The sequence below is a fragment of the Streptomyces sp. NPDC001822 genome (assembly GCF_042892135.1).
Classification (GTDB): Bacteria; Actinomycetota; Actinomycetes; order Streptomycetales; family Streptomycetaceae; genus Streptomyces.
Genome location: NZ_JBIATW010000018.1, coordinates 54,819 through 111,509 on the forward strand (window position 1 = coordinate 54,819; position 56,691 = coordinate 111,509).

At 72.1% G+C, this 56,691-nt stretch carries 50 protein-coding genes and 1 pseudogene (1 of these 51 cut by a window edge); 15 read left to right on the plus strand and 36 right to left on the minus strand.

Annotation, left to right across the window (positions count from 1 at the left end; all coding sequences use genetic code 11):
• Window positions 1–118: 118 nt before the first annotated feature.
• Complete coding sequence (locus ACFYY2_RS30690) at window positions 119–496, minus strand: ankyrin repeat domain-containing protein (protein WP_388749033.1); 378 nt, start codon at window positions 494–496, stop codon at window positions 119–121.
• Between the two features lie 244 nt (window positions 497–740).
• On the opposite strand from ACFYY2_RS30690, the gene ACFYY2_RS30695 reads away from it, so the two are divergent.
• Window positions 741–2,285 carry a sugar transferase gene (locus ACFYY2_RS30695; protein WP_388749035.1) on the plus strand — a complete coding sequence of 515 codons (1,545 nt, stop codon included), beginning with the start codon at window positions 741–743 and terminating at the stop codon, window positions 2,283–2,285.
• Window positions 2,286–2,357: 72 nt separating this feature from the next.
• Here ACFYY2_RS30695 and ACFYY2_RS30700 read toward each other — a convergent pair whose 3' ends face one another.
• The gene (locus tag ACFYY2_RS30700) at window positions 2,358–3,341 is read right to left on the minus strand and encodes a GDP-L-fucose synthase family protein (protein WP_388749037.1); all 984 of its coding nucleotides are present in this window, start codon (window positions 3,339–3,341) and stop codon (window positions 2,358–2,360) included.
• 115 nt (window positions 3,342–3,456) lie between these two features.
• Here ACFYY2_RS30700 and gmd point away from each other — a divergent pair, with 115 nt between their 5' ends.
• Genes gmd through ACFYY2_RS30725 form a run of 5 tightly spaced genes read left to right on the plus strand, consistent with a single transcriptional unit; the run spans window position 3,457 to window position 11,021 of the window.
• Window positions 3,457–4,470: a GDP-mannose 4,6-dehydratase gene (gene gmd, locus ACFYY2_RS30705; protein ID WP_388749039.1), complete on the plus strand. Its 1,014-nt coding sequence runs from the start codon at window positions 3,457–3,459 to the stop codon at window positions 4,468–4,470.
• Entirely contained in the window at window positions 4,467–7,247 is a 2,781-nt protein-coding gene (locus ACFYY2_RS30710) for a DNRLRE domain-containing protein (RefSeq protein WP_388749041.1), read from the plus strand. The genes gmd and ACFYY2_RS30710 overlap by 4 nt, the downstream gene beginning before the upstream one ends.
• On the plus strand, window positions 7,244–9,499 hold the full coding sequence (locus tag ACFYY2_RS30715) for a LamG-like jellyroll fold domain-containing protein (RefSeq protein WP_388749042.1): 2,256 nt from the start codon (window positions 7,244–7,246) through the stop codon (window positions 9,497–9,499). The genes ACFYY2_RS30710 and ACFYY2_RS30715 overlap by 4 nt, the downstream gene beginning before the upstream one ends.
• The gene (locus ACFYY2_RS30720; protein WP_388749044.1) at window positions 9,496–10,197 is read left to right on the plus strand and encodes a hypothetical protein; all 702 of its coding nucleotides are present in this window, start codon (window positions 9,496–9,498) and stop codon (window positions 10,195–10,197) included. Before ACFYY2_RS30715 ends, ACFYY2_RS30720 begins: the two co-directional genes overlap by 4 nt.
• Window positions 10,194–11,021 (plus strand): glycosyltransferase family 2 protein, encoded by an 828-nt coding sequence (locus tag ACFYY2_RS30725; RefSeq protein WP_329041349.1) that lies wholly within the window; start codon window positions 10,194–10,196, stop codon window positions 11,019–11,021. Before ACFYY2_RS30720 ends, ACFYY2_RS30725 begins: the two co-directional genes overlap by 4 nt.
• Before the next feature lie 4 nt (window positions 11,022–11,025).
• On the opposite strand, the gene ACFYY2_RS30730 is transcribed toward ACFYY2_RS30725, so the two are convergent.
• A complete protein-coding gene (locus ACFYY2_RS30730) occupies window positions 11,026–12,186 on the minus strand; it encodes a glycosyltransferase (RefSeq protein WP_388749046.1) in 1,161 nt (386 codons plus the stop codon).
• A 107-nt stretch (window positions 12,187–12,293) separates the two neighbouring features.
• On the opposite strand from ACFYY2_RS30730, the gene ACFYY2_RS30735 reads away from it, so the two are divergent.
• Window positions 12,294–13,832: a hypothetical protein gene (locus ACFYY2_RS30735; RefSeq protein WP_388749048.1), complete on the plus strand. Its 1,539-nt coding sequence runs from the start codon at window positions 12,294–12,296 to the stop codon at window positions 13,830–13,832.
• On the opposite strand, the gene ACFYY2_RS30740 is transcribed toward ACFYY2_RS30735, so the two are convergent.
• The 3 genes from ACFYY2_RS30740 to ACFYY2_RS30750 are packed head-to-tail and all read right to left on the minus strand — an operon-like array spanning window position 13,801 to window position 18,043.
• Complete coding sequence (locus ACFYY2_RS30740; protein ID WP_388749050.1) at window positions 13,801–15,045, minus strand: hypothetical protein; 1,245 nt, start codon at window positions 15,043–15,045, stop codon at window positions 13,801–13,803. The two genes, ACFYY2_RS30735 and ACFYY2_RS30740, sit on opposite strands and share 32 nt — an antisense overlap.
• Window positions 15,042–16,724 carry a lipopolysaccharide biosynthesis protein gene (locus ACFYY2_RS30745; protein ID WP_388749052.1) on the minus strand — a complete coding sequence of 561 codons (1,683 nt, stop codon included), beginning with the start codon at window positions 16,722–16,724 and terminating at the stop codon, window positions 15,042–15,044. Before ACFYY2_RS30745 ends, ACFYY2_RS30740 begins: the two co-directional genes overlap by 4 nt.
• On the minus strand, window positions 16,721–18,043 hold the full coding sequence (locus ACFYY2_RS30750) for a glycosyltransferase (RefSeq protein WP_388749054.1): 1,323 nt from the start codon (window positions 18,041–18,043) through the stop codon (window positions 16,721–16,723). Before ACFYY2_RS30750 ends, ACFYY2_RS30745 begins: the two co-directional genes overlap by 4 nt.
• 118 nt (window positions 18,044–18,161) lie before the next feature.
• On the opposite strand from ACFYY2_RS30750, the gene ACFYY2_RS30755 reads away from it, so the two are divergent.
• Window positions 18,162–18,611 carry an adenylyltransferase/cytidyltransferase family protein gene (locus ACFYY2_RS30755; protein ID WP_329041341.1) on the plus strand — a complete coding sequence of 150 codons (450 nt, stop codon included), beginning with the start codon at window positions 18,162–18,164 and terminating at the stop codon, window positions 18,609–18,611.
• Here the strand turns inward: ACFYY2_RS30755 and ACFYY2_RS30760 are convergent.
• From ACFYY2_RS30760 to ACFYY2_RS30800, 9 genes are all read right to left on the minus strand, one after another.
• Window positions 18,580–19,311: a CDP-alcohol phosphatidyltransferase family protein gene (locus tag ACFYY2_RS30760; RefSeq protein ID WP_388749056.1), complete on the minus strand. Its 732-nt coding sequence runs from the start codon at window positions 19,309–19,311 to the stop codon at window positions 18,580–18,582. The genes ACFYY2_RS30755 and ACFYY2_RS30760 overlap by 32 nt on opposite strands.
• Window positions 19,312–19,438: 127 nt before the next feature.
• On the minus strand, window positions 19,439–19,834 hold the full coding sequence (gene mnhG / locus ACFYY2_RS30765; protein ID WP_388749058.1) for a monovalent cation/H(+) antiporter subunit G: 396 nt from the start codon (window positions 19,832–19,834) through the stop codon (window positions 19,439–19,441).
• Window positions 19,831–20,163 (minus strand): monovalent cation/H+ antiporter complex subunit F, encoded by a 333-nt coding sequence (locus tag ACFYY2_RS30770; RefSeq protein WP_388749060.1) that lies wholly within the window; start codon window positions 20,161–20,163, stop codon window positions 19,831–19,833. The genes mnhG and ACFYY2_RS30770 overlap by 4 nt, the downstream gene beginning before the upstream one ends.
• The gene (locus ACFYY2_RS30775) at window positions 20,160–20,804 is read right to left on the minus strand and encodes a Na+/H+ antiporter subunit E (RefSeq protein WP_388749062.1); all 645 of its coding nucleotides are present in this window, start codon (window positions 20,802–20,804) and stop codon (window positions 20,160–20,162) included. The genes ACFYY2_RS30770 and ACFYY2_RS30775 overlap by 4 nt, the downstream gene beginning before the upstream one ends.
• Complete coding sequence (locus tag ACFYY2_RS30780; RefSeq protein WP_388749064.1) at window positions 20,801–22,456, minus strand: Na+/H+ antiporter subunit D; 1,656 nt, start codon at window positions 22,454–22,456, stop codon at window positions 20,801–20,803. The genes ACFYY2_RS30775 and ACFYY2_RS30780 overlap by 4 nt, the downstream gene beginning before the upstream one ends.
• The gene (locus ACFYY2_RS30785; RefSeq protein ID WP_388749066.1) at window positions 22,453–23,082 is read right to left on the minus strand and encodes a Na(+)/H(+) antiporter subunit C; all 630 of its coding nucleotides are present in this window, start codon (window positions 23,080–23,082) and stop codon (window positions 22,453–22,455) included. Before ACFYY2_RS30785 ends, ACFYY2_RS30780 begins: the two co-directional genes overlap by 4 nt.
• On the minus strand, window positions 23,079–25,982 hold the full coding sequence (locus ACFYY2_RS30790; RefSeq protein ID WP_388749068.1) for a Na+/H+ antiporter subunit A: 2,904 nt from the start codon (window positions 25,980–25,982) through the stop codon (window positions 23,079–23,081). The genes ACFYY2_RS30785 and ACFYY2_RS30790 overlap by 4 nt, the downstream gene beginning before the upstream one ends.
• 550 nt (window positions 25,983–26,532) lie before the next feature.
• Entirely contained in the window at window positions 26,533–26,934 is a 402-nt protein-coding gene (locus ACFYY2_RS30795) for a RidA family protein (RefSeq protein WP_388749070.1), read from the minus strand.
• Complete coding sequence (locus ACFYY2_RS30800) at window positions 26,931–28,064, minus strand: acyl-CoA dehydrogenase family protein (RefSeq protein ID WP_388749072.1); 1,134 nt, start codon at window positions 28,062–28,064, stop codon at window positions 26,931–26,933. The genes ACFYY2_RS30795 and ACFYY2_RS30800 overlap by 4 nt, the downstream gene beginning before the upstream one ends.
• 93 nt (window positions 28,065–28,157) lie before the next feature.
• Between ACFYY2_RS30800 and ACFYY2_RS30805 the strand changes: the two genes are divergently transcribed.
• Genes ACFYY2_RS30805 through ACFYY2_RS30815 form a run of 3 tightly spaced genes read left to right on the plus strand, consistent with a single transcriptional unit; the run spans window position 28,158 to window position 31,478 of the window.
• Window positions 28,158–29,777 carry an AMP-binding protein gene (locus ACFYY2_RS30805; RefSeq protein ID WP_388749074.1) on the plus strand — a complete coding sequence of 540 codons (1,620 nt, stop codon included), beginning with the start codon at window positions 28,158–28,160 and terminating at the stop codon, window positions 29,775–29,777.
• A gap of 4 nt (window positions 29,778–29,781) precedes the next feature.
• Window positions 29,782–30,600, plus strand: coding sequence for a PaaX family transcriptional regulator C-terminal domain-containing protein (locus ACFYY2_RS30810; protein WP_388749076.1), 819 nt, complete (start codon window positions 29,782–29,784; stop codon window positions 30,598–30,600).
• Window positions 30,601–30,656: 56 nt separating this feature from the next.
• Window positions 30,657–31,478 carry a GNAT family N-acetyltransferase gene (locus tag ACFYY2_RS30815; protein WP_388749078.1) on the plus strand — a complete coding sequence of 274 codons (822 nt, stop codon included), beginning with the start codon at window positions 30,657–30,659 and terminating at the stop codon, window positions 31,476–31,478.
• 27 nt (window positions 31,479–31,505) lie between these two features.
• On the opposite strand, the gene ACFYY2_RS30820 is transcribed toward ACFYY2_RS30815, so the two are convergent.
• On the minus strand, window positions 31,506–33,830 hold the full coding sequence (locus ACFYY2_RS30820) for a bifunctional salicylyl-CoA 5-hydroxylase/oxidoreductase (protein ID WP_388749080.1): 2,325 nt from the start codon (window positions 33,828–33,830) through the stop codon (window positions 31,506–31,508).
• A gap of 4 nt (window positions 33,831–33,834) precedes the next feature.
• Window positions 33,835–34,662, minus strand: coding sequence for an enoyl-CoA hydratase family protein (locus ACFYY2_RS30825; RefSeq protein ID WP_388749082.1), 828 nt, complete (start codon window positions 34,660–34,662; stop codon window positions 33,835–33,837).
• Between the two features lie 308 nt (window positions 34,663–34,970).
• Here ACFYY2_RS30825 and ACFYY2_RS30830 point away from each other — a divergent pair, with 308 nt between their 5' ends.
• Window positions 34,971–35,435, plus strand: a complete 465-nt coding sequence (locus ACFYY2_RS30830) for an ATP-binding protein (protein WP_388749084.1) — start codon at window positions 34,971–34,973, stop codon at window positions 35,433–35,435.
• Here the strand turns inward: ACFYY2_RS30830 and ACFYY2_RS30835 are convergent.
• The 3 genes from ACFYY2_RS30835 to ACFYY2_RS30845 form a co-directional block, all read right to left on the minus strand.
• The gene (locus ACFYY2_RS30835; RefSeq protein WP_388749086.1) at window positions 35,377–36,861 is read right to left on the minus strand and encodes an amino acid permease; all 1,485 of its coding nucleotides are present in this window, start codon (window positions 36,859–36,861) and stop codon (window positions 35,377–35,379) included. The genes ACFYY2_RS30830 and ACFYY2_RS30835 overlap by 59 nt on opposite strands.
• Window positions 36,862–37,037: 176 nt before the next feature.
• Complete coding sequence (argF, locus tag ACFYY2_RS30840) at window positions 37,038–38,063, minus strand: ornithine carbamoyltransferase (protein WP_388749088.1); 1,026 nt, start codon at window positions 38,061–38,063, stop codon at window positions 37,038–37,040.
• A gap of 135 nt (window positions 38,064–38,198) precedes the next feature.
• Complete coding sequence (locus tag ACFYY2_RS30845; protein WP_388749090.1) at window positions 38,199–39,431, minus strand: arginine deiminase; 1,233 nt, start codon at window positions 39,429–39,431, stop codon at window positions 38,199–38,201.
• Between the two features lie 270 nt (window positions 39,432–39,701).
• On the opposite strand from ACFYY2_RS30845, the gene ACFYY2_RS30850 reads away from it, so the two are divergent.
• A complete protein-coding gene (locus tag ACFYY2_RS30850) occupies window positions 39,702–40,037 on the plus strand; it encodes a nuclear transport factor 2 family protein (protein ID WP_388749092.1) in 336 nt (111 codons plus the stop codon).
• 147 nt (window positions 40,038–40,184) lie between these two features.
• Here ACFYY2_RS30850 and ACFYY2_RS30855 read toward each other — a convergent pair whose 3' ends face one another.
• From ACFYY2_RS30855 to ACFYY2_RS30870, 4 genes and pseudogenes are all read right to left on the minus strand, one after another.
• The gene (locus ACFYY2_RS30855) at window positions 40,185–42,767 is read right to left on the minus strand and encodes a polynucleotide kinase-phosphatase (protein ID WP_388749094.1); all 2,583 of its coding nucleotides are present in this window, start codon (window positions 42,765–42,767) and stop codon (window positions 40,185–40,187) included.
• A complete protein-coding gene (locus tag ACFYY2_RS30860) occupies window positions 42,764–44,365 on the minus strand; it encodes a 3' terminal RNA ribose 2'-O-methyltransferase Hen1 (RefSeq protein ID WP_388749096.1) in 1,602 nt (533 codons plus the stop codon). Before ACFYY2_RS30860 ends, ACFYY2_RS30855 begins: the two co-directional genes overlap by 4 nt.
• Before the next feature lie 502 nt (window positions 44,366–44,867).
• The gene (locus tag ACFYY2_RS30865) at window positions 44,868–45,176 is read right to left on the minus strand and encodes a DUF5959 family protein (RefSeq protein WP_388749098.1); all 309 of its coding nucleotides are present in this window, start codon (window positions 45,174–45,176) and stop codon (window positions 44,868–44,870) included.
• Between the two features lie 5 nt (window positions 45,177–45,181).
• Window positions 45,182–45,628: pseudogene (locus ACFYY2_RS30870) on the minus strand (DUF5959 family protein); the annotation flags it as partial.
• A gap of 56 nt (window positions 45,629–45,684) precedes the next feature.
• Here ACFYY2_RS30870 and ACFYY2_RS30875 point away from each other — a divergent pair.
• Window positions 45,685–46,119, plus strand: a complete 435-nt coding sequence (locus ACFYY2_RS30875; protein WP_388749100.1) for a hypothetical protein — start codon at window positions 45,685–45,687, stop codon at window positions 46,117–46,119.
• Window positions 46,120–46,133: 14 nt separating this feature from the next.
• Here the strand turns inward: ACFYY2_RS30875 and mmuM are convergent, their stop codons facing one another.
• The 12 genes from mmuM to ACFYY2_RS30935 form a co-directional block, all read right to left on the minus strand.
• On the minus strand, window positions 46,134–47,066 hold the full coding sequence (mmuM, locus tag ACFYY2_RS30880; RefSeq protein WP_388749102.1) for a homocysteine S-methyltransferase: 933 nt from the start codon (window positions 47,064–47,066) through the stop codon (window positions 46,134–46,136).
• A gap of 87 nt (window positions 47,067–47,153) precedes the next feature.
• On the minus strand, window positions 47,154–48,077 hold the full coding sequence (locus ACFYY2_RS30885) for an LLM class F420-dependent oxidoreductase (RefSeq protein WP_388749104.1): 924 nt from the start codon (window positions 48,075–48,077) through the stop codon (window positions 47,154–47,156).
• Window positions 48,078–48,162: 85 nt separating this feature from the next.
• Window positions 48,163–48,687 (minus strand): DUF6099 family protein, encoded by a 525-nt coding sequence (locus tag ACFYY2_RS30890; protein WP_388749106.1) that lies wholly within the window; start codon window positions 48,685–48,687, stop codon window positions 48,163–48,165.
• Between the two features lie 186 nt (window positions 48,688–48,873).
• Window positions 48,874–49,233 carry a nucleotide pyrophosphohydrolase gene (locus tag ACFYY2_RS30895; protein ID WP_388749108.1) on the minus strand — a complete coding sequence of 120 codons (360 nt, stop codon included), beginning with the start codon at window positions 49,231–49,233 and terminating at the stop codon, window positions 48,874–48,876.
• Window positions 49,230–50,402 (minus strand): ATP-binding protein, encoded by a 1,173-nt coding sequence (locus tag ACFYY2_RS30900; protein WP_388749110.1) that lies wholly within the window; start codon window positions 50,400–50,402, stop codon window positions 49,230–49,232. The genes ACFYY2_RS30895 and ACFYY2_RS30900 overlap by 4 nt, the downstream gene beginning before the upstream one ends.
• A gap of 55 nt (window positions 50,403–50,457) precedes the next feature.
• Entirely contained in the window at window positions 50,458–50,865 is a 408-nt protein-coding gene (locus ACFYY2_RS30905) for a cell division protein SepF (RefSeq protein WP_388749112.1), read from the minus strand.
• A gap of 75 nt (window positions 50,866–50,940) precedes the next feature.
• Window positions 50,941–52,248 (minus strand): cytochrome P450, encoded by a 1,308-nt coding sequence (locus ACFYY2_RS30910; RefSeq protein WP_388749114.1) that lies wholly within the window; start codon window positions 52,246–52,248, stop codon window positions 50,941–50,943.
• Complete coding sequence (locus ACFYY2_RS30915; RefSeq protein WP_388749116.1) at window positions 52,245–52,859, minus strand: ATP/GTP-binding protein; 615 nt, start codon at window positions 52,857–52,859, stop codon at window positions 52,245–52,247. The genes ACFYY2_RS30910 and ACFYY2_RS30915 overlap by 4 nt, the downstream gene beginning before the upstream one ends.
• Entirely contained in the window at window positions 52,837–53,190 is a 354-nt protein-coding gene (locus ACFYY2_RS30920) for a DUF742 domain-containing protein (RefSeq protein WP_388749118.1), read from the minus strand. Before ACFYY2_RS30920 ends, ACFYY2_RS30915 begins: the two co-directional genes overlap by 23 nt.
• Window positions 53,187–53,609, minus strand: a complete 423-nt coding sequence (locus tag ACFYY2_RS30925) for a roadblock/LC7 domain-containing protein (RefSeq protein WP_388749120.1) — start codon at window positions 53,607–53,609, stop codon at window positions 53,187–53,189. Before ACFYY2_RS30925 ends, ACFYY2_RS30920 begins: the two co-directional genes overlap by 4 nt.
• Window positions 53,606–55,102: an ATP-binding protein gene (locus ACFYY2_RS30930; protein ID WP_388749122.1), complete on the minus strand. Its 1,497-nt coding sequence runs from the start codon at window positions 55,100–55,102 to the stop codon at window positions 53,606–53,608. Before ACFYY2_RS30930 ends, ACFYY2_RS30925 begins: the two co-directional genes overlap by 4 nt.
• Window positions 55,103–55,183: 81 nt before the next feature.
• Window positions 55,184–56,176: an MBL fold metallo-hydrolase gene (locus tag ACFYY2_RS30935; protein WP_388749124.1), complete on the minus strand. Its 993-nt coding sequence runs from the start codon at window positions 56,174–56,176 to the stop codon at window positions 55,184–55,186.
• A gap of 405 nt (window positions 56,177–56,581) precedes the next feature.
• On the opposite strand from ACFYY2_RS30935, the gene ACFYY2_RS30940 reads away from it, so the two are divergent.
• Window positions 56,582–56,691 carry the start of an SIS domain-containing protein gene (locus ACFYY2_RS30940; protein ID WP_388749126.1) on the plus strand. The gene runs 784 nt beyond the window's last position, so only the first 110 of its 894 coding nucleotides appear in the window; the start codon lies at window positions 56,582–56,584; the stop codon falls past the right edge of the window.

Consider the following 56,691-nt stretch of genomic DNA (forward strand, 5'->3'; position numbering starts at 1 on the left):
GCCCCTCTGTGCATTAAACCCCCACTTGCCACTTCGCCGCGCGCTACCCCCCCCCCGGGGGGGGGAAAGAGCCCCGCGTCCGGGGCGTCTTCGCGCGTCCGCGGGGCCGGGGCGACGGCTATCCGAGCAGTGCCGTCCGCCCGAACATCTCCGCCGCGGCCCGGGCGCTGGGCGTACCCGCGTCCAGGTCGGCGCCGGCGGCGATCAGCGCCGCGACGATCGCGTCCTCCCCCTTGAACAGGGCTCCCGCGACGGGAGACTGGTCCCGGCCGTTGCGCAGGTCGACGTCGGCGCCGAGCCCGATCAGCGCCCGGACCGTCTCCGCCCGTCCGTGGTACGCGGCGAGCATGAGCGGGGTGTTGCCCTCGGCGTCCTGGACGTCGACCGGCAGTCCGTGGCCGAAGAACTCCAGGAGCTCTTCCGTGCGCCCTTGCCTCGCCAGGTCCGACACGATCACGATGAGCTGGTTCGTCTGTTCCTCGGAGAGCGGTTCCATGGTTCAAGCCTAGGCAGCGGCCCGAGCGCCCCGCGAACGCGCCCCCGTCCGCCCTTCGCCCGCCCCGCGGTACGGGCCCGGAACGGGACGAGGATCACAACGCCCGACGTGTCTGAACTTCACGGGAACTCCAGCGAAATGGCACGTGTGTGGATATCGTGCACCGAGCGAGGGCGCATCCGTCAGTCCACGGGATCGGCGGATGCGCCCCGTTTGTGGGGATGCAACTGTGGCTGGGGGGTTCATGGGGCATGTCGAAATACCTGAAACGGATATATCCGGGCCTGTCGGGCTGGCGGGGGCGCCGCGACCGCGTACCGCCACGTCCAGGAACCGCACAGTCGCTCCGGAGCGCGTGTGGAGAGCGCCGACGACCGTAGAGCGTGATCGCGCGGAACGACCACGGGCGAGGAAGCTGCCCGATCCGCGTGTGCCCGCTCTCGTCCTGACCGATCTGCTGGGCCTGGGAGTGCCCGCTCTGCTCGTGCTGCGTGCGGGAGACCAGGCGGAGGCCCTGGCCTCCGCCGCGTCGGCCGCTCTCGTCTGGGCCGGGGTGCGCGCGTCGCGCGGACGGTACGCACGACGGCTCCCGGGGGAACCGGGCGGGGCGGTCCACGGCCCCTTCGGCGACTGGCTGGCGCTGGTCGGCCTGCTGGCCGTTCTGCTGGCGATGACGGGAAGCGGCCACGACCCGGCCACGGCCGTCGCCGCCCTCGTCCCCGGGCTCGGGGTGGCCGTTCTCGTCGCCGGGGCGGGCCGATGGCGGGCGGCCGGCCGGCGCGGGCGGCGGGTCCTGGTGGTCGGCGGGGCCGCGGGCCTGGACCGGGCGGTGAATCTGCTCAACTCCCGTACGGATCACTTCTACAGGGCGGTCGCCGTGGTTCCGGTGGGCCCGGACGTGCCGGCCTGCGCGACTCCCGTGCCGGGGCGGCTGGCCCCCGAGCGGGCTGACGACGACGTCTCGACGGTGCTGGGCAGCGCCTTCGCCCACGACGCGGACCTGGTGCTCGTGGCGCCCGGCCCGCAGCTCGACGACGACCGGCTGCGCCGGCTGGCGTGGGGCATGCACGACAGCGGGCTCGCCCTCTGCGTGCTCTCGGAGCTGTCCGGCGTCGCGGCGGCCCGGGTGCGCCCCGCCTCCGCGGCCGGGCTGACCCTGCTGCACGTCGCGCCGCCCCTGCGCAGCGGCCCGCAGGCGCTGCTCAAGACCGTGGTGGACCGGGCCGGTGCGGCTCTCGGGCTGCTGGCGCTCGCGCCGCTGTTCTTCGGGGTGGCCCTGGCCGTGCGGCTCTCGTCGCCCGGCCCCGTCTTCCACCGCCAGACCCGCCACGGCCGGCACAACAGGCCGTTCACCATGTGGAAGTTCCGCACGATGGTGGCGGACGCGGAGGCGCGCAGGGAACAGCTCTCGACGGCGAACGAGAGCGAGGGCCCGATGTTCAAGATGCGTCGCGACCCCCGCGTGACCCGTATAGGGCACGCCCTGCGCCGGACGTCCGTGGACGAGCTCCCACAGCTCCTCAACGTGCTACGGGGTGACATGTCCCTGGTAGGACCGCGTCCGCCGCTGCCGGAGGAGGTCTCGCGCTACGACGAGCGGGAGCTGCGGCGGCTGGCCGTCAGGCCCGGCCTGACCGGGCTGTGGCAGGTCAGCGGCAGGTCGGACCTGTCCTGGCAGGAGACGGTGTCGCTGGACCTCTGGTACGTCGACAACTGGTCGGTGGCCGGCGACATGGGGCTGCTGGCCCGTACGGTGCGCGCGGTCACCGACGGCCGCGGCGCGTACTGAGGCACGGTGGGGGGACGTGGGAGGAAACGCGTGCGCGGGAGCAGGACACGGTGCGGCCGCCGGGCCGGGCGGTCAGTCGCGGGGGGTGCCGCCGTCGAGCCACCAGGCGTAGGTGCGGGCGATGCCGTCCCGCAGGGGGATCTGCGGCTTGAAGCCGAGGGAGGAGAGCCGGGACACGTCGAGGAGTTTGCGCGGGGTGCCGTCGGGCTTGGAGGTGTCCCAGACGATGCGGCCCTCGAACTCCGTCACCTCCCGTACGGTCTCGGCGAGTTCACGGATCGTCAGGTCCTCGCCGCAGCCGACGTTGACGGGTTCGGCCCCGTCGTAGGACTCCAGCAGCCGCACGCAGGCGGCGGCGAGGTCGTCGACGTGGAGGAATTCGCGGCGGGGACTTCCGGAGCCCCACAGCGTGACCTCACCGGCGCCGTCCCGCTTCGCCTCGTGGAAGCGGCGGATCAGGGCGGGCAGGACGTGCGAGGTCTCCAGGTCGAAGTTGTCGCCGGGGCCGTAGAGATTGGTGGGCATGGCGCTGATGTACGAGGCGCCGTACTGCTGGCGGTAGGACTGCACCTGGACGATGCCGGCGATCTTGGCCAGCGCGTAGGCCTCGTTGGTCGGCTCCAGCGGGCCCGTGAGCAGCGCGTCCTCACGGATCGGCTGCGGGGCGTGCTTGGGGTAGATGCACGACGAGCCGAGGAAGAGCAGGCGCCCGACGCCGGCGGCGTGCGTGCCGGCGATCACGGCGAGCTGGATGCGGAGGTTGTCCTCCAGGAACTGCACCGGGCTGGTGCTGTTGGCCATGATCCCGCCCACCTTGGCGGCGGCCAGCACGACGGCGTCCGGGCGGGTCTCGCGCAGGAAGGCCTCGGTCGGCGGGGCCTCACGCAGGTCGAGCGCGTCCCGGCCGCGGGTGATCACCTCGTGGCCGTCGGCGGTGAGGCGGCGCACCAGCGCCGATCCGACGAGACCGCGGTGGCCCGCGACGAATATGCGGGCGCCCGGGCGCAACAGGGGCAGGGCGGATTCCCGGGCCGGGCCGGGGGTGTCAGTCGTCATGGCTCGGATTCTGCCAGCCGCCCGGTACCCGGGTGACCCTTTGCCGCATTCCACTCAGATCCAGATATTTCGGTGACACAAACCGCCCTACGGGCGAACACAGAAGGGGGGAGTCATGGCAAAGACCGCACTCATCACCGGCGTGACCGGACAGGACGGTTCGTACCTGTCGGAGCTGCTGCTCGAGAAGGGGTACACCGTCCACGGCCTGATCCGGCGCTCGTCGAGCTTCAACACGGAGCGGATCGACCACATCTACCAGGGGCCGGAAGAGGCGAACCGTTCCTTCGTGCTGCATCACGCCGATCTGTCCGACGGTGTGGCCCTGGTGAACCTGCTGCGCGACATACAGCCGGACGAGGTCTACAACCTGGGCGCCCAGTCCCACGTCCGGGTGTCCTTCGACGCGCCGCTGTACACCGGTGACGTCACGGGGCTCGGCACCGTGCGGCTGCTGGAGGCGGTCCGGGCCAGCGGGATCGAGACCCGGGTGTACCAGGCGTCGTCGTCCGAGATGTTCGGCGCGAGCCCGCCCCCGCAGAACGAGAAGACGCCGTTCCACCCGCGCAGCCCGTACAGCGTGGCAAAGGTCTACTCGTACTGGTCGACGGTCAACTACCGTGAGGCGTATGGGATGTTCGCCACGAACGGCATCCTGTTCAACCATGAGTCCCCCCGCCGGGGCGAGACCTTCGTGACCCGCAAGATCACCCGAGGGGTGGCGAGGATCAAGGCGGGGCTGCAGGACCGGCTGCATCTGGGCAACCTCGACGCCGTACGCGACTGGGGTTACGCCCCCGAGTACGTGGAGGCCATGTGGCGGATGCTCCAGTGCGACACACCCGACGACTACGTGGTGGCCACCGGCGAGGGTGTCAGCGTCCGGCAGTTCCTGGAGTACGCCTTCGAGCACGCGGGCCTCGACTGGGCGGAGCACGTGCGCTACGACCCGAAGTACGAGCGCCCCAGCGAGGTGGACGCGCTGATCGGTGACGCGTCCAAGGCCGAGGAACTCCTGGGCTGGAAGCCCGAGGTGAAGTCGCGGGAGCTGGCGCAGATCATGGTGGACGCGGACATCCGGCTGCTCGGCGACCAGCTCACGGGGTCCGCGGTCCGGGTGGACCGGTGAGAGGGCCGGGGCGTCTCGGGCGTGACCGGGCCGGCGTGTTCACGGCCGTCCTGGCCCTGGCCGCGGGCGCGCTCGGGGTCAGCGCGGCCACCGCTGCCCCGGCCGCCGCACTGACCCCGCCGGTCGGCTTCACCGCCGACGCCCTGTCGACGTACCAGACCAACGGCATCGTCTGGACGCTCGCCGAGGCGAACGGGGTGGTCTACGCGGGCGGCACCTTCACGGGCGTCCGGCCGGCGGGTTCGCCCGCCGGGAGCAACACGACCTCCGCCGTGAACTTCGCCGCGTTCGACGCGGCGACGGGTGCGCCCACCGGGTGCTCGCTCTCCTTCACCCGGAGCAGCGGCACGGCCACGGTCCGGGCGCTCGCCGTGTCACCCGACAAGTCCACGCTGTACGTGGGTGGTTACTTCAACGCGGTCAACGGGACGGCCGTCAACGGCCTGGCCGCCGTCGACACGGCCACCTGCCGGCCGCGCACGGGCTTCGCGCCGCAGTTCGGGGCGACGGTGCGCGCGCTCGACGTCGCCCGGGACGGCACCGTGTACGCGGGCGGCGACTTCCAGACGGTCAACGGGACGGCCCGCCGCTTCTTCGGCGCGGTCACCGCGACCGGAGCGCTCACCGGATGGAATCCGGACGCCGACGAGCCCGGCCGCGCCCTGCGGGTGACCCCGGACGGGAACAGCGTGCTGATCGGCGGTGACTTCTTCACCGTCGGCGGCGCCGCGTCCCACGCGCTCGCGGTGACGAGTGCCGCCACCGGATCGCTCACCCGCGCCTACGGCGCCTCCTTCATCCCGGCGTCCGCCGTCATCAAGGACATCGTCACGGACTCGGCGTCCGGCGGGTGGTACGCCGCGGGCGAGGGTGCGGGGGGTAACTCGTTCGACGGGCGGCTGGCCATGGGTCTGGCCGGCTTCGACCAGCGCTGGCGGGACACCTGCCAGGGCGCCACGCAGGCACTGCGGGTGTACCAGGGCGTCCTGTACGCGGGCAGCCACGTCCACGACTGCTCCAGCATGGGCGGATTCCCGAACCAGGCCCGCAAGCATCTGACCGCGCAGTCCGTGGACGACCCGGAGCTGCTGGGGTGGCTCCCGGACACCAACGACGGCATCGGCGAGCCGGTGGGCCCCCGGGCCCTGACGGTGTCCTCGCGGGGCGGACGGGACTTCCTCTGGGTCGGCGGCGAGTTCACCACCGTCAACGGCGTCGGCCAGCAGGCCCTGACCCGGTTCGCGAACACCCCCGACACGGGGGCGCCGGCCGCTCCCGCGGTGAGCGTGTCCGCTCCGCGTGCGGGTGAGGTCAAGGTCAGCTGGCGGAGCAGTCTGGACCTGGACGACAGCCTGCTGACCTACCGGGTCTACCGGGACGGCGGTTCGACGCCGGTGCACACGACGACGGGGTCCTCGCTGTTCTTCAGCAGGCCGCAGCTGACGTTCACCGACCGGAACGTGGTGGCCGGGCGGACGTACAGCTACCGGATCTCGGCGAGCGACGGCACGAACACCGGAGGGCTCTCCCCCGCCGCCACCGTGACCGCCGCGTCGTCGGCGTCCCCGTACCAGGAGAAGGTGCTCGCGGACGGGGCCGACCTGTACTGGCGCTACGACGAGGCGGGCGGGGCCTTCGCCGCGGACACCTCGGCGAGCGGCGACGGCGGGGTCTACGTGAACGCGCCGGGCTACCGGGCCACGCCGTCCGCGGTCGCCGGTTCGGCGGCGCTGTCCCTCAACGGCACCGACGAGTACGTGTACAGCGACCGGCTGCACCACTACACCTCGCCCACGCCGTACTCGGTCGAGACCTGGTTCCGCACCACGTCGACGACCGGCGGGCGGATCGTGGGCTACGGCAACAACATCGGCACCGCGCGCGGCCACACGAGCAGCATCTCCGACAAGCTGGTCTACCTGACGAACGACGGGCGTCTGGCGTTCGGTGTGCAGAGCGGTGCCGCCCGGCCCACCATCACGTCCTCCGCGTCCTACAACGACGGAGCCTGGCACCACGCCGTCGCCACGCAGGGGCCGTCGGGCATGGTGCTGTACGTGGACGGGGCCGCCGTCGGCACGAACGCGGCGACGGGCAACCGCTCGTACAACGGGTTCTGGCGGGTGGGCGGTGACGCCATGAACAACGCCTGGCCGAACCGTCCCACGAGCGACTACTTCGCCGGCCAGGTCGACGAGACGGCGGTCTACCCGGCTGCGCTGACCGCCGCGCAGGTGGCCGCGCACCACGCACTGGCGGGGACGCCCCCCGGGCCGGGCGACTCCACCGTCACGGTCACCCCGGACGAGGACGCGTACGTCAACGCCGCCGCCGCGAACACGAACTACAACGACGGCCAGCTCGCCTCCCGGGGCAGCACGGCCTATCTGGGCTACCTGCGCTTCACCCTGCCGTCGGCTCCGGCCGGCCAGGTGCTCAAGAGCGCGCGGCTCGCCTTCCGTACCTCGTCGGACTCGACGGCGGGATCGGCCGAGAGCCACAGCGTCGTGCCGGTCACCGGCACGTGGACCGAATCGGCGGTCACCTACAACACCCGGCCGACGCTCTCCACGTCCGTGCTGGGGACCATAACCGGCGCGTCAGCGGTCTCCACCGGCTACTCGGCGGACCTCGACGCGACGGCGCTGGGCGGGGCCCTGGGCTCCGCCACCTCACTCGCCCTGACCAGCAGCGGGACGGACAGTCTCCGCATCTGGTCGAGCGAGGCAACCGCGGCCTACCGGCCGCAGCTCGTTCTCACCTTCGGAGATGAATGATGAACGGAAGTACGGGGCGGAGACCAGGGGGACGTGGCCGCGTGCGGGCCGCCTCCACCGCGCTCTGCCTGTTCGCGGGCGCACTGACCGCGACCGCCGTCGGGGCCTCGCCCGCCACGGCCCTGACACCGCCGGTGTCCATCACGGCGGACGACCTCACCACCTGGCAGACCAACGGCATCGTCTGGTCGATGGCCGCGACGAACGGCGTCGTGTACGCCGGAGGCACCTTCTCCACCATCAGGCCCCCCGACGCGGCCGCGGGCACCTCCGAACAGCCCGCGGTCAACTTCGCGGCGTTCGACGCCGCCACCGGCGCGCCGACGGGGTGCAGCCTGTCGTTCACCCTCTCCTCGGGGACGGCCACCGTCCGGGCGCTCGCGCTCTCACCGGACGGCGGGACCCTTTACGCGGGAGGCCAGTTCGGCGCGGTGAACGGGGTGGGCGTCAGCAACATCGCGGCGATCGACACCGCGACCTGCACGCCGCGGCAGAACTTCAAGATCGCGGTCTCGGCGACGGTCCGGGCCCTGGACGTCACCGCGGACACCGTCTATCTGGCCGGTGACTTCAACAGCGTGGGCGGCCAGACCCGGAGCAAGTTCGCCGCGGTCAGCACGGGCGCGAGCCTGCTGCCGTGGACCGCCGACGCGGACGAGGTGGCCAGGGCGGTCCAGGTGACCCCGGACGGTCAGCACGTGGCGCTCGGCGGTGACTTCTTCACCGTGAACGGCACCGCCTCGCACGCCCTCGCGGTGGTCGACGCCACCACGGGCGCCCTCACCAAGAGCTACCCGGGCTTCATCCCGAACACCTCGACGGTGCAGGACCTCACAACGGACGCGACCGGCCTGTACACCGCCAACGAGGGCACCGGCGGCGGGGTGTTCGACGGCCGCATCGCCATCGACCTCGACGACTACCAGCAGCGCTGGCGGGACACCTGCCTGGGCGCCACCCAGACCGTGCTGGTCCACTCGGGCGTGCTCTACAGCGGGAGCCACGCCCACGACTGCGCCAGCATGGGCGGCTTCCCGGACCAGCCGCGCAGGCACCTGCTCGCCCAGTCCGTCGACGACCCGACGCTCCTGCCCTGGTTCCCGGACACGAACGACGGCATCGGTGAGCCCGTCGGTCCGCGTGTCATGACGCAGACCGACAAGGGAGGCCGCCACTACCTGTGGGTCGGCGGTGAGTTCACCACCGTCAACGGCGGCGGCCAGCAAGGGCTGACCCGGTTCGCAGACGGCCCGGACACCGGGGCGCCGTGGGTGCCCAACGTCAGCCTCTCGACGGTCGCCCCGGGGCGGATCGACGTCAACTGGCAGACCAGCTTCGACACCGACGACGGTGAGCTGACCTACCGGATCTACAAGGACGGCGCGAGCACACCCGTGCACACCGTCACGGGCTACTCCCTCTTCTGGGACCGCCCGCAGCTGAAGTGGACCGACACCGACGTGGCGGTGGGCGAGACCCACTCGTACCGCATCACGGCGAGCGACGGCACCAACACCAGCGCCAAGTCCCCCGCCCAGTCCGCGACCGTGGCGGCGGCCACGCAGGCGTATCCGGCGCGGGTCCTCTCCGACGGGGCCACGCTCTACTGGCGATACGACGAGGGCACGTCCACCTTCGCCGCGGACACGACCGCCGGGCTGAACAGCGGCTTCCTGCGCAACGGCCCCGCCTACCAGCAGACACCGGCCGCGATCGCGGGCAGTTCGACGGCGATCGGCTTCGACGGCTCCACCGAATACGCGTACAGCAACAAGCTGCACGCCCAGCCGACCCGCTTCTCCGTGGAGACCTGGATCAAGACCACCACCACCCGTGGCGGCAAGGTCATCGGGTTCGGGAACCTGACCATGCAGAACAGCAGCCGTTACGACAAGCAGGTCTACATGGCCAACAACGGACGCCTCGTCTTCGGCATCTACAGCGGCGGCTACCGCACCGTCACCACGACGGGGGCCTACAACGACGGCAACTGGCACCACGTCGTCGCCACCCAGGGCACCGGCGGTATGGCGCTGTACGTGGACGGGCAGCTGCGCGCGTCCAACTTCCTCTACACCGGCAACGAGAACTACCCCGGCTACTGGAGGGTCGGCGGGGACAACCTGGCCAACTGGCCGAACCGCCCGACCAGCAACTTCTTCGCCGGGCAGATCGACGAGACGGCCGTGTACCCGACCGCGCTGAGCGCTTCCCAGGTCAGCGCGCACTACGCCCTGAGGACGAGTGAGTGAGATACCCGTTCCTGGCCGGCACCGCCGTCGCCCTCGCGACGGCGGTGCTGGCCGCCTGCGGCTCGTCCGGCGGGACCGGCGACGGGGGAAAGGAGGCCGCCGCGGGCAGCAAGCCGCCCGCGGCGGCCTCCGCCACGCCCTCCGTGGCCGGCCCGGCGGCCGGTACGACGGCCCCCAGGCCCCAGAAGTCCAGTGACGCTCCGAAGGCGCCCGCCGGGGAGCTCACCCCGGCGACGGGGTCCTTCACCAAGAAGCAGAAGGAGTACCTGACCGACCGGGTACCCAAGGGCATGGACCCCGCGGCGGTCCTCCAGACGGGGCAGGAGACCTGCGACAGGCTCCGCTACCTGGACAAGGCCGACCGGGACATCGCCGTCGGCGCGATCGTCTCCGGCGAGATCACCGACGCCGGGCCGGCGGTCACCCATCTCTGCCCGCAGCACCAGGACCTCGTCGACGACGCCGCACGCGGTTACGCCGACGGTACGCACAAGGGCGCGGCCCTGCGGCCCGGCCGCTACCGCGCCGCGTCGCCCACGAAGACGTGCGGCTGGCAGGTGACGGGGCCGGGCGGCAAGGCCCTGACCTCCGGGTCCTCCGACACCGGCAAGCCGGTGGAGGTCACTGTCCCGGAGTCCGCCCGCACCTTCACCTCCACAGGCTGCTACGCCTGGCTGCCCCGAGGAGACAACGGATGAGCAAGCTGCCCATAGCCGTCGCGATCCCCACCAAGAACGAGGGGCTGAACATCGCCGAGGCGGTGAAGTCGGTCCTGGGCCACTTCGAGGCGGTCGTCGTGGTGGACTCCCACAGCACCGACGACACCGCGAAGATCGCCGAGGAGTGCGGGGCCGAAGTGGTCACGTACACCTGGGACGGCGGCCACCCCCGCAAGAAGCAGTGGTGCCTGGAGAACGTCCGCACGGATCTCGACTGGATCCTGCTGCTCGACGGCGACGAGCGCCTCAGCCCGGGGCTGCTCGCGGAGCTGCGGCGGATCTTCGCGGACCCGGCCGCGCCGAAGCCGGCGGCGTACGACATTCCGCTGGGGTACTGGTTCTCGGGGAAGCGGCTGCGGCACGGGTACACCATCCGCAAGCGCTCCCTCACCGACCGGACGCGGTGCCACTACCCGGAGGTGGGAGACCTCGCCGCGCCCGGCATCGGCGAGGTGGAGGGGCACTACCAGCCGGTCGCGGCGACGGCCGAGGCCCTGAGCAGTCCTATCGAGCACCAGGACCTCGACCCGGTCACCGCGTGGTTCGAGCGGCACAACCGCTACTCCGACTGGGAGGCGTGGCTGGAGCACCACCCCGACGTCAAGGAGCAGGTGCGGAAGGTGAAGTCCCGTCAGGGGCAGCTCTTCCACAAGGCGCCGTTCAAGCCGCTGGTGTCCTTCGCCTACATGTACGTCTACCGGCGGGGCTTCCTGGACGGGCGCGCGGGTCTGGACTTCGCCCTGGCGATGAGCTTCTACCGCTGGCAGATCGCTCTCAAGTCGCGCGAGGGGAAGACGGGTTGAGCGCTCACGCCTTCCGGCGGACCACGTCCTCGTAGGTCCGCCGGAGGGCGGCGGTGACGGCCTCGATGGTGAACTGGTCGTTGACCAGCTGCCAGGCGGCCTTGCCCGCCTGCTCGGCGGCCTCCGGCTCCAGCAGCTCCAGGATCGCGTCGGCGACCTTACGGGCGTTGGCCGCGTCCTCGCCGACCCGGCTGTCGATCACCCGGCCCGCTCCGGCCCCCGACACGTCGGGGCCCTGTCCGCAGGTGCGGGTGATGACGACGGGGGTGCCGACCGACATCGCCTCCAGGACCGAGACCGGGAAGGGCTCCTCGATCGCCGGCAGCACGTACACATCGGCCTCGCGTCCGGCGGCGAGGACCTCGTCGTGCTCCAGCGGGCCCACATGGTCGAGGGAGCCCGTGACCCCCAGCTTCCGGGCGAGGGCCAGGGTGCCGGCCAGCGCCCCGGTGTCCGGGCCGGCCAGCACGAAGCGGGCGTCCGGGTGGCGGGCGAGGACGTGCGGCATCGCGGCGACGAAGTCCTCGGGGCGCTTGCGCTCCTGGATGCGGGCGAGGTACAGCACGGTCGGCGGGCGGCCGGGTTCGCGGGCGGGCTTGCGCTCCTGCGGGCGGACACCGTTGACCAGCCGTACGGTACGGGTGAGCGGGACGGGCGCGGCGACGGCGTTCACGTCGACCCGCTCCATCTCGGTGAGGTGCAGGACGGCGTCAGCCTCGCGCAGTACCTTGCGCACCCCGAGGACGTCGGTGAGCTGGGCGGCCTTCTTCTCGGTGGGGTCGATCATGCCGTGGGTCTGGACGACCAGGGGTGTACGGGTCGCGAGGGCGAGGAGCGCCGCCGGCAGGGTCACCAGGTCCCGCATCAGATGGACGTGCACGAGGTCGGCGCCGCGCATCATACGGCGTGCCGTGCGCAGCAGCGCGGCGGAGGTGATGCCGCTGACCTCGAACATGGGGAGCACGTGCCGCGCCTGGAACAGGTGGACGGGAACGCCCTCCACGTGGCTGGGCAGTTCGCCGCCGGGGAAGCCGTCGCCGAGGGCCATGACGCGCGCGTCGTCGCCGTTCGCCCGCTGGACCTTGGAGAGGTTGAACGCCACCCGGGTCGGCCCGCCGAAGGCATGGTCCGGAGTGTGGAGCGTGACAACATGCAGGATTTTCACCAGAGTTCCCCTCAACTGCGGCCAATACTTCACAGACTAGTCATCACGCCCCCTCAAGTGGGCTGATTCGCTAGAGTGTTCAGCGGTTCACTGATCCCGGGGGGAGCATGACGTCGGTGCACACATCGGCGACCGAGCAGGCCGCCCGCACGGTCGCGCCTCCGAAGTGGCCGCTCCGGGGCGGCGCCCCTGAGCCGCCCGAGCAGCCGATCGCCTGGTCGATGCTGTCGCGGGCCCTGTCCGTGCCGCTCATCCTCGGCCTGGTGTGCTTCCTGCCCGCGGTGATAGCCGCCCAGCCGGGCGGCGAGGTCCGGGACACCGCCTACTGGCTCCAGTTGGTGCTGACCTGCTATGCGGGTGCCCGGCTGGCGACGATGATCCTCTCCACCCGGCGGCGGCTGCTCCAGGGCGTCTTCTGGATGTTCGTGTACATCGCGATGGGCGTGGCACCGTTCGCCCAGGTGGTGATCGGGCAGACGCCTACGCCGATGGTGGGGCCGCGCCAGGACCTGGTCACGGCCATCGCGATGGTGCTGGTGGGGTGTGCCGCCTTCGACCTGGGGGCGCTGCTGGCCTCGCGGCGGCCGCTGCGGCGCCGTACGCCCTCCACGCGGAGCCCGGGCGGAGGGCCGGCCGTGGCGCACCCTGTGCGGCTGCGACTGCTGGTGCTGCTGGCGTTCGCGGCGAGCGCGTTCTACGTGCTGAAGCTGGGCGGGCCCTCGGTCTTCTTCTCCAGCCGGCAGGAGATCAACGAGACCGTCGCGGCGAGCGGGGTGGTCTCGGAGGGGTCCAACGTCGGCTCGGCGTTCGTCAAGGGCTTCGGCCAGGTCCCCGCGCTGCTGGCGCTGCTCTTCTACACCCGCCGTCTGGCGACCTCCTACCGGGCCCGGCGCGCCCCGTCGACGGTGCTGGTGTGGGTGGCGCTGGTGGCACTGAACCTCGTGGTGAACAACCCGGTGTCCAATGCCCGTTACTGGTTCCTGACGGTGCTGATGGCCTTCGTGTTCACCGCTTTCCCGAGCAGTGCGGCGATCTACCGCATCGTGCTGACGACGGGGGTGGTGGGGGCCCTGGTGGTGTTCCCGTATGCCGACAGGTTCCGGTACGACGACGAGGCACAGCGGCCCGCGCAGTCGGCCTCGGTCTTCGAGCCGCTGGTGACCAAGGACTACGACCAGATGGTGATGTTCGCCAACAGCATCTCCTGGGTCGACACCCGGGGCCACACCTACGGACGCCAGTTGACGGGCTCCGCCCTCTTCTTCGTGCCGCGCGCCGCGTGGAGCGGGAAACCGGAGGACACCGGGGTCCGGGTCGGGCAGTGGATGGGGCTGAAGATGACCAACCTCTCGGCCCCGCTGTGGACCGAGTTCTGGGTCGACTTCGGCGCGTCCGGGGTGATCGGCGGGTTCGCACTGATCGGTTACGCGGTGGCGCGCACCGACCGCCGGTACGCGCGGGCCGTCACCCGGGCGGGACCCGGCCCCGGGAGTGTGCTGGCCATCGCCGCGCCGCTGATCGCCGGATACACCTTCATCCTGCTGCGCGGCCCGCTCCTGCAGGCGGCCGGGAAGCTGGCCATAGCCGCGCTGTGCCTGCTGCTGATCAGCACGTTCAAGGAGCGGAGGGCAGGGCGCCGGCGGTGACGGCCGTGTCGGGCGCCGGCTTCCCGCGTCGGAGCCTGACCACCCGGATCCAGGTGGCGGCGGCCTTGCACACGGATCCCAGGCACAGCCCCCAGGCAGCGCCCTGGACACCGCCGACGGCGTAACCCGTGCCCATGAGGGCGACGGCGGTGAGCGAGAAGACCACCTGGATGCCGAGGGTGGTGCGCGGGTCGAGCATGCGCAGGGCGAGCAGCCCGCAGGTGCCGACGGCCATCGCCGCGTACTGGCTGCCGGTCGCCGGGAGGAGAGCGGCGGCCGTGGGCCAGGTGTCGCCCAGGATCTGGCGTCCCACCCGGTCGGGGAGTACGGCCAGCACCGTGGCCCAGAGCGCGGCGGTGGCAGCGAGCACGGCACCGAGGACCGCGGTCGCTCGCACACGGCGGCGTTCGTCGCCCACGCGGCCCAGCAGCGGCGGGCCGAACGACGTGGCGGAGGTGAACAGGACGTTGAGCGGCCCGAAGAGCGTGGTGGCTCCGCGCAGCGCGCCGACCAGGAGGGGGTTGGCGACGGCGCCGAGACCGAGGACGGACAGCTGTCCGGCCGCGTTGCCCACGCCGAACTCGACGACGAAGCGCTGCCCGAGATGGCCCCTCCTCAGCATCGGGCGAAGCAGCAGCGGGGGTCCGGCGGTCGCGCGGTGCAGCAGGACGGCCGACAGCAGCAGCGCGGGCAGCGCGGAGAGTCCCCAGACCAGGACGAGGCGGCCGGGAGCGGCGCCGTACTGCTGGAGGGAGAGCGCGCCGAGCACGCACGCCAGCCGCAACACGTCGGACGTCAGGGCGAGATGAGGGCTCTGGAGGGTCGAGAAGGCGTACCGCAGGGCGTCCTGCCCCAGCACGACGGGCAGGACGAGGCCGAGCATCACGAGTGCGCGGGCGGTGTCCCCCGGCAGCGCCAGGCAGACGGCGGCCAGCAGCGCGCCGGCGGCGGCCGACGCGCAGACGGTGAACACGACGGCGGACCGGCAGGCCCCCCGCGTGGTCTCGCCCCCGCCGCGCCGGAGGACGAGGGGCTGCCCGGTGTACGCGCCCGAGACGCCCAGCAGCACCGTGAAGACCAGGTAGACCGCGGAGAAGCGGGCGAAGTCGGCGGCGGTCGACAGCCGGGCGGCGGCCACCAGCACCAGGATGTTGGTGAGCGCCGCCACGCCCTGGTCCGCGACGGAGCAGAGGATCGCGGTACGGGCTCTCACTGCCGTGCGGCCGGGAGGGTGAAGGAACGCAGGCCCATGGTCTCGGCGGGGTCCCCCTTGAGCTCGGGCGCGTCCGCCTCCATCGTCGGCCCGCCGGGCCCGCCGCCGGTGCGCCGCCGGGCGGCCTTCCCCCGGGACTCCGTCCGGCGCAGCCGTCCCCTGCCCGGGTGGAGCAGGGCGCCGAGCACCGAGCCTCCGGAGGCGCCGATGATCTCGCGGATGCGTTCCAGGTCGCTGCGGTGCACCTCGCGGGGATCGCAGACGATCATGACTCCCTCGACCCGGTCGACCAGGGCGACCGCGTCGGCGTACGACAGGACCGGTGGCGCGAGCACGATGACGACGGTGCCCGGGCGGTCGGCCTCGGCGACGATGCGGCCCACGGGCGCCGAGGTCAGGGCGCGCGGGACGTTGTCCGCGGTGACGCCGGCGATGAGGGCGAACGCCCCGGAGCCGGGCACGTCCACGTTGTAGCGGGCGCCCGTCGGCCAGCTGCCGTCGCCCTCCTCGGCGGCCCAGCGCGGCGGCCGCACCTCGTGGGCAGAGGACCCCAGGTCGCGGGCCAGGGAGGGGGTGCGCAGGTCGGCCTCGACGATCAGCACGTCGCGGCCCATCTCGGCGAAGGCGGCGGCCAGGTTGACGGCGGCCGCCGCGGCTGCGGCGCTGTCGCCGCGCGGGGCGGTGACGAGGAGGCGCCGCCGCTCCGCGAACGACGGGTCGTAGGCCAGCCGGAAGGCGACCGCACGGTACTCCTCGGCCAGCCGGGAGCCGCTGCGGCCGATGGCGAGCAGGTTTCCCGCGGCGGCGCGTTCCCGGGGCAGCGTCCCGAGCAGCGGCGCACCGAGCGAGCGGACGAGCTCGCGGGGTGAGCGGACGGCGGGGTCGAAGACGAGACGCACCCAGGAGAGCAGCAGCCCCAGTGCCAGGCCGACGACCGCGCCCAGACCCAGCAGCAGCGGCATTCCGGCGCCGGTGGGCGAGGTGGGTGCCACCGGCTTCTTGTTGAGGTAGCCGGGTGTGGTGTCGAGGGCCTTGAGTTCGGAGATCTTCCGGGTCAGCTCGGAGATGGAGACGATGATGTTGGCCCGGGCGCTGCTGACGTCGTCCGTGGCTCCGGCCCCCTCCTCCAGCAGGTCGCGCTTGTCCTCCAGCGGTTCGAGCTGGGCGCGGTAGCCGTTCGCCATGTTCTCGATGCTCTCCTGGGTCCGCGCCTTGCGGTGCGCCAGGTAGCCGTTGGCGAGGGCCTCCGCGCGGGTGCGCGCCTGCTCGGGGGTCGCCCCGGTGTAGGAGAAGCGGAGGGTGAGGGTGTTGGGCGGGTTGGTGACCTGGAGGCCCGAGAGCAGCTTGCGGGCGGTGACGTCGTCGCCCTGCTTGAGCAGGGTCGCCGCCGCCAGCACGCCCACGGTGTCGCTCACCGCGGTCTGCCGTTCTGAGCCGATGTTGATGCCCTTGTCGGCGGAGGCGCCGGTGGCGAACGGGTCGGCGGTCGCGGAGCGCACCTGCACCTCACCCGTCGCGGTGTAGGTGTCCTCGCCGCTCAGGGCGAGGAAGCCGCTGCCGAGCAGGCCGACGAGGACACCGCCGGCGAGCAGGGCGCGGTAGCGCAGGAGCTGACGGAACTGATCGCGCAGCAGCGCCGGTTCGTCCTGGTCGTCCAGCGGGCGGATCGGATGGCTCATCGGCGTGGTCTCCCTTGTGCTTCCCCTGCGCGTTCGTCCCCGACCGGTCCGTCACCCGGTCGCGAGCCCGCGGACGACGCGTCCGCGAGCGCTTCGGTGAGCAGCGCGTCGAAGCGGGCCAGGCCCGCCTCCCTGCCCAGGTGCCGTGCGACGTACCCGGGGCCGTGCGCTCCCAGCGCGTCCGCCGCGGCGGGATCAGCGGCCAGTTCCCGCACGGCGCCGAGGAGTGCGGCCGGATCCTCGGGGGCGACGAGCACTCCCGCGCCCGAGCGGCGCACCTCGTCGGCGGTTCCGCCCTCGCCGGCCACGGAGGCGACGACGGGCCGTCCCGAGACGAAGTACGAGGTGAGTTTCGACGGCACGCTCATGTCGAGCACCGAGGCCCGCTGGGTGACCGCGAGCACGTCGGCGGCGGCGAGCACGTCGGTGAAGTCGTCCGCGCCCGCGGGCGGGAGGAAGTCGATGTTGGGCAGCCCGGCGGCGAGCGAGCGCAGGGCCTCGCGCTGGTTGCCGTCGCCCATGAGCACGACCCGGACGTCCGGTGCCAGCCTCGCCAGGGCGACCAGCACGTCGAGCCCCTGTTTGAGGCCCATATTCCCGGAGTGCAGCACGACGGGGGTGCCCTCGCGCCAGCCGAGCCGTGCCCGGGTCGCGGCCCGGTCACCCGAAGGGCGCTCCACGTGCGTCCAGTTGGGGACGACGCGGATGCGGCCGGGGTCGACGCCGAGGGCGGTGACCCCCTCCACGAAGCTCTCGTGGATGACGCCCACCAGCGCGGCGCCGCTCAGTGCGTGGCGTTCGGCCCGCGCGGCGACGACCGCCGCTCTGCCCCCGCCCCGGATCCCGCTCTGCGCGGCGGCGGCGCCCATCAGGTCCTGGACCACGGGTATGTGGGGGACGCGGTGGCGGCGTGCCAGCCGCGCGCCTATGACCCCGCCCGCGAGGCTCGGCATCTGCGAGACCACGGCGTCGGGCCGGCCCGGAGGCGGTGCGAGGATGCCGTGGAGGAGTACGGATGCCTCGAAAAGACCTCTGCGCACGGCGGTCTGACGTGGCGGCACATAGTGACGGCGCCGGTGGACCCGCACGCCCCGGAGCTCCTCCTGCCGGCGCCAGGCTCCCCGGTACTCCTCGTCCACGCGCCAGGCGGGGTAGTGCGGCATACCGGTCAGGACCTCGGTCCTGGCCCCCGACGCCGCCCAGTGCTCGGCGAGCTGCGTGGCGTACGGGCCTATGCCCGTCAGCTCGGGTGCGTAGTTGGTGGAGACCACGAGAAGGTGGCGGTTTTTGAACGGTCTCTGATGCTCAGCAGCGGACAACGGATGATCGCCTTCCCCCCGGAACAGCCTCTCCTTCGAGCTTATCCGTTCACGGGTTGCGCAAGTGTTCTTCACAGTAAGGTCGTTGAACCAGTTCCACCGTGGGGGGAGAGAACGGATGGTGCAGCACAGAGTCGGTTACGCACCGGGGGTGTACGACCTGTTCCACGTCGGCCACCTGAACATCCTGCGGCACGCCCGCAGCCAGTGCGACTACCTGGTGGCCGGGGTCGTCTCCGACGAGATGGCCGCGCTCGCCAAGGGGCACAGACCGGTGATCCCGCTGCCCGAGCGGCTGGAGATCGTGCGCAGCGTGCGCCATGTGGATGCGGCGTTCGTGGAGACGGTTCCGGACAAGGTCGAGACCTGGCAGCAGGTCCGTTTCGACGTCATCTTCAAGGGCGACGACTGGCGCGGCACGGAGAAGGGTGAGCGCCTGGAGCGGGACTTCGCCGAGGTCGGGGTGGAGGTCGTCTACTTCCCGTACACGGTGCACACGTCCAGCACCCAGCTGCGCCGGGCGCTGGACGTGCTCGTCAGCCGGCCCGGAGCGCTCTCAGCTCCCTGAACCACTTGGCCAGGAACGCCACCAGGAACACGGCGTGTACGGCCGCGAGCAGGGCGTACCCGGCACGGAAGGCAGAGGGCGCGCCGAGCAGCAGGAAGACCAGGCAGAACACGCCGTAGTCGGCGGGCAGCAGCGCCACGGCCCGCACCGGGGACACCGGCGCCGCGGGACCGGCGGCCACCGGTGCGGTGCGGGCCGCCGCCTTCCCCAGCTGCTCCCGCAGCAGCCCGGCACAGAAGGTCAGCACGGCGACGAACAGGAAGCCGAGCGGCAGCAGCAGCCACCCGTCCCCCGGCAGCGAGGCGAACCGGTGGAAGGAGATCAGCACGGCGGTGTGGACCAGGATCATCTTGGCGCAGTCGACGACATGGTCCAGCCATTCGCCGTCGGGGCCGCCCCGTCCGGTCAGCCGGGCGAGCTGCCCGTCCGCCGAGTCGAAGGCGAAACCGGCCGCCAGGCCCGCCCAGACGAGGAACCCGAGCTGCCAGGACGGCTCCGCCAGCGCCACCGCTGCGATGGCGGAGAAGGTGAAAACCGCGCTGACCAGGGTGACTTGATTGGGTGTCAGTCCTATGCGGTACGCGCCGGCGGCGAGCACCCGCCCGGTCGGCCGGTTCAGGTACCGCGAATAGAGAGAGACGCCCTTGGACGTCTTCTGTGCGCCGCGCAATTCGCGCAGCACCGTACCCGTGCTTTCCATACGCCCCCCAGCGACGGCCACAGCAGTCGCTGCATCATGGCAGACGGACGGCCCGGGAGGCGCGGGTACGCCGCAGTTCAGGACTCCGGACGTGCGAGACCCCTGCGGCGCGGGCAGCCCGCCCGGCTCAGCGCTCCCCCGCGCCGTGCTCCGGTCCTGGACCCCGGTCCGGAGCACGCTCCGTCAGCTGCCGGTCCAGGTCGTCGCGCAACAGCTCGGCGTGCTCGATCTGGCCGGTGCGGTAGGCGGACCGCGCCACCAGGTGCGCGGCGACCGGACCCGTCATCAGCTGGAAGAAGCCGATGAGGACCAGCGTCGCGAGGTCCATGCCGCTGCGCAGCCGCAGCGCCACACCGGCCAGCACCAGCAGCAGACCCAGGGTCTGCGGCTTGGTCGCGGCGTGGCTGCGCGAGAGCACGTCGGGAAGCTTCAGCATCCCGACGACACCGAGCAGGCAGATCGCCGCGCCGACGAACACGAGGGCGGCCCCGAGGGTGTCGCTGATCTGCACCCAGGCACTCATCCGGTGCCCTCCTCGTCGGCGTGCCGGCCGGGCGCCGGCCGCGAGGGCGGCCGGTCGCGCACGGCGATGAAGCGGGCGATGCCCACCGATCCGGTGAAACCGAGGAAGGCGAGCACGAGCATGACCGGGAAGTAGAACGGGTCGCGTGCCAGGGCCGACTTCGCGCCGAGGCCGGCGATGATCAGGGCCGCGATCACGTCGAGCGCGATGGCCCGGTCCAGCATCGAGGGACCGCGCCAGACCCGGTAGAACATCAGCGCTCCCGCCATCACCAGCACCACGACGGCCGCGGTCAGCAGGACCCGGTCGACGGTCTCGGGCGCGCTCACGTCCCCTCCTCCATGTCGTCCTCCACGGCGTCGGACGACCCGTGGCCCGGCGGCGGTCCGGCCACCCTCCGGATCTCGTCACGCGTGCCGAACGCCCGCACCGTCAGACGTTCCAGCCGCCAGACCGAATGCCGTGCGGCGGCCAGTTCCTCCGGCCGGTCCGCGTCGAGGACGTGCAGGAACAGCGTGGCGGTGGCCCGTCGCACCTCGATGACGGCGCCGCCCGGCACGTTGGAAACCGTGACGGCCGTCGCGGCGAGCATCAGGTCGCTGCGGCAGCGCAGCGGTACCGCGATCACGGCGGGCCGGTGCGGGCGCCCCGAGAAGATCTGCCGGGTGACCTTCACGCCGGAGGTGTACATGTCGTAGAGCAGGTACCCGGCGAGCAGCAGGATGCCCCAGGGGTGGAGCCGCAGTCCGAGATCGACCTGGGGCAGCGGGAAGGCGAGGCAGACGACGACCGCCACGACGGCTCCGATGAGGACGTTGGCCCAGTTCAGCGTGGACCACAGGAGCACCCAGATCAGGGTGAGCCACGCGATCAGCGGAAGGTCCAGCACTCGCCGCCGTCGCCCGGCGAACTCGACGCTGAACGGGGGAAGTTCGGGATTCCCTCGGGACAGGGTGATCAATCGCCTCACGGTCCGAGCACCTCCTGCGTGTAGGGCGTGCGTGCGAGGAGTTCGGCGGCGGCGCGGTCGGTGAAGGTGGTCAGTGGGCCGGCCAGCACGGTGAACGCGAGGCCGAGCGCGACGGCCGCGGCGGTGGCAGCGGTCATGGCGGGGGGCGGTTTGGTCGTCGTGGTCACCGCACGCCCGTGCAGGCTCGCCGTGATGGTCTGCCCGGCCGGGAGGGGAAGCCCCGCGACCCCTTCGTCCCCGGTGCCCGGCATCCGGTCGGGGCCGAGGTCGGCGTCGTCGTCACCGGTGTCGTCGGCGTCCTCGAGCACCGTGCCGTAGGCGGCCTGGTCGGGGGGCTCGGCGCGCCAGAAGGCCAGGTTCCAGACCTTGGCCATCACGTACAGGGTGAGGAGGCTCGTCACGGTCGCCCCGGCGACGAGGATCCAGGCCCAAGCGCCGCCGTCGGCCACACCGGCCCGCATCAGGCCGAGTTTGCCGATGAAGCCGGACAGCGGCGGGATGCCGGCGAGGTTCATCGCGGGGACGAAGAAGAGGACCGCGAGCACGGGGGCGGCCCTGGCGAGCCCGCCGATGCGGGTGAGTTCGTTGGTGCCGCCGCGGCGTTCGATGAGCCCGGCCACGAGGAAGAGCGTGGTCTGCACGGTGATGTGGTGCACGACGTAGAAGATCGCCCCGCTGTACCCCGCCCGGGTGGCGAGGCCGATGCCGAAGACCATGTAGCCGATGTGGCTGATGAGGGTGAAGGACAGCAGCCGCTTCAGGTCCGTCTGCGCGACGGCCCCCAGGATGCCCACGATCATCGAGACGAGCGCCACGGCCAGCAGCAGGTCACCGAGCCGGTTGCCCGGGAAGAGCAGCGTCTCCGTCCGGAGCATGCAGTAGACCCCCACCTTGGTCAGCAGGCCCGCGAAGACGGCGGTGACGGGCGCGGGAGCCGTGGGATAGGAGTCGGGGAGCCAGGCCGCGACCGGGAACACCGCGGCCTTGACGGCGAAGACGGTCAGCAGCATCGCCTGGATCAGGGTCTGGACGCCCAGGGGGAGTTCGGGCAGCCGCGCGGCCAGCTGGGCGAAGTTGGCGGTGCCGGTCGCCGCGTAGGTCATGGCGATGGCCGTCAGGAACAGCATCGACGAGAACAGCGAGATGATGACGTAGGTGGAGCCCGCCCGGATCCGCGGACCGGTACCGCCGAGGGTCAGCAGGACGAAGCTGGCGACGAGCATGATCTCGAACGCGACGTAGAGGTTGACGAGATCACCGGCGAGGAACGTACAGGACACCCCGGCGACCAGGATGAGGTAGGCGGGGTGGAAGACGGCGACCGGAGTCTCCTTGTCGCGGTCCGACATGCCCTGGCCGAGCGAGTAGACCAGGACGGCGAGGGTGACGGCCGACGACACCGTGAGCATCAGCCCGGACAGCCGGTCGGCCACCAGGGTGATGCCGAGCGGCGGCGCGAAGTCGCCGAGGTCGACGTGGAGGGGACCCTGCCGGTCCGCCGCGATCATCAGCGCGAACGAGAGGCCGAGTACGGCCGTGAGCACGGCGACGCTGATGAAGCGCTGGAACCTGGCGAGCCGGGTCCCGAACGCGAGGCTGAGCCCGGTGGCGCAGAGCGGCAGCAGCACCGGCAGCGGGACGAGCGCGTTCATCCGGCGTCTCCTCGGTCGGGGTCGGAGGGATCGGGAGCGGAGGGCCGTGCCGCCCGGGCCGTCCCGCCGGGGTAGTCCTCCGGGTCCGCCCCGACGACGTCGTGCCACAGATCCCCCGTGGCGTCCCGGCCCCTGGCCTGCAGGGCGCGGTCGGCCCGGAGTCTGGCCCTGAGCCGGCCGCGCTCCTCGCGGTAGCGCGCGCGGTCCTCCGGAGTGCGGTCGGACTCCGAGCGGTACTCGTCGCGGAGTTCGGCCCACTCGCCCCGCACTTCGGCACGCAGCACGATGCGCCGGTCCTCCAGGTCGTCGTGGACCTCGTCGGTGCCGGTCAGCTGATGACTGCGATACGCCATGGCCAGCAGGAACGCGGTGGTCGCGAGGGTGATGACGATGGCGGTCAGGGCGATCGCCTGGGGGAGCGGGTCCGTGACCCGGCGCAGCGCGACCCCGTAGAGGAGCGGTGCCTCGCCCGCCGAACCGGTCGCCGAGAGCACCAGGAGGTTGATGCCGTTGCCCGCGATCACCGCGCCGAGCAGGATGCGGGTCAGGGGCCGGGTGAGCATGAGGACGCCGCCGACCGCGCACAGGACGACGGCGGTGAGGAGCAGCGAGACGCTGACGGTCATCGGCCCGCGCCTCCGGTCCCGGTGTCCGGCGCGGGGGCGAGCGCGCCCGCCGCCCGTTCGATCTGCCGGTCGACCTTCGCGCCCAGTGCGCGCACGATGTCCAGGACCACGCCCAGGACCAGGAGGTAGACACCGCAGTCGAAGACGACCTGGGTACCGATGTGGTAGTCGCCGAGGACCGGCAGGTGGCCGTGGTGGACGAAGGCGTGGAAGACCGTGCCGTCGACGAGACCGCCCAGGGCGACCCCGGTCGAGAGGAAGAGGCCGAGTCCGGTGAACAGCCCCGGCTGGAGCGGTGCGGCCTCCGCGAGCTCGAAGCGGCCCCCGGCCAGGTAGCGGGTGATCAGGGCGAGCCCCGCGACGAGGCCGCCGACGAAGCCGCCGCCCGGCATGTTCTCGGCGCAGAACAGCAGGTACAGCGAGAGCACCAGGATCGGATGGAAGAGCAGCCGGGCGACCACCTCGAAGACGACGGAGCGGTGTTCGGGCGCGAGGGTGTCCCCGGCGGCCAGCCAGCCGCGTTCGGGGGCCGTGTCGTCTCCCTGCGGCAGGCCGGTGAGCGGGGTGGTGTGGAGCGACCAGGCGGTGTCCCCGCGCAGTTCGTCCCTGCTCATGGAGGTCTCACCACGCCGGTGCAGGTAGATGAGGCTGGTCACCCCGATCGCGGCGGCGGCAAGCACCGCGGACTCCCCCATCGTGTCCCAGGCCCGCAGGTCGACCAGGATCGTGGCCACGACGTCCTTCAGGCCGTGGTCGGCGGTCTCCTCGACCATCGCCGATCCGGCCGAGGGCGCGACACGGGCGGAGGCCACCACCCACAGGGAGACCCCCAGCGTCGCCGCGGCCCCCAGGGCCACGGGGACGCGCACCGCACGCCGCCAGGGGCTGACGGACTCCTGGAAGTGCACGGGCATCCGGCGCAGGACGAGCACGAACACGATCATCGACACGGTCTCGACGCAGAACTGGGTGAGTGCGAGGTCGGGTGCCCCCTGGACGACGAAGAGCAGCGCGGCACCGTAACCGGTGAGCCCGGCCAGCACCACCCCCTTCATGCGGCGGCTGACGGTGAGACAGCACAGGGCCGCCGCACAGGTCAGTGCCGCCATGGCGGCCTGGAGCGGGCTGTCCCACGCCCGGGGTGCGACCGCGTCGTCCCAGGGACGGTCCGTGAACAGGACCGCCAGCTGCCCGGCCAGCATCACGAGCAGGGTGGTGGCGAGGTAGACCGAGAGCGAACCACGCTGGACGAAGCCGGTGACCTGGAGTGCGAGGCGCTCCAGGCCGAGCAGGAGGTGGCCGAAGACGCTGTCGGCGGTGGGCCAGGCGACCCGCCGGGAGATCCGGTTGACGGTGGTCCGTCCGGCGAAGAGGACGGCACCCGCCGCCCAGGCCACGGCCGACAGGAGCAGGACCGTCCCGAAGCCGTGCCAGAGCGCCAGGTGGTAGGGGTGGGCTGGGGCCGGGAACACGTCGGCGTAGGCGCTCAGCAGGGGGTCGGTCCAGCCGACGCCGGGACCGAGCACCAGGCAGGCGGCGGCGAGCAGGGCGGGCGGGGCGAGGAAGGCGGCGCCGGCCCGGTGTACGGGGGTGTCCGCGACGCCGGGCTTGCGCGCGAAGGCTCCCCAGACGAAGCGCAGCGTGTAGGCGACGGTCAGCACCGAGCCGGCCACGGTGACCGCCAGCATCCAGCGGTCGAGGGTGTCACCGCGCAGCAGCGCGTCGAAGGCGGCCTCCTTCGCGGCGAAGCCGAGGAACGGCGGCAGGGCCGCCATCGACGCGGCGGCGAGGACGGCCGTCGCGCACACCAGCGGCATCGAGCGCCCTAGACCGGAGAGCCTGCGCAGGTCCCGGGTGCCGGCGGAGTGGTCGATGATGCCGGTGACGAGGAACAGGGCGGCCTTGAAAAGGGCGTGGGCCAGGATCATGGCGACTGCGGCGAGTGCGGCGTCGCGGTTGCCCGCCCCCGCGAGCAGGACGAGGAAGCCGAGCTGGCTGACCGTGCCGTACGCCAGCACGATCTTCAGGTCGTGCAGGCGCAGCGCCCGCCATCCGCCGAGCAGCATGGTCGCCCCGCCCAGCACGAGGACCACGGGCCGCCAGAGCGGGACGTCGGCGAAGCCGGGGGCGAGACGTGCCACGAGGTAGATGCCGGCCTTCACCATGGCGGCGGCGTGCAGGTAGGCGCTGACGGGGGTGGGTGCGGCCATGGCGTTCGGCAGCCAGAGGCTGAACGGCCAGATGGCGGACTTCGAGAGGGCCCCGAGCAGCACGAGGGCGACCGCGACCGACACGGCGAGGGTGGTGTCGGGGGGATCGGCGACGATCGCGGAGATGCGGTAGGTGCCCGCTGCCTGACCGATGATCAGGAAGCCGACCAGCATGGCCAGGCCGCCGAGTGTGGTGACGGTGAGCGCCTGGAGGGCGGACCTGCGGTTGTGCTTGCGCTCGCTGCCGTGGCCGATCAGGAGGTAGGAGAAGACCGTGGTCAGTTCCCAGAACACGTAGAGGGAGATCAGGTCGTCCGCGAGCACGAGGGCGAGCATCGCGCCCGTGAACGCCAGGAGGTTGCCCGCGAAGGAGGCGAGCCGGGGTGAGTCGTCGGTGAAGTAGGCCGCGCAGTAGAGCAGGACGAGTGTGCCGATGCCGGCGGCCAGCAGCACCATGAGTTCGGCGAGGGCGTCGAGGCGCAGCGCGAGCGAGACGTCGTACGCCGGGATCCACTCCCAGCTCCAGGTGACCGCTCCCCCGGCGGCCGCGTCACCCCATTCGGTGGCCGCCCAGACGGTGGTGGCGGCGGGCGGCAGCGCGAGGACGAGGAACGCGCGTCTGCCCGTCCGCCGCACCAGCGGACTCGCGAAGGCGGCGAGCGCGAAGTGGCAGACGATGAGCGCGATCACGGGTGGGGGACCGGAGTATCAAGGGGCACACGCTGAACAAAGGGCACCGAATACAGATATATCCCCAGGCACCGTTCACCCGTCCGGCGCGCCGCGCGTGCGCGGACCACCGGTACGAGGGCGGCGTCCGGCCCGCCCGCAGTGGGGGACGGTGGGGGCGTCGGGGACCTCGTCCGGCATCCCGTCGGTGCGGTGGTCTCGGGGAGCGCGGCGGACTGGGCCGACGGCCTCCTCCGCCGGAGCGGGCGCACTCCACCGCCCGCGACCGGCGTCGAGGACGGTCCGCGTCCCCCGGGTGCGCTCCGCTGCACGCGGACACGGATGCACCTCGTAGCGCACGGTGATGCCGTCACCGTCATTCGGACGAGTGGCGGGGGGCGGGGGCTGTTCGCCGGTCACACCGGACCTCCGGGGGGCGGATATCCGTACGCCTCCAGGCTCGCCCCGGAGGCGTGACGCCGCTACCCGGACGGCCTGCGGCAACCGCTGGACGACCTCCGCCCCGGCGCACGCCCGGCCGGCTCGCCGCCCGCCGGACCGCCTCCCCCGGTCAGTCCAGCACGGCGATGCCGTCCAGCTCGACCACGGCCTGCTCGTCCCACAGCCTGGCCACCCCGATGACCGCCATGGCCGGGTAGTCGCGCCCCGCCAGCCTCCGCCAGATCCGGCCCAGTTCGGGGGCGTGGGCGCGGTAGTCGCCGACGTCGGTGGCGTACACGGTGACGCGAGCCAGGGCCGCCGGGGAACCTCCGGCGGCGCGCAGTGCGGTGAGGAGGTTGCCCAGTGCCGTCTCGAACTGCTCGGGCAGGGTGGCACCGACCACCTTTCCGTCACCGTCCAGCGAGGTCTGGCCGGCCAGGAAGACGAGCCGCCCTCCGGTGGCGGTGACCGCGTGCGAGAAGCCGGTGGGCGGTGAGAGTTCCGCCGGGTTGATCCGGCTGAGGGGATTCATGCGGGCGCCTCCTGGGTCGCGTACAGCTCCTTGGCGATGATGGTGCGCTGGACCTCGGTGGCGCCCTCGTAGATCCGGGGCGCGCGGACCTCCCGGTAGAGGTGTTCGAGCAGGTGACCCCGTCGCAGCGCCTTCGCCCCGTGCAGCTGGACCGCCGTGTCGACGACGTACTGCGCGGTCTCGGTGGCGAACAGCTTGGCCATGGCGGCGCGCATGGGGACGCCGGACTCGCCGGCGTCGTGCGCGGCGGCCGCCGCGTACACCAGGAGCCGGGCCGCCTCGGTGCGCGTGGCCATCTCGGCCACCTGGTGCGAGACGGCCTGCAGGTCCTTGAGCGGTGCGCCGAAGGCCTCGCGGTCCGCCGTGTGCTCCAGGGTGGCGTCGAGGGCGGCGCGGGCCATGCCGACGGCGAACGCTCCGACGCTCGGCCGGAAGAGGTTCAGGGTGTCCATGGCGACCCGGAATCCGCGGCCGGGCTCCCCGAGCACGTCGTCGGCGCCCACGGGTACGCCGTCGAAGTCCAGCGAACCGATCGGGTGCGGGGAGAGCATGTCGAGGGCTTCGCCGGTGAGTCCGGGGCGGTCCGCGGGGACGAGGAACGCGGTGACCCCGCGGGCTCCGGCGCCTTCACCGGTCCGGGCGAAGACGGTGTAGAAGTCGGCCTCGGGGGCGTTGGAGATCCAGCACTTCTCCCCGGTGAGCCGCCATCCCTCCCCGCCGGGTGCGGGCCGGGCCTCCAGCGCGAGTGCCGCCGCGTCCGAGCCGGCGCCCGGCTCGCTCAGCGCGAAGGCGGCGACGGCGCGGCCCGCTTTCACCTCGGGGAGCCAGCGCGCCCGCTGGGCGGGGGTGCCCGCCCGTCGGACCGGGCCTGAGCCGAGCCCCTGGAGAGCCAGGGCGGTCTCGGCCTCGGTGCAGCCGCGGGCGAGCGACTCGCGCATCAGGCAGAGGTCGAGCGCGCCGGAGGCGAGGAGCCGGTCCAGGAGGCCGTGGCCGCCGAGTGCGGCGACGAGCGGACGGTTCACATGACCCGGCTCGCCCTTGTCGGCGAGGGGTCTCAGCTGTTCCCGGGCAAGGGTGTACAGCTCGTCGCACCAGGCGGCTCGACCGGGATCGAGGGAGAATGCCGTCATATTTCGGCGCCTCTCTTGTCACGACTTATCGCGGACCGTTGACTACCGTCACCCAAACGATACGCTCCAAGGGCGACAAGGGGGCGATGCTTCATGAAGCCGTCAGGTACCGCGAGCGCGCACACCGACACCTTCGCGCGCGACCATCTCCCACCCGCCGGGCAATGGCCCGAGCTGGTCTTCGAACTCCCCGAACTGGCCTATCCGGACCGCCTGAACTGCGGTCACGAACTGCTCGACCGCACCGTGCAGCGGCTCGGCCCCGACCGCCCGGCCTTCCGGAGCGCGGACGGCGGCTCCTGGAGCTACGGGGAGCTGCTGGACCGGGTGGACCGGATCGCCCAGGTGCTGACCCACGATCTGGGCGTCGTCCCCGGCAACCGCGTGCTGCTGCGCGGCCCCACCACCCCTTGGCTGGCGGCCTGCTGGCTCGCCGTGATGAAGGCCGGCGCGGTCGCCGTCACGGTGCTGGCCCAGCAGCGGGCGTCCGAGCTCGCCACGATCTGTTCCATCGCCCGCGTCAGCCACGCGCTGTGCGACGCCAGGTCGGTGGACGACCTGACCGCCGCACAGGTGCCCGGACTCCGCGTCACGACGTACGGGGGCGGCTCCGCCGACGACCTCACGCGGCTCGCGGCCGCCCGGCCGGGCCCCTACCGGGCGGTGGACACCGCCGCCGACGACGTCGCCCTCATCGCCTTCACCTCCGGCACCACCGGGCGGCCCAAGGGCTGCATGCACGTGCACCGCGACGTGCTGGCCGTCGCCGACACCTTCGCCCGCCACGTCCTTCGGCCCGGACCCGACGACGTGTTCACCGGCAGCCCGCCGCTCGGTTTCACCTTCGGGCTCGGCGGACTGGTGATCTTCCCGCTGCGGGCCGGCGCCTCGGCGCTGCTGCTGGAACAGGCGGGTCCCAAACAGCTGCTGCCCGCGCTCGCCGCCCACCGGGTCTCCATCCTGTTCACGGCCCCGACCGCGTACCGCGTGATGCTGGACGCGCTCGACGGCCACGACCTCTCCGCGCTGCGACGCTGCGTCTCGGCCGGGGAGAACCTCCCCGCCGCGACCTGGAGCGCCTGGTACGAGCGCACGGGACTGCGCATCATCAACGGCATCGGGGCCACCGAACTGCTGCACATCTTCATCTCGGCGGCCGACGGGGCGATCCGGCCGGGCACCACGGGCGTCCCGGTGCCCGGCTGGCAGGCACGTGTGATCGGTGAGGACGGTGAGGAACTGCCCGACGGTGAACCTGGGCTGCTGGCGGTACGCGGTCCGGTGGGCTGCCGGTACCTCGCCGACGAACGCCAGCGGGTGTACGTGCGCCACGGCTGGAACATCACCGGCGACACCTACGTCCGCGAACCCGACGGCTACTTCAGGTACGTCGCCAGAGCGGACGACATGATCATCTCGGCCGGGTACAACATCGCGGGCCCGGAGGTCGAGGAGGCCCTTCTGCGCCACCCCGACGTGGCCGAGGCCGCGGTGGTGGGCCGCCCGGACGAGCTGCGCGGCCAGATCGTCGCGGCGTACGTCGTGCCCCGTGAGGGGGCCTCGCCGGACGCCGACGCCCTGCGCGCGCACATGAAGGCCGAACTGGCGCCGCACAAGTGCCCCCGCGCCATCGAGTTCCTGCCCGCCCTGCCGAGGACCCCCACCGGAAAGCTACAGCGGTTCCGGCTGCGCGGCGGCACCGCTCTAGAGTGAACGCGTGGCCGAGCACACTCCCCGTTCCCTGATCGTCACCCTGTACGGCGCCTACGGCCGACTGCCGGGTGACGCCCCGCTGCCGGTGTCCGAGTTGATCCGGCTCCTGCACGCGGTCGGCGTCGACGCCCCGGCGGTACGCTCCTCCGTCTCGCGGCTCAAGCGACGCGGGCTGCTCGTCCCCGCCCGCACGACGGACGGCGCTGCGGGGTACGCGCTGTCGGCGGACGCGCGTCAGCTGCTGGACGACGGTGACCGGCGGATCTACCGGCCCGCCCTGCCGGTCACCGGGGACGGCTGGGTGCTCGCGGTCTTCTCCGTACCGGAGGCCGAACGCCACAAGAGGCACCTGCTGCGCTCCCGGCTCGGACACCTCGGCTTCGGCACGGCGGCGCCCGGGGTGTGGATCGCGCCCGCCGGACTGTACGAGGAGACCCGGCACACCCTGGACCGCCTCGAACTCGCCCCGTACGTCGAGCTGTTCCGCGCCGAACACCTGGGCTTCGCCGCGACGGCGGAGGCGGTGGCCCGCTGGTGGGACCTGGAGGCGATCGCCCGCCTGCATCTGGACTTCCTCGACCAGCAGGAGCCGGTGCTGCGCGCGTGGGAGTCGGGGGACGGGACGGCGCCCGGTGCCGAGGACGCCTACCGCGACTACCTGCGCGCCCTGGACTCGTGGCGCCGGCTGCCCTACGCGGATCCGGGCCTGCCCGCCGAACTGCTGCCCGAGGACTGGCCGGGCGGCCGTTCGGCGGAGGTGTTCGGGCAGCTGCACGCACGACTGCGGGACTCCGGGGCGGAGTTCGTGCGGCGCGCGCCCTGACCGCACCCCGAAAGAAACGGGGTGCCCCCGGGTGGCGGGGCGCGACACGATGGGGCATGACCTGGACCTTCACCGACGACGTCGGCGTCTTCCTGGACGCCGCCGGAGCGTCGCTGGCCGCCCGGCCGGCCGCCAACACCCTCGTACTGACGATCACCGCCACCCTGCGCGACCAGGGGCCTCACGCCTACGGCTCCGGGGTGCCGTTGCTGGGCTGGTGGCGCGGGCCGGACGGCGTCGTGGACGGGGCCCTGGTGCGGACGCCTCCGTTCCTCCCCGTCCTGGGCACGGCGGCCCCGGAAGCGGTCGCCGCGCTGCCCGGCGCGCTGCCGCTGCCCGGCATCAACGCCGACCGGGACACGGCCCGGCTGCTGGCCGCTCGCTGGCCCCGGCACCACGTGGACAAGGAGCACCGGCTGTACCGGCTGGGCACCCCGGTGCCGCCCTCCCCCGCTCCGGCGGGCGCGCCGAGGACGGCCACGGCCGCCGACCGTGCACTGCTGGTCGAGTGGCTCGGAGCCTTCGGCGAGGAGACCGGGCAGCCCGGTGACCAGGCGGCGCGGATCGTGGACGCGGCCACGGCGCGCGGCGGGATGACGCTCTGGGAGGCCGGCGGCGTACCGGTGTCGCTGGCCGGTGTCTCGCACAACGTCGCGGGCACGGTGCGCGTGTCGTACGTCTACACACCGCCGGAGCACCGTGGGAACGGATTCGCGGCGGCTGTCACGGCGGACGTCGGGCGCGCCGCTCGGGAGAGGGGCGTCCGCGAGGTGCTGCTCTTCACGGATCTCGCGAATCCGACGAGCAACGGGCTGTACCGGCGCATCGGTTACGAGGCGGTCTCCGACCGCCTGCTGATCACGGCGGAGCCGGAATGACGGCCCGGCGGCACGCACCGGAGGCCGTCAGCCCAGGGTGAGCCGGGGCTTGGGGGCGTCGGTGCGGCCGGTCGGAGGGGTGCGGCTGCCCGCGCGGTACGGGAGCGGCCAGGTGGCCCCGGGCCCCGTGTACCCCTGCTCGGCGGCGGCGTGCAGGGTCCAGTGCGGGTCGTACAGGTGGGGCCGTGCCAGGGCGCAGAGGTCGGCGCGCCCGGCGAGGAGCAGCGAGTTGACGTCGTCCCAGGAGGAGATGGCACCGACGGCGATGACGGGTACGCCGAGGGCGTTGCGGATCCGGTCGGCGTACGGGGTCTGGTAGGAGCGGCCGTACTCGGGGCGTTCGCCGGGTACGACCTGGCCGGTGGAGACGTCGATGGCGTCCGCCCCGTGCTCGGCGAAGGCACGGGCGACGGCCACGGCGTCGTCGTCGCTCATGCCGCCGTCCGCCCAGTCCGTGGCGGAGACGCGTACGGTCATGGGCCGGTCGGCGGGCCACACGGAGCGGACCGCGTCGAAGACCTCCAGGGGGAAGCGGAGGCGGTTCTCCAGCGAGCCGCCGTAGGCGTCGGTGCGCCGGTTGGTGAGCGGGGACAGGAAGCCGGAGAGGAGGTAGCCGTGGGCGCAGTGCAGTTCGAGCAGATCGAAGCCGCTGCGGGCGGCCCGCCCGGCGGCATCGGTGAACTCGTCCCGGATCGCCGCCAGTCCGGCGCCGTCCAGCGCCTGCGGCACCTGGCTGACACCGGGGGTGTACGGCAGGGCCGAGGCGGCGCTGAGCGGCCAGTTCCCCTCCTCCAGCGGCTGGTCGATGCCGTCCCACATGAGCCGGGTGGAACCCTTGCGGCCGGAGTGACCCAGCTGGACGCCGATCGCGGCGCCGGGGGCGGAGTCGTGGACGAAACGCGTGATCCGGGCCCAGGCGTCCGCCTGTTCGTCGGTCCACAGGCCGGCGCAGCCGGGGGTGATGCGGCCCTCCGGACTCGTGCAGGTCATCTCGGTCATGACCAGTCCGGCGCCGCCGAGCGCGCGGGCGCCGAGGTGGACGAGGTGGAAGTCGCCCGGGACGCCGTCGACGGCCGAGTACATGTCCATGGGTGAGACGACGACGCGGTTGCGGAGTTCGAGTCCGCGCAGCCGCAGCGGGGTGAACATGGGCGGGACGCCCGGGGCGCAGCCGAACTCCTCCTCGACGGCTCCGGTGAACCCGGCGTCGCGCAGACGCAGGTTGTCGTGGGTGACGCGGCGGCTGCGGGTGAGGAGGTTGAAGGCGAAGCGGCGGGGCTCCTGGTCCACGTACTGCGGGAGTTCCTCGAACCAGCGGAGGCTGGCGGCGGCGGCGCGCTGGGTGGACTGCACGACGGGGCGGCGCTCCTCCTCATAGGCGGCGAGGGCGTCGGGAAGGGCCGGATGTTCGTCGACGCAGGCGGCGAGGGCGAGAGCGTCCTCGACGGCCAGCTTGGTGCCGGAGCCGATGGAGAAGTGCGCGGTGTGGGCGGCGTCGCCGAGGAGGACCGTGTTGGCGTGCGACCAGCGTGCGTTGCTCACCGTGGCGAAGGTGAGCCAGGAGGAGCGGTTGGAGCGCAGCGGCCGGCCGTCCAGCGCGTCGGCGAAGACCTTGGCGCAGCGGGCGGCGGATTCGGCGGTGTCACAGGTGTCGAGGCCCGCCGCACGCCAGACCTCCTCGCGCATCTCGACGATGACGGTGGAGGCGCCGGATTCCCCGGGTGCTCCGGGGAGCCGGCCGGGGGACGGGCGGGAGAAGGGGTAGGCGTGCAGCTGCATCACGCCGTACTCGGTCTCGGCGATCTCGAAACGGAACGCGTCGAACGCGAAGTCAGCGGCCAGCCAGATGTAGCGGTTGCGGTGCGTGGTGACCGTCGGGCGGAAGTGGAGGGCGTGGGCGGCACGGGTCGCGCTGTGCACCCCGTCGGCGGCGATGACCAGGTCGTATTGAGCGGCGAGTTCGGCGGCCGGCGGGGCGGGCGACCGGAAGCGGAGCCGGACGCCGAGGGACGCGCACCGCTCGTGCAGGATGCGCAGCAGCGTACGGCGGCCGAGGGCAGCGAAGCCGTGGCCGCCGGAGGTCTGGACGGTGCCGCGGTGCACGACGTCGATGGTGTCCCAGCGGACGAACGCGTCGCTCAGCGCGCGGTACACGACGGGGTCGGCGTGTTCGATGCCGCCGAGGGTCTCGTCGGAGAGGACCACACCGAAGCCGAAGGTGTCGTCGGGGGCGTTGCGTTCCCAGACGCTGACCTCCCGGCCGGGGCCGAGCCGTTTGAGGAGCGCGGCCGCGTAGAGCCCGCCGGGCCCGCCGCCGATGACCGCGATCCGCCTCGTGTCCGAGGTGGTCATCGGGCTACCTGCCCTGCCACTTCGGAGGCCGCTTCTCGGTGAAGGCGGCATGGAACTCGGCGTAGTCCTCCCCGTGCATCAGGAGCGCCTGGGTCGCGGCGTCCATCTCGACGGCCGCGGCGAGCGGCATGTCGAGTTCCGCCGTGAGCAGGGCCTTCGTCTGGGCGAGCGCGAGCGCGGGTCCGTCCGCGAGCCGCCGGGCCAGCGCCTCGGCGCGGGCGCCGGTGTCCCCCTCGGCCGTCAGCTCGCTGATCAGCCCGATGCGCTCCGCCTCGGGCGCGCGGACGGGCTCGCCGAGCATCAGGATCCGGGTGGCGTGGCCGAGGCCGACGACGCGCGGCAGGAGGTAGGCGGCTCCCATGTCACCGCCGGACAGTCCCACGGCGGTGAACAGGAAGGCGAAGCGGGCGGAGGGGTCGGCGATCCGGAAGTCCGCGGCGAGGGCGAGGACCGCTCCGGCACCCGCGGCCACTCCGTGCACGGCGGCGATCACGGGGAAGGGGCACTCCCGCAGCGCGCGCACGACCTGCCCGGTCATCCGGTTGAAGTCCAGGAGCTGCGCGGTGTCCATGGCGAGTGTGGCGCCGATGATCTCGTCGACGTCACCGCCGGAGCAGAAGCCGCGTCCTTCCCCGGCGAGCACGAGGGCGCGCACGGAGCGTTCCCGGGAGAGCTCGGCGAGCAGGTCGCGGAGGTCGGCGTAGGCCCCGAAGGTGAGCGCGTTGAGCTTCTCGGGGCGGGCGAGCGTGACGGTCGCCACCCCGTCGTGCGTCGTGACGCTCAGATGCCGCCAGCGCTCCGTATGCGGGACGGAGCCGGTGAACGGACTCATGGGAGATCCCCTCCAGCCGTCGGGCTGCTGCTGATCCGCTTCGAAGTTATCACTCATCCGTGACTTCCGTCATGAGTACGCGATACTCCTCGGCAAGGGGACTCCGGATGGGGCGAGTGTGGCGAAAGTCCCCTTTGTGCCGGTCGGCAGCCTCTATGTCTGGGCCGTCGCACTTCGTATGGTTGAGCGCAGCACGTCCTGGTACGGGCCTCCGTACCCTTCGGTGCCGGACGACGTCGTCCCCCCGGTCACAGCAGTCCGGAACACGAGTCCCCGCCGGAAGTCTCGCTCCCGAACGGATCCCCGCCTTGCCGTCCGACGCCCCCGCGCCCTCGCCCGCCTCCTGGCGAATCGCCCTGCCGCACTCCACGGCCGCCGTGCCGATAGCCCGCGCCCTCGTGCGCACGGCACTGGCGGACCTCGACGGGCCCGCGGACAGCGACACGGCCGAGCTGCTGACCGCCGAGCTGGTCGCCAACGCCGTCGAGCACACCGACGGCTCGGGTCCGATCGAGCTGGTCGTCGAGCTCCTGGCGTCGGGCTGCCAGGTGGAGGTCCACGACCACGACCCCGGGCCGCCCGGCGATCTCTCCGGCCTGCTGCCCGGCAGCACCCAGGACCCGTGGCAGGAGCACGGCCGCGGCCTTCTGCTGATACGCGCCCTCAGCTCCGCCTGCGGCCACCGCCCGACGCCGCACGGCAAGGCCGTCTGGTTCACCCTTCCGTCGGGCCCGCCTCCGCCGGCTGGTCAGCCCCGGGCCACCCGGGGCTGACCAGCCGGGAGCGGCCGCGGCCGTACACCGCGTACACCAGCGCGCCGACGGCCACGAAGACCACGAACTGCACCCAGGTCCCCCAGCCGGTCCCGTACATCAGGTACACGCAGAAGCCGACGCCCAGGACGGGGCTGAGCGGGTAGAGCGGCACCCGGAAGGACCGCTTCAGCCCGGGGTTGCGGCGGCGCAGCGCGATGACGGCGACGTTGACGACCGCCATGGTGGCGAGCGTGCCGATGGTCGTCAGGTTCACGACGACGTCGAGGGACGAGAACGCCGCCGGGACCGCGAAGACGACCGCCACGATCCACGTGTTGGCGACCGGCGTGTGCGTTCTGGGCGACACCCGCTCGAAGACCCTGGGGACGAGGCCGTCGCGGGACATGGACATCAGGATCCGGGTCTGCCCGTACATCACCGCGAGGACGACGGAGGCGATGGCGACGACCGCGCCGAAGGCGATGATCCCGCCGCCGACGTCCGATCCGGTGACCTGATCGACCACCAGTGACAGCGCGGCGGGCTTGTCCCCGACGGCGTCCGCGCCCAGCGCGCCGATGGCCCCGAGCGCGACGGCGCAGTAGAGCAGCGTGACCACGCCGATGCAGATCATGATCGCGATCGGGATGTTCCTGCGCGGGTCCTTGACCTCTTCACCCGCGGTGGTGATGGCATCGAAGCCGATGTACGAGAAGAACGCCACGGAGGCACCGGCGGTGACCCCGGCCGTGCCGTGGGAGGCGAAGGGCGAGAGGTTGCCGTCCTCGAAGGCGGTGAAGGCGATCGCGCAGAACGCGACGAGGATGCCGATCTTCAGCACCGCCATCGCCGCCGTCGCGCCCGCGCTCTCACGGATGCCGCGCACCAGCAGGGCGGCGGCCATCATGATCACGACGACCGCCGGCAGGTTCACCACACCGCCGTCCGCCGGTCCCGACGAGAGCGCGGCCGGCAGGCTCCAGCCGGTGAGGCTGTCCAGCAGTTCGTTGACGTACTGGCTCCACCCCACCGCGACCGCGGAGACCGAGACGCCGTACTCCAGGAGCAGGCACCAGCCCACGAGGAACGCGACGCGCTCCCCCAGCGTGGCGTAGGCGAAGGAGTACGAGCTTCCGGAGACCGGGATGGCGCCGCCGAGCTCGGCGAAGGAGAACGCGGTGAAGACGCAGGTGACCGCCGCGAGGACGAACGAGACGACGACGGCGGGGCCCGCTTCGGCGACACTGTCGGACAGGCCGACGAAGATCCCCGTGCCGACGATCGCGCCGACCCCGAAGCACACGAGCTGGAAGAGCCCCATGGTGCGCCGCAGGCCGTGCCCCTCCAGATCGGTTCCGGACTCGGCGAGCAGCAGGGCGGGGCTTTTGATGCGCGCCCCCGAGCCGGACGGAGGGCGTCGCGGGGCGTGGGTGTGGGGACTCATGGGGGGAGGGTTCTCTTCTCTGGTGGAGCGTGGAACTGAGCCTGTGGGGGGCTCGGGCGTGCGCGGTGCTTCCGGCCGGGCGCACGAAAAAGGGGGTTCGAGCGTGCGAGCCCGAACCCCACCAAGTGACGCCATCGTAGCCACTTGTCTGCATGTTCACCCAATCGGGCGTATTTTCATGCGCTCTCCGCGTCTGCCCCGCCGCCTGCCATCGTCGCGACGAGGACAGCCTTGATCGTGTGCATCCGGTTCTCGGCCTCGTCGAACACGATCGAGTGCTCGGACTCGAAGACCTCTTCGGTGACCTCCAGCTCCGTCAGCCCGTGGCGGGCGTGGATCTCCCGGCCCACCTTGGTGCCGAGGTCGTGGTAGGCCGGAAGGCAGTGCATGAACTTGACGTCGTCGACACCGGTGGCGCGCAGGACGTCCATCGTCACCGCGTACGGCGCGAGGGCGGCGATGCGCTCGTCCCAGACCTCCTTGGGCTCCCCCATGGAGACCCAGACGTCCGTGACCACGAACCCGGCACCCCGCACACCCTTGGCGACGTCCTCGGTGAGGGTGATGCGTGCACCGCTGGACTCCGCGATCGCGTACGCCCGGTCCACGATCTCCTGCGCCGGCCAGTAGGCGGCGGGCGCCACGATCCGCACGTCCATGCCGAGCAGGGCGCCGGTGATCAGATAGGAGTTGCCCATGTTGAAGCGGGCGTCCCCGAGATAGGCGAAGGAGATCCGCTCCAGAGGCAGGTCGCTGTGCTCGGTCATCGTGAGGACGTCGGCGAGCATCTGGGTGGGATGCCAGTCGTCCGTGAGCCCGTTGAAGACCGGGACGCCGCCGTACGCGGCGAGCTCCTCGACGGCCTGCTGGCTGTCCCCCCGGTACTCGATGCCGTCGAACATCCGGCCGAGCACCCGGGCCGTGTCCTTCACCGACTCCTTGTGCCCCATCTGCGAGCCGGAGGGGTCGAGGTACGTGGTGGAGGCACCCTGGTCCGCCGCGGCCACCTCGAAGGCGCAGCGGGTGCGCGTCGAGGTCTTCTCGAAGATCAGGGCGATGTTCCGGCCGAGGAGCCGCTGCACCTCCCTGCCCGCCTTCTTGGCGGCCTTGAGCTCCGCCGCCAGGGCGACCAGGCCGCGGAACTCCTCGGCCGTGAAGTCCAGCTCCTTGAGGAAATGGCGGCCTGTGAGGTCTATGGCCATGGTGACTGCTCCTGGGTCGGGCTGAGGGCGTATGACGAATATCCTGGAAGTCTATACGAGGTACCGTATTGCTATACAGGTCCGGGAGGGGTCGTACGTCCTCACCGCCTCCTCGCCCCGGCCGCCCCGGCCCCCTCACACGGGATCGCGGACCACCGGACAGCTCATGCAGCGCGGGCCGCCCCGGCCCCGCCCCAGCTCGCTCCCGCGGATCTCGATGACCTCGATGCCCTCCTTGCGCAGATAGGTGTTCGTGGTGGCGTTCCGCTCGTACGCGACGACGACCCCGGGCTCCACGGCCAGCACGTTGCACCCGTCGTCCCACTGCTCCCGCTCGGCCGCGTGCACGTCCTGGGTGGCCGTGAGCACCCGGATCCCGTCCAGGCCGAGCGCGGCGGCGATGGCGCGGTGCATGTGCTCGGGCGGATGGTCGGTGACCTTCAGCTCGCGGGGGCCGCTGCCCGGCTCGATCGTGTAGGAGCGGAGCATCCCCAGACCGGCGTACTTCGTGAACGTGTCCCCGTCGACCATCGTCATCACCGTGTCGAGGTGCATGAAAGCCCGCCGCTTGGGCATGTCCAGCGCCACGATGGCCGTGGCCGATCCCGCGTCGAAGAGCCCTCTGGCCAGCATCTCCACGGCCTGCGGGGTGGTGCGCTCGCTCATCCCGATCAGGACGGCTCCCCGCCCGATGACGAGCACGTCGCCGCCCTCGATGGTCGACGGATAGTCGTCCTGCCCCTCCGACCAGTGGTGGAACGCGCCCGCCTCGGGGCCGGTGAACAGCGGATGGTGCCGGTAGATCGCCTCGAAGTGGACGGTCTCGCGCTGCCGGGCCGGCCAGCGCATCGCGTTGATGGACACCCCGTCGTAGATCCAGGCCGATGTGTCCCTGGTGAAGATGTGGTTCGGCAGGGGGCTCAGCAGGAAGTCGTCCAACCGCATGACGTGGAAGCGGACCGAGGTCGGCTCGGCGTGCCGCTCCAGGAACTCCCGTTTCGTCATCCCGCCGATCAGGGCCTCCGCGAGCTCGGCGGCGGGCAGCTCCTCGAAGGCGGCACGCAGGTGTTCGGTGGCGAGCGGGCCGTACTCCTTCTCGTCAAAGACCCGGTCGAGGACGAGCCGGCGCGCCACCGGGATGTCGAGGGACTCCCGGAGCAGATCACCGAAGAGGTGAACCTCCACCCCGCGGTCGCGCAGCACATCGGCGAACCCGTCGTGCTCCTCACGGGCACGGCGCACCCACAGCACGTCGTCGAACAGCAGCGCGTCCTTGTTGCTGGGTGTGAGCCGTTTCAGTTCCAGATCGGGGCGGTGCAGGATGACGCGGCGCAGCCGCCCGGCCTCGGAGTCGACATGGAATCCCATGTCTTCATCCTCACCACGCGGAGCGCCGTTCACCCCGCGAACCGCCAGCCGGTTCGCGATTCCGCCCGGGCGCGAACGGGACCGCCCCGGCGCGCCGACGACGTCATCGGGCGCGTCGGCAGCCGAGACTGAGCTCCGTCAGCACACCGCGCCCGTCCGGGGTCTCCGGGCGGAGCCCGGTCACGCCCCTCGTACGGCCGGCGTCCCGTCCGCGACCCCGGTGACGCGGCCGACGGCTCCGTATCCCCCACGCCGAAGGAGCACTCCCCCATGCCGACCACCCCACCGCTGCCGCCCGTCGTCGGTGCGTTCCTGGGCGCGGCCAACGCCCACGACACGGCCGCCTGGCTGCTGACCTTCGCACCGGACGGCGCCGTCGACGACTGGGGGCGGGTCTTCACCGGCTGGGAGGCGGTGCGGGCCTGGAGCGAGGCGGAGTTCATCGGCGCGCGGGTCACTCTCGACGTCACGGAGGTGTCGGCCGGCCCCGGGGACGAGGACGTCACCGTCCTGGCCCAGGTCGGCGGCGACGGCTTCAACGGACCCTCGCACTTCGTGTTCACGGTCCGGGACAACCTCATCACGCTGATGCGCATCACCGGCTGACCCCGGACCCCGGGGAGGACAAGGGGCCACCCCTCATACGGACGCGGTGCGCCGGGGCGGGTGTACGCACCCGTGGGGAACGGGAGCGCGTCCCCCGCGGGCGGCGAGGTGCCCGTGGGGGACGCGACCGTCTGCAGCCGCGACCGTCTACAGCCGGGGGTCCACCGGCTCCGACTCCAGGGCGAGCACCGCGAAGACGGCCTCGTGGACCCGCCACAGGGGCTCCCCCTCGGCCAGCCGGTCGAGCGCCTCGAGGCCGAGCGCGTACTCGCGCAGCGCCAGCGAGCGCTTGTGGCCGAGGAACCGCGAGCGCAGCCGCTCCAGGTTCTCGGGCCGCGTGTACTCGGGACCGTAGATGATCCGCAGGTACTCCCGGCCGCGCACCTTGATGCCCGGCTGGACCAGCCTGCCCTTGCCGTCCCGGACCAGGGCGCCGAGCGGCTTGACGACCATGCCCTCGCCGCCGCGGCCGGTCATCTCCAGCCACCAGTCCACGCCGGAACGCACGGACTCCTCGTCGCCCGTGTCGACGACGAGCCGCCGGGTGACCTGGAGCAGACCCGTCGGGTCGTGCTCGACCAGGCGGTCCAGCCAGGCCAGCTGCTGGTCGTGCGGCACCGAGGCGAGCGAGCGGCCCTGCACGGCGAGGATCTGGAACGGCGCCAGGCGGACCCCGTCGAGCCCTTCGGTGCTCCAGCAGTAGCGGCGGTACGCCTCGGTGAAGGCGGCGGCGTCCTCGGCGCGGCCCCGCTGACGGCCGGCGAGAGAGCCGACGTCCACACCGCGTGCGGCCGCGGCGGCCAGGGCCTTCTCCGCGACGGGCAGCGCCGCGCCGGCCGCCGCGCCCACCGCCGCGTACTGCGAGCGGAGGAGCCCGGCCGCCTTGAGGGACCACGGCATCAGCTCGGCGTCGAGCACCACCCAGTCGGTGTTCCACTCGTCCCACAGCCCGGCGGCGGCGATCGCGGTGCGCAGCCTGCCGAGCACGACCTCGGTCAGTGCCTCGTCGTCCAGGAAGGGCCGCCCGGTGCGGGTGTGCAGGGCACCGGTGGGGCTCCCCACGGAACCGGGGCCGTGGGAAGTGTCCCCGGTGCCGAAGCGCTCGCGGGCGGCGTCGGCGTCACGGCAGACCAGCGCGACGGCGCGCGAGCCCATGTGCTTCTCCTCGCAGACGACCTCGGCGACCCCGTCCGCGCGGTACTGCGCGAACGCCTCCGCCGGGTGCTCCAGATAGCCGTCCTCGCGGGAGGTGGCCGTCGGTGCCATCGTCGGCGGCAGATAGGTCAGGAGCCTCGGGTCGACGGCGAACCGGCTCATGACCTCCAGCGCCGCCGCGGCGTTCTCCTCCCGCACCGCGATGCGGCCCATGTGGCGGGTCTCGACGGCACGGCGCCCCTGCACGTCGGCGAGGTCCAGCGGACGTCCCTCCCGCCCGCCGGGCGCCTCTATGATCAGCGGCTTCACCGGCTCGTACCAGACCCGCTCGGCCGGTACGTCGACGATCTCGCGCTCGGGCCAGCGCAGCGCGGTCATCTTCCCCCCGAACACCGCTCCGGTGTCCAGGCACAGCGTGTTGTTGACCCAGGAGGTGGTGGGGACGGGGGTGTGGCCGTAGACCACGGCCGCACGGCCCCGGTAGTCCTCCGCCCACGGGTAGCGGACGGGCAGACCGAACTCGTCCGTCTCGCCCGTCGTGTCGCCGTACAGGGCGTGCGACCGGACCCGTCCGGAGGTGCGCCCGTGGTACTTCTCGGGCAGCCCGGCGTGGCAGACGACGAGCTTTCCCTCGTCCAGGACGTAGTGGCTCACCAGTCCGTCGATGAACTCCGCCACGCGCCCGCGGAACTCGGGGTCCTTTTCGTCCTCCCGCTCCAGCTGCTCGACGGTCTCGGCGAGGCCGTGGCTGTGCTGGACCTTGCGCCCCTTGAGATAGCGGCCGAGCTTGTTCTCGTGGTTGCCCGGCACACACAGCGCCTGGCCCGCCGCAACCATGGCCATGACCCGGCGCAGGACTCCGGGGCTGTCGGGGCCGCGGTCGACGAGGTCACCGACGAAGACGGCGGTCCGCCCCTCGGGGTGCGCTCCGTCGTCGGCGTAACCGAGTTTGGCGAGCAGTGTCTCCAGCTCGGAACTGCAGCCGTGGATGTCCCCGATGATGTCGAAGGGGCCGGTGAGGTGGCGGAGGTCGTTGTAGCGCCGTTCCAGGACCACTTCGGCCGCGCCGGCCTCCTCCTCGGTGCGCAGGACGTGCACCTTGCGGAAGCCCTCACGCTCCAGGCCCCGCAGCGAACGGCGCAGTTCCCGGCGGTGGCGCTGGACCACGTGACGGGGCATGCCGGCGCGGTCCGGCCGGCCGGCGTTGCGCGCCAGACACAGCTCCTCGGGCATGTCCAGGACGACGGCGATGGGCAGCACGTCGTGCTGACGAGCCAGCTGCACGAGCTGCTTGCGGCTCTCGGACTGGACGTTGGTCGCGTCGACGACGGTGAGGCGTCCGGCGGCCAGACGTTTACCGACGATGTAGTGCAGGACGTCGAAGGCGTCCCCGCTGGCGCTCTGGTCGTTCTCGTCGTCGGCGACGAGTCCGCGGCAGAAGTCCGAGGAGACGATCTCGGTCGGCTTGAAGTGCTTGCGGGCGAAGCTCGACTTGCCCGAACCGCTGGCCCCGATGAGCACGACGAGGGACAGGTCGGTCACCGGCAACGTGCGAGAGGTACTGGTGCTGGTCATGCGGCCTTCTCCTCCTTCGTGGTGGTGGCGGCGGTGGTGGTGGTGGTGGATGCCGGGGCGGTCAGCGGGCTCTCGGCGGGCCGGGCGTCCTCGGTGAGCCCGGCTTCCTCGGTGAGCCGGGCGTCCGTGCCGGTGCCGTCCGGCGCGCGGCCGTCCGAGCCGGCCATCGTGAAGACGGCCATCTGCGTGGGCGGCCCCACCTCGGGGTCGTCGGGCCCCACGGGCACGAACTCCACCGTGTAGCCGTGGCGCGCGGCCACCTGCCCCGCCCACTCGCGGAACTCACCCCTGGTCCACTCGAAGCGGTGGTCGCTGTGGCGCGCGTGCCCGGCGGGGAGGGTCTCCCAGCGGACGTTGTACTCCACGTTGGGCGTGGTGACGAGCACGGTGCGCGGGCGGGCCGAGCCGAACACCGCGTATTCCAGGGCAGGCAGCCGTGGCAGGTCGAGGTGCTCGACGACCTCGCTGAGCACAGCGGCGTCGTAGCCCTTCAACTGCTTGTCCGTGTAGGTCAGAGCACCCTGTCGCAGGGTGACGCGACCTGCCTGCCGCTCGCCCATCCGGTCGAGCTTCAGCCGTCGTGCGGCGACGGTCAGCGCGCGCATCGACACGTCGACGCCCACGATCTCCGTGAAGCGCACGTCCTTGAGCAGTTCCTGCACCAGCTGGCCCTGCCCGCAGCCCAGGTCGAGCACCCGGCGCGCATCGGCGGCCCGCAGCGCCTCGACGATCGCCGCACGGCGTTGCCCGGCGAGCGGCACCGGACGCTCCTCCGTGTCGGTGGTCTCGTCCACCGCGTTGTCGACGCTCTCCACCTCCAGGTCGTCGGACTCGGCGAGCCGCACCAGCTCCAGGCGCTCCGTCGCCTGCCGAGTGAGACTCCAGCGCCGGGAGAGGTAGCGGCTGGTGATCAGCTTCTGCTCGGGGTGCCCGGCCAGCCAGCCCTCACCGGCCCGCAGCAGTTTGTCGACCTCGTCGGGCGCCACCCAGTAGTGCTTGGCGTCGTCGAGCACCGGCAGCAGGACGTACAGCTGGCGCAGTGCGTCAGCGAGCCGGAACTCCCCCTCCAGTACAAGGCTCACATAACGCGAGTCGCCCCACTCCGGGAACTGCTCGTCGAGCGGTACGGTGACGGCCTCCACGCGTGTCCAGCCGAGCGGCGCGAAGAGCTTGTGCACCAGATCCGCCCCGCCGCGTGCGGGGAGAGCGGGCACCTCGATGCGCAGCGGGAGGGGTTCCGCGACGCGTTCGGGCATCGCCCGGCACGCCCCGTTCAGCGCGGACTTGAACACGGTCGTCATCGCGACCGAAAGCAGCGACGACGCGGCGTACGGCCGGTCGTTGACGTACTGCGCGAGCGCCGCGTCGGGCGCTCCGCCCCGGCCCTTCCCCTTGCCCCGCCGGACCAGAGCCACCGGATCCACCTCCAGCAGCAGTGCGGCCGTGCACCGCTCCGGTGACGCCTCGGGGTAGAAGACGTGGGCCGTGCCGTGGGAGGTCGAGAACGTCTGGGCCTTGTCGGGATGCTTGTGGAGGAGGAACCCCAGGTCAGTAGCCGGGTGCTGCTCGTCGCCAGTGGTTGAGATCGTCAGGAACACATGACCGAGTATGTGTGTCGGCGGGCCTGTTGCGACAGCGGATTACCAGGACATGCGGGCTCCCCCCGACGGCGTGAACCCGGCGAAGCGCCGACGCCGTCCCGTTCGACGGCGCCGGCACGGGTGAATGACAGGGTTACCTACCCCGTGACGGGTAGTGCATGGTCACGATCGTCTCCCGCTTAACAATCACAGTCTTCTCCTTGTACAGACGCAGGACGAGCGCTTTCCTGCCGTCCTGGTTCACCCCTTCCTCGATTACGAGAATTTCGGCTGTCCTGCCGTTCCAAAGCCTCAGGTGGTCACCCACCTTCAACTTCTTCGCCTGCTTGCGTAGTGGCGTGTCGATGCTATTTCCTCCTCTCCTCGACTTCCTTTCATCATCTCACCCACCACTGACAAACAAGAGTTACTCATTCCGCTTCTCGAACGGTAGTACGCCCACCGAAGCCACCGGTATCCCGCACCCGTTCACGCCTTGGCGGTGGCCACCGCGACGGCGTCACACCACTCGTCCCACCGCTTCCGGCGTACCGCCCGTGTGCGGTCGGCGCACGCGAGCATGTCGCCACTCGTAGGCGCCCGGGGCAGTCTCCACGACCTCCTGAGGCCAGGCTGCCCGGACGTGCCCGAGCCGTGCTTCGAGCTCATCGGTCCATGCTCCGGCCACGCGCACCGGGACACGGACCGATGCCCCCGATCCGGCCACGTCCTCCACGACGACCACCGCGACCCCGTCCCGTCCCGTCCCGTCCCGTCCCGTCCGGAGGATTCGAAGCGGATCTCGGGATTGTGTCCGTCGTCCATCCACGTGGCGCTCCGCCCCGCGGCGAGCGCGCCCAAGACCTGGGCCCAGCCGTCCAGATCGGTCGGCGCCAGACAGGCTTCCAGACGTCCATGGACGAACGCGCTCGCCACGACGAATTCCACATCGAGAAAGTCGTGCCAGGGCAATACCCCGGGCATGCGGCGGCCCAGGACACGAACCTTGAAACTGTTCTCCCCATCGGTCAGGTGAACGAGATCCACTTTGCGGTCCTCGGCCATTCCCGCTCCTCCACTCGCATCGGCTGCCGACATCATGCACGCGCCGCGCAGCCGAGGACTGTCCGGTACCCGGCATCGTGTGGGCAGTTCCCCGGACACGTGACCAGGTCTGCCTGCGGCGGCCACCGTGTGCCCGTCGTCCGGCCGTCCGCTGTCGGCCCTGGGGCTCGCGGCCGGGGAGCTCAAGTCGCTGCGCGCGCACGGCGAACTGACCATATGATCTTCGCGCCCGGCATCCGCTGCGGCATCAGGCGCTTCCCGAACAGACAGAGATGGTGACGAACACCTCCCGCAAAAGGCCCTGGATCCTGGCCCGTTCGGCGCAGGCTGCGATAGGCGCGGCCGCCGTGGCGGACGTGTTCCGCGCGGCAGCGGTACGGGATCGCGACCTGCACGCCGACGCGCCCGCGCACACGTCGGGCTCCGCCTCACAGGTCTTCGCCTGTCTGATGGCTCTGGCGATCGTGCTGTTCCTCGTGTGGCTGGCACGATCCCGGCGCAACGCCCAGGAGCTGTCCCCGGCAGGTCCGCCCGGCCGGGTCGACTGCTTCGCCGTTGCCGGGGCACCACGCCGATGGCCCGGTACAGCAAGGCCTGATGGCCGGGCCCGGCACGGCATGGCACTGCACGCCCTTGCCCGGAACGGCACTGCACTGCACTGCACTGCACTGCACTGCCTGATGGTGCGGCACGGCGCCCCCGCGTGATGAAGCCGGGCCGTTCAGGCTCCCGGCCGCACCACCCGCCCGACCAGCTCCTCGATGTCGCGCGGGCCCACCCGGCAGCAGCCGCCGATCAGGCGCGCGCCCGCGCGCTGCCACTCCCGCACCCGGCCTGTCGCGAAGGTGCTGCCTCCGGTCCATCGCCGGGCGGTCGCGTCCCACCGCTCGCCGCTGTTCGGGTACACGACCACGGGTTTGCCCGTCGCGGCCGCCACCTCCACCGCACCGTCCACGTCGGCGGGGTCGCAGCAGTTGACGCCGACCGCGACCACCTGGTCCACGCCCGCGACGAGGCCGAAGGCATCCTCCAGGGGCTGTCCGGCCCTGGTCCTGCCGCCGACGACGCTGTACGACAGCCACGCCGGCACCCCGAGGTCCTGGACCACCCGCAGCAGCGCCTCGGCCTCGTCGATGTCGGGCACCGTCTCCAGGGCCAGCACGTCGGGACCCGCCTCAGCCAGTGTCTCCGCCCGGGGGCGGTGGAAGCGCTCCAGCTCGCGGACGGTCAGCCCGTACCCGCCGCGGTACTCGCTGCCGTCCGCGAGCATCGCGCCGTACGGCCCGATCGAGGCCGCGACCCACTGGTCCCGTCCGGTCACCGCGCCCGCGCGGCGCGCCGACTCCACGCTCCCGGCCATCAGCTCGGCGGCCCGTGCCCGGCCGATCCCCCGCCTGCCGAACCCCTCGAACGTGGCCTGGTAGCTGGCGGTGATCAGCACCTGCGCCCCCGCCCGCGCATAGGCCGTGTGGGCCGCCTCGATCTGCTGAGGTGCGTCGGCGAGGAGCCGGGCCGACCACAGCGCGTCGGACAGGTCGCAGCCCTGCGCCTCCAACTGGTTGGAGAGGCCGCCGTCGAGGAGGACGGTCCCCTCGGCGAGTGCCTCGCCGAGGGGACGGCGCGACGGAACCTCCGGTGTCCGGACGGTGTTCACGGCCGCTCCTCGCTCTGGTGGTTCCGTCGGCCGGTCTCCGGCCGACGGCTGGCCGCGCCGTGCCGCGCCCTGATGCGCCCGGAGGCGTCAGCGCAGCTGCGACTGGACCTGCGACGCGATCAGTTCCAGGTGGTCCAGGTCGTCCAGGTCCAGCACCTGGAGATAGATCCGGGAGGCGCCGATCGCGGCGAAGCGGCCGATCTTGTCGACGACCTCGTCGGGCGAGCCCGCCAGTCCGTTCGCCTTGATCTCCTCGACGTCACGTCCGATGGCGGACGCCCGCCGTGCCACCTCCGCGTCGTCCTTGCCGACGCAGACCACCAGGGCGTTGGAGTACACCAGGTCGTCGGGCGCACGGCCGGCGGCGACGGCCGCGTCCCGGACCCGGCCGAACTGCTTCTCGCTGTCCTCCAGGGAGGCGAACGGGATGTTGAACTCGTCGGCGTACCGTGCGGCGAGGCGGGGCGTACGGACCGCGCCGTGGCCGCCGATCAGCACCGGGATCTTCGCCTGGGCGGGCTTCGGCAGCGCGGGCGAGTCGGTCAGCTGGTAGTACGTCCCGTCGTAGCTGAACGTCTTGCCGGTCTCCGTCCCCCACAGGCCCGTGACGATGGCCAGCTGCTCCTCCAGCCGGCCGAACTTCTCCTTGGGGAAGGGGATGCCGTAGGCCTTGTGCTCCTCCTCGAACCAGCCCGCGCCGAGGCCCAGCTCGACGCGGCCGCCGGACATCTGGTCGACCTGGGCGACCTGGATGGCAAGCACGCCGGGCAGGCGGAAGGTGCCGGCCGTCATGAGGGTGCCCAGGCGGATCCGCTTGGTCTCGCGCGCCAGTCCGGCCAGGGTGATCCAGGCGTCCGTCGGTCCGGGCAGGCCGTCGCCGGACCCCATGCGCAGGTAGTGGTCGGACCGGTAGAAGGCGTCGAAGCCGAGGTCCTCGGCGGCCTTGGCGACGGTGAGCAGGGTGTCATAGCTCGCCCCTTGCTGGGGCTCGGTGAAGATTCGAAGATCCATGCCTCCATCCTGCACCTTCCGGACCTGCGCGTCCGCCTCCCGTGCCCTGCCTGACCGGAGCACCGGTGACCCGCCGGGGCACCCGTCACGGCCGGCCGGCCACCGGGTCCGCGGGCCCCCGGATCACCCCGTACGGACCGTCGCGCTCACCGCCCGGCTCCCGCTCTCTCTCGTGGTCGGCGAGCCGTCGCAGCATTCCGTGCACACGGTCGACCGACTCGTCGGCTGCGTCTATGGCCTCGATGCACTGCCAGTAGAGCCCCTCCTCGTCCGTCCCGCAGGCGACGCCCACCAGCGCGATGCCCACCTCGCCGAGGTAGTGCGCGAGGGCGGCCAACGTCCCCGCGACATCAGCCACTTCGGTGAGGTGCGCCCCGCGCACGCCCCCGGCGGCGACCACGGGGTGGTCGGACACCGGGCCGGCCGGGGCGCCGGTGTCACTGAGCTCGCCCGCCTCGGTCCGCACCTCCGCGGGCCCGCAGCGGGCCAGGTGTCCGCCCACCGCCCGGGCGAGCGCCTGAGCCTGCCAGGCCTCCGCCATGACGGCGGGCACGTCCGTGCTGTCCGCCAGGGCCCTCCGGCCCGCCTCGATCAACCGCTCCGCATCCACGCGATGTCCCCCGTCGCTGTTTCCGTGACCGGTTCCGTGACCATTTCCATCGCCGATGCCGGTCGCCGCACCGCCTGCACGAAAAGTCCACTCACCCTCTTCATTACCCACAGTGAGGTGTGTGGCACACGAACGCCAGAGGAAATCGGAAATCTGTGGACAGGATGTCGAATGTGGATAAGTCGATCACTCCGAAGAGTGACGACGTGGTGCTTCCACGTTCCCCGCAGCCGGAAAACGTACCTCGTTGCGGTCGATCTTGGCGTCGAGCGCCGCCAGTGCGTCGATGCCCAGGACCTCGCAGAACTGCAGCAGATAGGCCAGCACGTCGGCGACCTCGTCCTCGACGCGGAACGCGGTGCCGGGGTCGTCCATCACCCGTGCCGACTGCTCCGGCGTCAGCCACTGGAAGATCTCCTGGAGTTCGGCGGCCTCGACACCGAGGGCGGCGACCAGGTTCTTGGGCGTGTGGTAGGGCTCCCAGCCGCGGGACGCCGCGAAGTCGGCCAGTCTGCGCTGCAGTCGCGCTGCGTCGAATTCCGTCACGGTGCCAGGTCTACCACTGTCACACCGGCAGTCCCTCGGGCCTCCGCCCCGGCCGCCTCCCCGACCGTGCCCAGGAGCCGCGTGTGGCCGCCCCCGCAGACCTCGGCGGCCAGGGCCAGCAGCTCCCGGGTCTGGCGCGAGTCCAGGTTCCGGTCGAGTCCGTCGGCGAGGACGGTGACCGCCCGCATGGCCGACGGCACCTCGGTGTGCGGGTCGGCCGCCATGGCGTGGGAGCCGGTCAACAAGGCTGCTGTCAGGGCCAGATACCGCAGTTCGCCGTCGCCGAGGCGACCGAGGGGGGTGCCGCGCCCCGCTCCGCGTTCGATGAGGGCCCGCACCGTCCCGTCGGCCGGCCGCTCGGCGGTCAGCCCCGTCACCAACCCCGCGCACCCGGCCTCCGCACCGGCGACCAGCCGCGCGTGGCGTCGCGCGCACAGCGTGCGGGTGTGGTGGAGCACCTCCGCGAGGTTGCCGCAGTCCGAGGCCAGCCGCCCTTCCCCGGCCGGAACTGCCGCACGCATCCGCGCCGGCTCCGGATCGCAGACGAAGACGGACCGTAACGCCACCACCGCCTGCTCCGCGGCGGCCAGCACCCTCAGCTCCCCGTCCGTCGTGCCCGCCACCCGCAGGGGCAGGATCGCCGTGCCCAGGCGGTCGCCCGGAAAGGGCGCACGCGTCACCGGAACGGTCCCGGCGGTATGCCAGGCGGCCTGCACCGTGGCGCGGCGCGGATCCCTCAGCGCCGTGCTGAGCAGCGTCTCCTCACGGTCGGCGAGCCGCTCGCCGACGATGCGCAGCACGGGTTCCACCTGGACGGCCAGGTCCAGCCTCACACGGCCGGCCGGACCGTCCACCGTGCAGCCGATCCTGAATCCCCGCCGGCCCTGCGCGTCCGCGCACGCCCACTCCGGCACCCAGGCGGCCGGGTCGGGGAACACCTCCTCCAGCGGGTCACCGCCGGCGAGCCGCGCCAGCGCCTCGTACCCCCGTAAGGCACTCGACTTTCCCGATCCGCTGCCCCCGGTGAGCAGGGTGAGCGGGCCGAGCGGGATGACGGTGCGGCGGTGCGAGGCGAAGGCGTCCAGCCTCATCTCGCGGACGCGGGGGCGGGCGGGACGGGCCGCGCGGGACGGTGGCGGGGCCGTCTTCCCCAGGGGGATCACAGTCATGAGCGGACCGTACGCACGCCCCTGTGCGGCGAACCGTTCCGCCCGCGCGACCTTCCTACGATTGGGGTACGCCCGCGGGGGTGACCCCCTCGACCTCCATGCCGACCGGCGCGAGCAGGAAGACGTTGCGGTCGACCCGGTGCATGCCGCTGCCCAGTCCGAACACCACGCCGCTGCTGAAGTCCAGGATGCGCTTGGCCACGTCGCTCTCGGCACCGGTCAGGTCCAGCAGCACGGGGATCTGCGCCACCAGGTACTCGGCCACCTCGCGCGCGTCCGCGAACACCTGCACCCGCAGGACGACGAGGCGCCGCTGATCGGCCGCCTCGCGCTGATCGGGGACCGCGCGGTGGTCGACCCTGGACGGCCATTCGTTGCGCCCCCTCAGGGGTACGACCTGGGCGAGCCCGTCCCACTGTTCGTCGGTGGCGTCGTACCTGTCGTACCTGTCGTACCTGCTCACAGAACCACCCCGTCCGTATGCCGGTTGGCTGTGCGCCGGCTGCGCTCGCTGTTCATCGGGCAATTCTCTCGTCCCTCACCCGTTCGGCGTACCACCGACACGGGCCGGAACGTGATCGACAGCTTCAGGTGCACCCAAACCCCCGGCTTCGGGAAGCATGTCGAGCGGGGTGAAGCGCACCGGGAGGTGGGCCGGCGCCCGGTGGAAGGGGCCGGGGCGCCAGACCAGTTCGCCCGGATCGACGGCGAGTTCGAGGTCGCAGAGCTGGCTGGTGAGCTCCTCGATCGCGGTCATGGCCATCAGCAGGGCCGGCTGTTTCGCGGGGCACCGGTGGGGTCCGGTCGACCACGCCAGGTGAGCACCGTCACCCGAACGCACCGCCCGGTCCGAGGAGGAAGGCGGCGACTGGGTGTTGGCCGCGGCGAAGGAGACGAGCACCAACTGCCCGGCGCGCAGCGCGACCCCGTGGAACTCGGTGTCGTGACGCGGGTAGTGCGCCCCCATGTTGGCCAGGGGCGGATCGCGCCACAGCACGTCGTCGATCGCCTCTCGCGCGGTCGTGGCTCCGCCGTGCAGGGCCCCTCCGTAACCGGGGTCGCCGAGCATGCGCAGGAGTGCGTTGCCGATCAGGTTCGTCGTCGGGTCGTGGCCCGTGCTCATGATGAGGGTGATCTGACGCACGGCTTCGTCGTCGTCCAGACCGGCGGGGTGCTGGAGCAGATACGTGGTGAGGTCGCGGCGTGGCCTGGACCGCCGTTCGGCGACGAGCGCGGCGACGACACCCACGAGGTCGTCGTACGCGGCCGCCGCGTCCCCGGTCGAGTCCATCATCCCGGCGATGCCCCGGACCAGGCGTTCGGTGGCCCCGGACGCCACCCCGAACGCGGCGGTGAAGACGTGCAGGGGGAGGCGGCGCGCGTACTCGGCGATGAGGTCGCAGCTGCCGGTGGCCGCGAACCCCGTGATGAGCCGCCGGGCCACCGCGGTGACCTCGGCGCGCAGCAGATGGGGTTCGATCAGCGCGAGGGTGTCGTTGATGGCGTCCCGGTAACGCGCGTGCACCGCACCGTCGGTGAAGAGCGCGGTGGGACGGTGCCCGAGGACGGGCAGGACGGGTGAGTCGGCCGCTATCCCCGCCTGCCAGGCGCGCGGGTCCTTGGTGAAGGTGTCGGTGTCGCGCAGCAGGTCGACGGCGGCCTGGTAGTCCACGACCAGAAACGCGTCGACGTCGGGGGCGATTCGGACCCGGGCGAGCGGTCCCTGGTCGCGCAGTCTGCGGTAGTGGCCGTGCGGGTCGGCGGCGAAGCCCGGGCCGTACAGGGCGAGCGGCTCGTGCCCCGAGGCGGCGAAGGCGGGTGAAGTGGCGGGCACGGGCGGTGTCATGAGGGTTCCTGGGGCGCGGGCAGCCGGGTGAGCGCGTGTTCGGCGAGGGCGATCAGGGCGTCGATGCTGCCCCGGCGCTCACGGGCGTCGCACTGGATCAGCGGGGTGCGGGGGTCGAGGTCGAGGTGTTTGCGCAGGACCTCGTCCGGGTGGGCGGGGGCGTCCGGGAAGTGGTTGACGGCGACGGCGTAGGGCAGCCCTTGTTCCTCCACCAAGTCCATGACCGCGAAGGAGTCCTCCAGCCGGCGGGTGTCGACCATGACGAGGGCGCCGAGCGCGCCGCGCGCGATGTCCTCCCAGAGCGGGAGGAAGCGCTCCTGGCCGGGTGTGCCGAACATGTAGAGCACCAGGTCGTCCTGCACGGTCAGCCGGCCGAAGTCCACGGCGACCGTGGTCGTGGTCTTCTCCGGCAGCCCGGCGGTGTCGTCGAGCCCCTCGCTGGACCGTGTCATCGCCTCCTCGGTGTGCAGGGTCGGGATCTCCGACAGGGTACGGATCAGGGTCGTCTTGCCCACGCCGAAGGGCCCCGTGACGACGAGCTTCATCAGGGTCTCGGCGGCACTCGGCAGATAGCCGACGCCGCCCCGGTCAGTGGAGGGTACGGAGTCCAACGAGCAGCCTCTCGACGAGCGACCGGTCGATCTCACCGGCACGGGGTATCGGTGGTCGAGCGTGCAGATGTCCCGCGGCCACGAGGTCCGTGGCCAGGAAGACCGTGGCGCTGACCGGCAGGCCCAGATGGGCGGCGCACTCGACGACGGTGAGGGCTCCGGGTTCCAGGAGCTCGCACAGCCTTCGCTGCTCCGCGCCGGTGTCCGGCGGCACGTGCTCGTCCGTGCGGACCAGCACGGCGAGGCGGTCGAGCGCGGGGCCGGCGGGCACGGAACGGCCACCGGTGACCAGATAGGCGGGGATCAGGCGGCGCCCTGGACCAGGGGTCATGGCCGGGTGGCAGCGTCCGGTTGGCGGGTGGGGGCGTGCATGGCCCTGGTCAGCGCGGTGACCTGCACCTGCATCTGGTAGGCGATGTTGCCGAGGTGCGCGTCGGGTGCGGCGAACAGGGCCAGAGTCGTGTTCCTGCCGGCGGGTACCACGATGGCGAAGCCCAGATCGGACTCCACGACCGTCTGCGCCAGGCGCGGCGACTCCGCCTCCGTGAACGCGGTGGTGAAGGCGCGGGCGGCGGCGTGCAGGGTGGCCGTCATCGCGGCGACGCGCTCGCCGGACGCACGGTCCAGGTCCGGCGAGGCGCCCTCGACGAGCCCGTCCCCGGTCGCGACCACCGCGTGCTGTACGCCGGGCAGTTCCAGCAACGGGGTCAGCACCCAGGCGAGATCACCGGTGGTGGGAGTGGTGCTCACGTCTCGTCGTCTCCTTGGTTGTCCGATGAGGATGCTGAGGGCGCGGGCGCCGCGGGCGCCCGCCTGCCGCTGAGGGTGCCCTCCTGAAGGGCTGTCCAGGCGGCTCCGGCCTGTTCAGGGGTACGGAGCACCGGTTCCTCGTCCGCCGCCCGTCCGGGGGCGGCGGGAGCGACGGGGGCGTCCGTCCTGCGGGAGCGGCGCCGACGGGTGGGCAGCCCGTCCGGGCGGCCGCCGTCCGGCGTGTCGGCGGCGGGGGGTGCGCCGGGGTCTCCGGCCGCCTCCACGACTGCCGGTTCCTCAGCGGCGGCCGGGGAGCCGGTGCCGGAGGTGTCCGCGGTGCCGGGCGGGGTGTACGCGGTGCCGGAGGTGTCCGCAGTGCCGGAGGTACCGGGCATGGTGTCCGCGGTGACGGGTGAGGCGTCCGCCACCGCGGCACGCGCGTGCACGGGCTTCGGGGCGAGCACGGACAGGGTGCGGTCGTCGTCCATGACGGTGAGCAGGTGCGCGGGAATCTTCAGCATGGCGCGCATCCCCCCGTACGGCGACGACTCGATGTGGCAGCCGAAGCCGTAGCGCGCGATGAGGCGCCCCACCACGGCGAAGCCGGTCTGCGGCGGGTCCCCGAGTTCGGTGAGCAGGACCTCGGCGGGTCCGGTGAGCAGTGCACGGGCCCTCTTCAGGGCGTCGTCGTCCATGCCGATCCCCGCGTCGTCGACCAGGATCAGGGCGCCACGGCCTGCGGTCTGCTGGACCGTGACCGGCACTTCGGTGTCCGGGTGCGAGTAGGCCGTGGCGTTGGCCAGCAGTTCGGCGAGCGCGATCGCCAGGGGCTCGGCGGCCCGGGCGACGAGCGCGAGCCGCTCCTGGCGGAGGTGGTTGGCGACCTTGACGCGTTCGTATCCGGCGACCCGGGACTGGGCACCGAGCACGACCTCGACGAGGGAGGAGTTCTGGCGCGCGAGGCCGGGCCACGCGTCGCAGAGCACGGCCGTGGCCTGGGTGCGGCGCAGGGCCAGTTCGTTGCGGAAGTCGAGCTGGAGGATGCGCGGGTCGTCGTACTCGTGCTGCAGTTCCTGCAGCAGGTGCTGCGACTGGTTGAGCAAGGACTGGATCTTGGCGGAGGTACCCCGCATGGCGGACCGCGCCGCCGCGTCGACGCGGCGGCGTTCCTCCAGGATCGCCGTACGCGCGGCCCCCACGGCCTCGGTCAGCAGGCGCGCGGCATCGCCCTCGATCCCGGCGGCCTCCCGCAGACCGGGGACGGTCGCGGTCCGGTGGGACAGCGCGGTGGCCGCGGCGGGGATCCGCTTCCGGGCCAGCTGGCGTATCTCCTCGGTGAGGGCGAGGGTCCGCGCTTCGGCCGCCCTGGCCTGACGTTCGGTCAGCTCCGCCCGGGCGGACGCGGCGTAGGCGTCCCGCCGGGCCTGCTGCGTCTGTGCGGCGGACCATATCGCCGCCAGGACGGCGATGAGGGCCACGATCCATGCCACCACGGCGTCACCGCGTTCCTGTTGTCGGGGACGGCTTCCGGCCCGCGCGGTCGCGGGGTCCGCGCCGGCCGATCCGGCCGGCGGTCACGCCGGCCCGCCGGTACACGCGGCCTCGGTCTCCCGGGCGACCTCGGCCACTTCGGACATCACCTGGAGGACTCCCGGCATCGCGGATCCCTCCAGGTGCCGGTACTCGCTCCCGACCGTCACCACCAGCCGCTCCGGCAGGCCGAGTGCCGGGTAGCGGTCCTCGCCGATCACCCGGCGGGCCGCTTCGAGCGCGGGCACGCCGGCCGCGTGCAGGGCGTGGGCCCGTTCGCGCACGTACTCCAGGTAGCCGATGTGCTCCCGCACGCCTGCCGGATCCAGCACCGGCCCGTGGCCGGGCACGATCACCTCGGCGCCCGTGGCCAGGACCCGTTCGCAGGCGTCGATCACGTTGCCCAGCGGGCCGGCCCAGTGCACCGGATGGTCGCCGGGCTGCCGGAGGGTGGAGGAGAAGATGATGTCGCCGGTGAACACGGCGCGCTGCACGGGGAGATGGACGATGAGGTCGCCACCGGTGTGTGCGGGCGGCAGGGACGTCACCTGGACCGGACAGTCCCCCACGGTCAGTTCGAGCTCGCCGGTGAAGTAGGTCGTCGGCATGACCTGTTCGGTGGCCGACCAGTCGAAGGCTCCGAAGTGGCGCGCGAGGTAGGCGCCGAGCGGCGTCGCCGGGTCGCTTCCGGCCACCAGGGCGTGCTGCTGCTGCGGGGTGGGATCGTAGTGGATGTGTTCCCGCGCCTCGCGGGTGGCGATGATCTCGGCACCGGGAAGCACGCCGGCACCCCAGAAGTGATCCCCGTTGGCGTGGGTGACGATCACTCGGCCGATGTCCACCCCGTCCGGCAGCAGCTTCCGGCTCTCCGCCAGGAACAGCCCCGCGAGCACCGCGTCGTAGGGGGTGTCGATCCACAGGGCGTCGCGGTCCGTCACCAGGAGGCCGCAGTTGGCCAGCCCCCACCCCCGCTTCGGCGGCAGCCAGGCGTACAGGCCGCTGCCGAGGTTGACGACATCCCCGCCCGTGATCGACATGGGCTGATTATGCCGACCCTGATCCGGCCGCGCGTTCGAACTCGACGGGTTCGTGACGCCCGTGACGCGAAATCGACCCTGTTTCCGGTCGACGGCGGCCGGCCGGTGACGGACCGGGGTCACCACAGATCACACCGACGGGCCACCTTCCGTCCGATATCCGGCATGCCACCCGATGGACGCCCGCGGCGCGGTGAATACCCAGAAGGCGGCTACGGAACCTCATTCGGCCGACTACCCACCGAGCATGGCCGAAAACAGCTCATCCAGCGATCGCACGGGAGTGATCGGAATGCTTGTTCTTGCTCATTTAGCCCATGTAACATGCAGAATCGATCAACCGGGCGACGATTTCATTCATGTCATCCCACCAGACGCGAGCAGCAGCGGAAGCGGAGTGCGGACATGTCCCATGTCGAGACCGAGACAGCCGGTCAGCCGGAGTGCTGGCGCCGCGCCGCGGAGATCGCCGCGGACCGGGGAATCTCCCTGCCGGCCACCGGTGAGCGCGTCGC

What these genes read in the sequence shown, in the direction of transcription:
- ACFYY2_RS30835 (WP_388749086.1), bottom strand. Translation starts at nt 36,861, where the DNA reads ATGAGTCCCCACACCCACGCCCCGCGACGCCCTCCGTCCGGCTCGGGG.
- ACFYY2_RS30885 (WP_388749104.1), bottom strand. Translation starts at nt 48,077, where the DNA reads ATGGATCTTCGAATCTTCACCGAGCCCCAGCAAGGGGCGAGCTATGAC.
- ACFYY2_RS30935 (WP_388749124.1), bottom strand. Translation starts at nt 56,176, where the DNA reads ATGTCGATCACGGGCGGGGATGTCGTCAACCTCGGCAGCGGCCTGTAC.
- ACFYY2_RS30700 (WP_388749037.1), bottom strand. Translation starts at nt 3,341, where the DNA reads ATGACGACTGACACCCCCGGCCCGGCCCGGGAATCCGCCCTGCCCCTG.
- ACFYY2_RS30910 (WP_388749114.1), bottom strand. Translation starts at nt 52,248, where the DNA reads ATGACACCGCCCGTGCCCGCCACTTCACCCGCCTTCGCCGCCTCGGGG.
- ACFYY2_RS30900 (WP_388749110.1), bottom strand. Translation starts at nt 50,402, where the DNA reads ATGACTGTGATCCCCCTGGGGAAGACGGCCCCGCCACCGTCCCGCGCG.
- argF (WP_388749088.1), bottom strand. Translation starts at nt 38,063, where the DNA reads ATGGCCATAGACCTCACAGGCCGCCATTTCCTCAAGGAGCTGGACTTC.
- ACFYY2_RS30855 (WP_388749094.1), bottom strand. Translation starts at nt 42,767, where the DNA reads ATGACCAGCACCAGTACCTCTCGCACGTTGCCGGTGACCGACCTGTCC.
- ACFYY2_RS30800 (WP_388749072.1), bottom strand. Translation starts at nt 28,064, where the DNA reads ATGACGGCATTCTCCCTCGATCCCGGTCGAGCCGCCTGGTGCGACGAG.
- ACFYY2_RS30715 (WP_388749042.1), top strand. Translation starts at nt 7,244, where the DNA reads ATGATGAACGGAAGTACGGGGCGGAGACCAGGGGGACGTGGCCGCGTG.
- ACFYY2_RS30780 (WP_388749064.1), bottom strand. Translation starts at nt 22,456, where the DNA reads ATGAACGCGCTCGTCCCGCTGCCGGTGCTGCTGCCGCTCTGCGCCACC.
- ACFYY2_RS30735 (WP_388749048.1), top strand. Translation starts at nt 12,294, where the DNA reads ATGACGTCGGTGCACACATCGGCGACCGAGCAGGCCGCCCGCACGGTC.
- ACFYY2_RS30695 (WP_388749035.1), top strand. Translation starts at nt 741, where the DNA reads ATGGGGCATGTCGAAATACCTGAAACGGATATATCCGGGCCTGTCGGG.
- ACFYY2_RS30825 (WP_388749082.1), bottom strand. Translation starts at nt 34,662, where the DNA reads ATGAGTCCGTTCACCGGCTCCGTCCCGCATACGGAGCGCTGGCGGCAT.
- ACFYY2_RS30875 (WP_388749100.1), top strand. Translation starts at nt 45,685, where the DNA reads ATGGTGACGAACACCTCCCGCAAAAGGCCCTGGATCCTGGCCCGTTCG.
- ACFYY2_RS30745 (WP_388749052.1), bottom strand. Translation starts at nt 16,724, where the DNA reads ATGAGCCATCCGATCCGCCCGCTGGACGACCAGGACGAACCGGCGCTG.
- mnhG (WP_388749058.1), bottom strand. Translation starts at nt 19,834, where the DNA reads ATGAGTGCCTGGGTGCAGATCAGCGACACCCTCGGGGCCGCCCTCGTG.
- ACFYY2_RS30760 (WP_388749056.1), bottom strand. Translation starts at nt 19,311, where the DNA reads ATGGAAAGCACGGGTACGGTGCTGCGCGAATTGCGCGGCGCACAGAAG.
- ACFYY2_RS30845 (WP_388749090.1), bottom strand. Translation starts at nt 39,431, where the DNA reads ATGGGATTCCATGTCGACTCCGAGGCCGGGCGGCTGCGCCGCGTCATC.
- ACFYY2_RS30820 (WP_388749080.1), bottom strand. Translation starts at nt 33,830, where the DNA reads ATGACCACCTCGGACACGAGGCGGATCGCGGTCATCGGCGGCGGGCCC.
- ACFYY2_RS30850 (WP_388749092.1), top strand. Translation starts at nt 39,702, where the DNA reads ATGCCGACCACCCCACCGCTGCCGCCCGTCGTCGGTGCGTTCCTGGGC.
- ACFYY2_RS30920 (WP_388749118.1), bottom strand. Translation starts at nt 53,190, where the DNA reads ATGACCCCTGGTCCAGGGCGCCGCCTGATCCCCGCCTATCTGGTCACC.
- ACFYY2_RS30815 (WP_388749078.1), top strand. Translation starts at nt 30,657, where the DNA reads ATGACCTGGACCTTCACCGACGACGTCGGCGTCTTCCTGGACGCCGCC.
- ACFYY2_RS30690 (WP_388749033.1), bottom strand. Translation starts at nt 496, where the DNA reads ATGGAACCGCTCTCCGAGGAACAGACGAACCAGCTCATCGTGATCGTG.
- ACFYY2_RS30795 (WP_388749070.1), bottom strand. Translation starts at nt 26,934, where the DNA reads ATGAATCCCCTCAGCCGGATCAACCCGGCGGAACTCTCACCGCCCACC.
- gmd (WP_388749039.1), top strand. Translation starts at nt 3,457, where the DNA reads ATGGCAAAGACCGCACTCATCACCGGCGTGACCGGACAGGACGGTTCG.
- ACFYY2_RS30725 (WP_329041349.1), top strand. Translation starts at nt 10,194, where the DNA reads ATGAGCAAGCTGCCCATAGCCGTCGCGATCCCCACCAAGAACGAGGGG.
- ACFYY2_RS30785 (WP_388749066.1), bottom strand. Translation starts at nt 23,082, where the DNA reads ATGACCGTCAGCGTCTCGCTGCTCCTCACCGCCGTCGTCCTGTGCGCG.
- ACFYY2_RS30805 (WP_388749074.1), top strand. Translation starts at nt 28,158, where the DNA reads ATGAAGCCGTCAGGTACCGCGAGCGCGCACACCGACACCTTCGCGCGC.
- ACFYY2_RS30755 (WP_329041341.1), top strand. Translation starts at nt 18,162, where the DNA reads ATGGTGCAGCACAGAGTCGGTTACGCACCGGGGGTGTACGACCTGTTC.